Source organism: Amycolatopsis sp. NPDC051371 (genome assembly GCF_040682155.1).
GTDB lineage: Bacteria > Actinomycetota > Actinomycetes > Mycobacteriales > Pseudonocardiaceae > Amycolatopsis.
In genome coordinates this window covers 1-48,462 of record NZ_JBFBAG010000069.1, presented here as the reverse complement: position 1 = coordinate 48,462, position 48,462 = coordinate 1, and the positions used below count along the sequence as shown (strand labels likewise).

Sequence of the window (48,462 nt, the reverse complement as noted above, 5' to 3'; positions counted from 1 at the left end):
CCGCCTTCACCACTGCACGTCAGGAGATGCACCCACCCACACCACCCCCCGACACTGACCACACACCACACCGCCACCCCCGGGAGGCCGCATGACCGGCGGCGCGAACCGCCAAGTTCTTTTCGGCCGCACCGGACTCAGAGTCGGGCGGCTGGCCGTTGGTACCGTGAACTTCGGCGGCCGCACGGAAGAACCCGACGCACGCCGGATCCTCGACGTCGCGCTCGCGCACGGCCTGAACCTGGTCGACACGGCCGACATGTACGGGTGGCGCGTCCACCGCGGGTATACCGAGGAACTGCTCGGACGCTGGCTGTCCGGTTCTCCCCGCCGCCGCGACGACGTCATCGTTGCGACCAAGGTCGGTGAGCAGATGGGGGACGGCCCGAACGACTGCGGCCTGTCCGCCCACCACATCATCCGGAGCTGCGAGGCATCCCTTCGTCGGCTCGGCACCGACCGGATCGATCTCTACCAGATGCACCGTTACGACCCGGACGTGAGCTGGGAAGTGGTCTGGCAGGCTATGGATCAGCTGATCAGCCAGGGCAAAGTGCGGTGCGTCGGGTCGTCGAACTTCGCCGGCTGGAACATCGCCGATGCCCAGCACGCGGCCCGCGGCCGCGGTCTGGCCGGTCTGGTTTCGGAGCAGTGCGTGTACAACCTTCTGACGCGGCAACCGGAGCTGGAAATCCTGCCCGCCGCGCAGGCGCACGGCCTCGCGGTGATGGTGTGGGCGCCGCTGCACGGCGGACTGCTGAGTGGCGCCCTTCGTAAGGCGCGGGAGGGTACGGCGGCCAAGTCGGCCCAGGGCCGCGCGGCGTCGGCTCTGCTCGAGAACCAGGCCGCTGTCGAGCGCTACGAGCAGTTCTGCGGCGATCTGGGACGAAACCCCGCGGAGGTGGGGCTCGCCTGGGTGCTCTCGCGGCCGGGGGTGACGGTTCCCGTTGTCGGTCCCCGCACCGAAGGCCAGCTCGAAAGTGCGCTGCGAGCGCTCGATACCGGGCTGTCGGCCGGAGAGCTCGACGAGCTGGACAAGATCTTTCCTCCGCACGGGCGCGGTGGTCCCGCTCCGCGCGCGTGGATCGACTGAGCCCCGCCTGCACAACCCACTCCACTCCGGCTGCGCCGTACTCGGCCCTTCGGGAAACCGCGCGGCTCGGCAGTGATGTTCGCTGCCGAGCCGCGCGCGGCGTGCCGGTCAGGCCGCCTTGCGCTTGCTGAAGATGTCGTCGATGCCGGTGAGCCCCGACAGCATCCGCGCGAAGTCCATCTCCCGCGGACGCAGCCGGTGCGGGTCGATCTGTGCCTGCGCCTTGTCCCAGTAGTCCTCCTTGTGCTTGGTGCGGTCGTAGAAGAACCGCACGAACTCCAGCACGGAGTCCAGGAACGAGCGGTAGCTGTGCTCGTACCAATCGAGGACCTCGGTCTCCGACGAGGGGTTGGCCAGCACTTCGTCGATCGCGTCCGCCAGGGCCCGGGAACCGCGCAGCGCCAGGGTGACGCCGGTGGACAGGAGCGGGTCGATGAACGCCGCCGCGTCTCCGACGAGCGTCCAGCCGGGCCCATGGAACTTCGTGCAGGTGTAGGACCAGTCCTTGATGTTCCGGAAGCCGCTGACCCGCCGGGCGCCGGCCGTGAGAGTCTTGATCTCTTCGGTCTGGGCCAGCCTCTCGGTGTAGATCTCTTCGAGGGACTTGCCCGACGCCTTGTACTCGGCGATCGGCGTTACGTGTCCGACGCTGACCGTGCCGTCGTGCAGCGGGATGAACCAGAACCAGCCCGTCGGCAGGTTCTCCGAGATGATGTCCCCGGCCTTGGTGCCACCGTAGAGGTTGCAGCCCTGCCAGTACGCCCACGTGGCGATGTTGCGCAGGTCGTCGTGGTACTCGATGAGGTCGAACTCGTTGCCCAGCAGGTGGGTCTGGCCGGAGGCGTCCACGAGCTGCTTGCTCCGCGCGGTCCGGACCTGCTTGCTTCCCCTTTCGGTGTAGGTCACACCGACCACCCGGTCGCCTTCGAAGACCGGGCTCTTGACCGTCGCCTCTTCCACTACGGTCACGCCGAGCTCACGGGCCCGGCCGAGCAGCAGCGCGTCGAAGTCCGCGCGCCGCACCTGGTAAGCGTGCTCGTACAACGCCGACTCGTGGAACCGGAAACCCCAGGTCCCCTGGTTCTTGCCCCAGAGCAAGGTTCCGCCGTACTTCTTGGTGAACCCCATCGCGTCGAGGCGTTCGAGGAGCCCCAGGTCTTCGAGCGTGGGCATCAGTCCGGTGATGAGGGACTCGCCGATGTGGTATCGCGGGAACTTCTCGCGTTCCAGCACCAGCACGCGGTGACCCTTCATGGCCAGCAGGCCCGCGGTTGCCGAGCCGCCGGGACCGCCACCGATCACCACGACGTCGAACTCGTCCTCTTCGCTCACTGAACTCTCCATTCCTGTTCTGACGGCTCGTCCGGACCCCGGCGTCCGGCTCAGAGTGCGGACAGCGGGGTAGCCGGGTCGGAGACGCCGACGCGGAGTATGCGGCTGAACCGCTCGACCATCTCGGCCACGGTGGATTCTTCGTACTCCTTGGTGTTGTACCGGGCGGTGCCCGCGACCTCCCCGGTCGGCAGGATGTCCAGTCCCCACAGGACACCGTTGGGGATGTCGGAGGTCACCGGGTACGACTTGTGCCGCTTGCGGATCGCGGAGTACTCCACGTCGCCGATCAGTTCGGCCTCCGTCACCCCCGGGTACTGCATCACCTGGAACGCCCACACGGCCGTGCCCGGCCGTTCGTAGGTTTTCGTGAGCGTTGGTGCCTGCACGGTGATTTCCGCGAAGGGCAGCTCATGGGTGTAGGCGGCGAGGCAGGACTCCCGGGTCCGCCGGACCAGTTCCATGAAGTTGCGGCACGAGCCGTGCTCGGTGCGCAGGGGCAGCATGTTGAAGAACGGCCCGACGGTCTCGTTGAACCGGGGCTCGACCCGCCCGGAGGTGATGATCGCCGACACCACGTCGTCGACGCCCGTCTCCTGGTGCAGCAACGCGGAGAAGGCCGCCATCATCACCATGAACGGCGAACTGCGCATCGCTTTGGCGAACGCGGAAGTCGCGGCGGAGACTTCGCGGTCCAGCACGAATCGGTAGACCCCGTACAGGGCCTGCTCACCCGGTTGGAAGAGGTGGTCGGTGGGGAGGTCGACGAGCTCCGCGCCCCGCGCTGCTTCCCGCCAGTACGCGCGGGATTCGTCCGCTTGCGGCGAATTGAGCTGTTCGCGCTGCCACGCGGTGAACTCCTGGTACTGCCGGGCCGGCGGAGGCGCGGCGATCGGGAAGCCCCGCCGGGCGGCGTAGAAGTTCGCAATGTCCCGGATGATCACCTGCAGGGACAGGCCGTCACTGGCGACGTGGTGGGTGATCAGGACACACACCGTGTCCTTCTCGTCGAGCCGGCCGAGCACGACTCGGAGGTGGGGAAGTTGGGCCACGGTCATCGTCGAGGCCTCGACCTCGTTGACGAAGTCGTCGATCTGCTCCTCGCGCGGGCTGCTGTCGTCCGAAAGGAGGTCGACGACCACGAGTTCCGCCGGGCTCGGCGGGAAAACCTTCTGGTACGGCTCGCCGTCGTCGCGCACCACTTGCGTGCGAAGCATCTCGTGGCGCACGACCACGTCGTCGACCGCGCCCTGGAACGTGGCCAGGTCCAGTTCCCCGGACAGCCGCCACGACAGGATGACCAGGTGCCGGGGACCGAACGAGCCGTCCTGATCGCCCTTGTCGAACATGCAGAGCATGTCGAGGTTCGTGGACAGAGGACCGCGGGCGCCGATGATGTCCATGTGTTCGCTTCCGTTCGGGCTCGTCGGGGGGCGGGTCAGGCAGCCTGGGACGCACCGCCGTCGGCAGCCCCCCGCTGTCGCTCGGCGGCCTCGTAGAGAGCGGTGATGTTGCCGCTGCCGAAGGTGCGGGCACCCATCCGCTCGATGAGCTCGAGGAAGATCGTGTTTTTCGGATGCACCGACTTGGCGAAGATCTGGTAAAGCTGACCACCGTGGTCCTCGTCGACGAGGATTTCCTGGCCGCGCAGCTCGTCGCCGGTGTAGCGGGCCGGAACCAGGCGGTCCGCCAGGTCGCGGTAGTACGTGTCGGGGGTGCCCATGAACGCGACACCGCGCTGCCGCAGGCGGGCGACGGTGGTCACGATTTCGTCGGTGGCGAAGGCGATGTGCTGGACCCCCGCGCAGCCGTGCTTGTCCAGGAACTCGTTGATGTGGCTCGGTTCCTGGGTGATGTCGGGCTCGATCAGGGTCAGCGTCACCTCGCCGGAGCGGCTTTCCACGACCTTGGTCGTCATCGCCTGTGCACCGATCTGGAGCTTCTCCGTGAAGGTGAGCTCGAAGTCGAACACGTCGCGGTAGAACGTGATCGTGTCTTCGATGTCACCGGGCCGCACGCACACCGCGAAGTGGTCGATGGACTGCAGCGGGCTGCCCGCGGCCGCGACGTCGCGCGGCACCGGGTGCAGGCCGGGCACCACCGGGGCGCCCACCCCGGCAGTGCGTTCGACGAAGGTGTGCACGATGTCGCCGAACCCGCCGACCGACGCGGTCACGACATCCTTGACGCGAGCGGGAGCGGCCACGGACCGGGCCCCGCGGCGGACGGCCTCCGCGTGGGCCCGCGCGGCGTCGGGAACGCGCAACGCGATGTCGGCGACCCCGTCACCGTGCCGCGCGACGTACCGCGCGGCCTCGTGGTCGTCGCCGGCCGCTTCGGTGAGCACGATGCTGATGTCGTTGGCGCCCACCTCGACCGACCACGCCCCGGCGGTGGAGACGCCGCCGGGGCTGGACAGCGCACGCACCGCGAACCCGTACCCGTCGACCAGCCAGCCCAGCGCGGCGTCGATGCTCCGGACGTGGAGCCGGATGTGGTCAAGGCCCAGCTCGTCGAAGACGAACGGATCGGTCGTCGACATCACTTCTCCCAATTCGGTGTTGGTTCTCGTCAGACGCGCTAGCTGAGGTGCGGCCACGCCTCGCTGACATACTCGAGGCACGTGGCGCGCCGGGAGGGCCCGTGAGCGGTTTCCCACCCACCCGGCGTGGGGATTCCCGCCGGCCACAGCGAGTGCTCGCCGGCGGCGTTGACGAGGACCTTGTAGTTGCCGTCCTCGTCGTCGAAGGGGTTGGTGGCCTGGCCGGCCATCGTCTGGCTCATCGTTGTCCCTTTCGTCCTCGGCGCGGCTTCGCTAGCCGGCCTGCCCGGCGATGATCACCTCGGCGAGGCCCGCCACGGTCGGAGTGTTGAACAGGGTCCGGATCTCCACCTCGACGCCCAGCTCCGAGCGGACACGGTTGAGCAGGCGCATGGCGAGCAGCGAGTGGCCGCCCAGGTCGAAGAAGTCGTCTTCGACACCGACCTCGGGCAGGCCGAGCACCTGCTCGAAGATCCGGCAGATGGCTTCCTCGGTCGGGTTCGCGGGAGCGCGGTAGGTCGCCTCGCTGCGGAACTCCGGCACCGGGAGGGCCGCGCGGTCAACCTTGCCGTTGGCGGTCAGCGGCAGCCGGTCGATCACGGTGAACGCCCCCGGCACCATGTACTCCGGCAGCGCCGCGCGGACGTGGTCGCGGAGCGCGGTGAGGTCGGGCTCGTCACCGTCCGGCACGAGGTACGCCGCGAGGCGGGTGTCGGCACCGACTTCGTGTGCGACGACCGCGACGTGCGCCAGCCCGGGGAAACCGGTCAGCACGGACTCGATTTCGGCCAGTTCCACGCGGAAGCCGAGGATCTTGACCAAGTCGGTGGCGCGGCCGGCGAACTCGAGCTCGCCGTCCGCGGACAGCCGAGCGAGATCACCGGTGCGGTACATCCGGGAACCGTCGTTGCGGAATGGGTTGGCGACGAAAGCCTCGGCGGTGAGGTCCGGGCGGTCGAGGTAGCCCTTCGCGAGGCCACGTCCCGCGATGTAGAGCTCGCCGATTGTGCCGGGCGGTGCGGGGTCCAGGCGCTCGTCGAGGATGTGGAGCTCGACCCCGTCGAACACCCGGCCGGAGGTGACGAGCACGTCTGCCCGGTACGGCGCGGTCAGCCCCGCCTGCGTGCTGAAGACGGTCGCCTCGGTGGTGCCGTACAGCGCCCGGACGATCAGGCCCGGCGAGGCATTCAGGACACGTTCGACAGCACCAGGGGCGATGACGTCACCGCCGGTGAGCACCTCCCGGACGGTAGCGAAGGTGTCCGGAGCTTCGTCGGCCACGACCCGGAAGAGGCCCGCGGTCAAGTGCAGGGCGGTGATGTCGTGCTCGGCGATGTGTGCGCGCAGCCGGGAGATGTCGAACCGACCATCGGGGAACACGACCACGCTGCCGCCGTGCAGCAGCGGGACCAGGATCTCGTAGAGCGACACGTCGAACGCGATCGGTGCGATCAAGGACACGCGCTCGTGGTTGCCGGTGTCCCAGCACGGGTCGAGGGCGAGGTCGACGGTACCGCCGTGGCGGACCGCGACGCCCTTCGGGTGCCCGGTCGATCCCGACGTGTACATCACATACGCGAGGTCGTCCTCGCCGACGGCCACCGCCGGCGGCGTGGTGGGCGCCTCGGCGATCGGCGGGTCGCTCGCCACGAGGACCGACTGCGCCACGGACGGCAGCCCGCGCCGGGTCGACGCGGCGTCGGTCAACAGAACCTTTGTGCCGGACTGCGTGACGATCCACTGCTGCCGATCCGCCGGGTAGCCGGAGTGCACCGGCAGGTACGCGCCACCGGCCTTCAGTGCGGCGAGCAGCGAAACCACCACCTGCGCCGAGCGTTCCAGCAGCACCGCTACCGGCGCGCCCGGTTCGACGCCGAGGGCGAGCAGGTGGTGGGCGAGCTGGTTGGCCCGCTCGTCCAGCTCGCGATAAGTCAGCGTCGCTTCGTCCGACCGCACCGCCACGGCGTCCGGTGTGCGGGCGGCCTGCGCGGCGAAAACTTCGTGTACCAACCGGGACACAGTCATTCTCCTATCCGCCCTGCCATCTCGTCACAGTTCAGTGTGGAGAGGGCCACCGCTGCCGACGTCTCCCGGTTTGCGGTGGTGTTTCGTCCACAGATCTCGTTGTGCGGCAAGAAGGTCGGGATCGGGGGAGTGGTTACCGTGGACGATATGACGACCACGACGGACGCACTGGAGGACCTGCGCGGCGCGCTGGCCGGCCCGGGCACCGTGCTCACCGACCCGGACGTGCTGCACGCCGGCAGCCGCGACGAAGCCGACCTGTGCCCGGCCGGCGTACCGGTCGCGGTCGTGCGGCCACGCGACACCGCCGAGGTAGCCATCGCGGTCCGGATGGCCGCGGCACACCGGATCCCGGTCGTGCCGCAGGGCGCCCGGAGCGGACTGACCGGCGGGGCCAACGCCGTCGACGGTGCGATCGTCCTGCAGCTCACGCGACTGAAGCGGATGAGCATCGACGTCGGAACGGGACTCGCTGTGGTGGGTGCGGGAGTCGTCAACGCGGACCTGTCCCGGGCGGCGGCCCGGGCCGGGCTGGACTACCCGCCGGATCCCGGGTCGCAGGACTCGTCGACCATCGGCGGGAACGTCGCGACCAACGCGGGCGGCATGTGCTGCGTGAAGTACGGTGTCACCGGCCGGTACGTCGTGGGAATGACCGTGGTCCTCGCCGACGGCGCTATCCTCCACTGTGGACGGCCCGGACCCGGCCGGAACGCCGGCTACGACCTCACGGGGCTGTTCACCGGTTCCGAAGGCACCCTGGGTGTCATCACCGAGGTCGTTCTGCAGCTGCGGCCCGCCCGGCAGCCCGATCGCACGCTTGTCGCGGTGTTCCCCACGGTGGCGTGCGCCGGCCGTGCCATCAGGGGCATCACCGCGGAACGGGTCACTCCAAGCCTCTTGGAGCTCCTCGACCGGACGCACCTGCGCGCCATCGAGGAGTACCGTCCGTCCGGTTTGGACACCGAGGCCGGTGCGCTGCTGCTCGCCGCGTCCGACGCCGGAGGAGACGCACAGGCGGAACTGGATGCCATCGCCGGTCACTGCGAGCGAGGTGGCGCAACTGAAGTGCACGTCGCCACGGACCAGGGGGAGGCCGAGGCGCTGTTCGCCGCCCGCAGGCTCGCGCACCCGGCCATGGAACGGCTGGCCGCGCAGCGGTTCCCCGGTGGGCGCGGCGGACTCGTCGTCGACGACGTCGCCGTCCCGCGCAACCGGATCGTGGAGCTGGTCGAAGGGGTGGAGCGCATCGCGGCCGCCAACGACGTGCTGGTCGGCGTGGTCGGGCACGCCGGGGACGGCAACCTCCACCCGGTGATCGTGGTCGACCGCGGCGATACCGCGGTCATGGCCAGGGGACGGGTGGTGTTCGACGAGATCATGCGCCTCGGTCTCGCGCTCGGGGGCACGTGCACTGGGGAGCACGGCGTCGGCCTGCTCAAGCGTGAGTGGCTCGAACGTGAGCTCGGCCCGGTGGGGGTGCGGGTCCACCAGGCTCTCAAGCGAGCACTGGACCCGGCAGGAATCCTCAATCCCGGGAAGGTGGTTCCTGCTGCGCACGAACGGAGTTGAGGCGGGCCGCCCTTGTCGTCAGTCTTCCAGTAGAAGCATCTCGACCGCACGAGGAGCGCGATGGGGATCGCCGTTATCGCCGGCACGCCGTTCGACGCGGAGCTCGGTGCCAGCCTTTTGAGAGACGCGGGCCAAGCAGCGACGCCCTATCCCATGGCCGGGTCGCCGGACGAGCAAGACGCGTTGCAGTACGAGCGGCCAGATGTACTGCGGACCGCGTTCGCCGACCTGGTGCGCGGACTACCTGCTCGCGGCCACCGGGTGGCGATGGTGTTCTGCAACTCGCTTTCCGCCGTGGTCGACCGCGACGTCGGTGCGGCGGGCGTTGTACTGGTCACCCCGGCCACGGTCTATCGAGAGGTCGCGGCCGTCCATCGGAACGCGCTGGTCTTCACCGGCAACGGTTCCGCGGTCGTCGGCTACGAGCGTGTCGTCGCGTCGGCGGCTCACCGCTCGGTCGTGATCTCCGATCCCGTACTCGTGCGGGCCATCGAGACCGGGGACCCGGACGCGGCGTTCCGGGAATCGGCACTGCCCGGCGCACTGCGACTCGCCGAACGCGCCCGGATGGACGCGGTCGTCCTCGCGTGCACCCATTTCACCGAGGTGCTCCCGCACGTTCTCGCGGCGTGCGGCCTGCCCGTGGTCGACGTCGGGCGCCGGCTGGTCGAGCTGACCGTGGCAGCCGCGGACGCGGCTCCGGTCGACGGAAGGGCTGCGTAATGATCGAGCTGGCACGCGAGTCGCTGCATGTCTCGGTGTGGGACCCGGTGGCGACGTCGATGAACTTCCTCAACGAGGTCGCCGGCCGGTTCCCGGACGCGATCTCGCTCGCGGCCGGACGTCCGTACAACGGGTTCCACGACCCGGCCGACCTGCCCCGGTACCTGAGCGTCTTCCAGGACCACCTGGCGGGAGCGGGGCTTTCCCCGCAACGCGTGAGCTCGTTGCTCATGCAGTACGGCAGGACCAACGGCGTGCTCGGCGAGCTGATCGCCCGGCTGCTGGACAACGACGAACACATCCTGGTCCCACCGGAAGCGATCGCGGTGACGTCGGGCTGCCAGGAGGCGATGGTCATCGCGTTGCGGGGCCTGTGCGCGCGCCCCGGTGACGTCGTGCTCGCGGTGGAACCGTGCTACGTCGGGCTCACCGGCGCGGCGCGCCTGCTCGGCATCGACGTCGTCCCGGTACCGGAAGGCGCGGGCGGGGTCGATGCCGCGGTCGTCGCGGCGACCGCGCGTGCGGTGCGTGCCGAGGGTCGGCAGCCGAAGGCCCTTTACGTGGTGCCGAACTTCTCCAACCCGTCCGGGGTTTCGCTTCCCGTGGCGACCAGGCACCTACTGCTGGATGTCGCCGAGGCCGAGGACCTGCTCGTGCTCGAAGACGACCCCTACGGCCTCTTCGGCCTGACCGACGAGCCCCGTCCATCGCTGAAAGCCCTCGACCGGCGTTCCCGGGTGATCTATCTCGGCTCGTTCGCGAAGTCGTGCTTCCCCGGCGCCCGAGTCGGTTTCCTCGTGGCGGACCAGCGGGTCGTCGATCACAGCGGGCGGCAGACACTGCTCGCCGATGAGCTGTCGGCGATCAAGAGCATGCTGACGGTCAACACGTCGCCGGTCGCGCAAGCGGTGATCGGAGGTCTGCTCGTCGAATCCGGCTGCAGCCTTCGCGCGGCCAACCAGGCCAAGATCGGCTTCTACCGGCAGAACCTGCGCACGCTGCTGACCGCACTGGCGGACGCGTTCCCGGAGGGCAGCGGGCCGGACGTTCGCTGGACCGTGCCGAGTGGCGGGTTCTTCGTGGTGCTCGAGGTGCCCGTGGCGGCCGACGAGAAGCTGCTGGAGCTCTCGGCCGAACGATACGGCGTGCTTTGGACGCCGATGAGCTTCTTCTATACCGATGGCGGGACGAACGCGCTGCGGCTCTCGTGCAGTGCGGTCGAACCGGGCCGGATCGGGGAGGGCGTGACTCGGCTGGCTCGGCTGCTGGCCGATCACGGCTGACGGGCGGCGCTGTCGCGCAATGCCGGAGACGAAGGATCCCAGGTACGCCAAGGAGACTTGGGAGCTGGACCGTGGGAAGGACTTTCATGACCGAATCGGAGTGGACGCCGTCCGAGGTGGCCGAGCTGTACGACAGCTCGTGCCAGATGTCGACGATCTTCAACGACGGGTACGAGCACCTGGGCTACTGGTACGACGAGAACGACGACGCAAGCGTCGAAGAGGCGGGCAAGCGGCTCACCCGGAAGGTCGTCGACGTCCTCGGCCTGCGCCGTGGCGAGCACATGCTCGACGCGGGCTGCGGGGTCGGGGCCCCCGCGACGCAGATCGCCCGCGAAGTGGGTGCCCGCATCACGGGCATCACGATCAGCCCCGCCGAGTGCGAAGAGGCGGAGAAGCGGGCCGCGAAGGCCGGCCTGTTCCACCAGGTGCGCTTCCAGGTCCGTGACTACCACGAGCTTCCTTACGGCGACGGCCACTTCGACGCCGTGATGGCGATGGAGGCGCTGTCGCATTCGGTCGACCTGGCGAAGGCGTTGTCGGAGTTCCACCGCGTGCTCAGGCCGGGCGGCCGCGTCGCGATCACCGAGACGACGATGGTCCACCCCGACGCCCAGTTGCCGGAGTTCTTCCGCAGCCGTCGCCCGATGACGGCCGACGGGTGGCTGGAAGTACTCCGGGCCGCCGGCTTCGTCGTCGAGGAATGGACGCAGTGCGGCCACCGTGTGTACGGCATGGGCAGCCGCTACGTCGACCGCACCGAAGAGCTGCGGGACGAGCTCGTGGAGAAGTTTGGCGAAGCGTTCGTCGACACCGTCAAGCAGGGGCAGAAGGAAATGTTCGCCCCGGGGCCGGAGCACATGAGCTACCTCATTCTCTGCGCCCGCAAGCCAGTCGCCTGAGACCGCGTCCGCCGGTCCTGGCCGCCTTCGCGCGGGCAGGCCGCGGGGAAGCTCCTGGAGCGGGCGTGCTCGGTGACCCCGGGTACGCCCGCTCCCGGCTGTCGGGCCACTCGTGCGCAACTCCTGTCGTGCGCTTATCATCACCGAAAGTGCGCACCGGTGACCGTGTGCATTTGCGCCTGACCGGCGTATGTTCGTCACGTGCTCAACGCGTTGTGTTTTCGCGGTCCGGTGTGCCATGGCTGACGGGCGCTGCCAGGTCTGCGACCGTCCGCTTCGCGACCGGACCGCCGTCCGGGGCCGGGCGCCGGTCTACTGCTCGTCCGCCTGCCGACAAAAGGCGTACCGGTCGCGACGCGAAATTCCCGGAAGCGAGTCGGTGGACGACCTCATCGCCGACATCGAGCAACGGGTCCGGAAGCTGTTTCCCCGCGCTCCGTCCGCGTTCTACTCCGACGTCTCGGACCTCTCGGCGTTGGTCGGGCGGCTGCGCCGGCTGGCCAGGCTGGCCCTCGACGTCAGTGCTGGGGAAGACGTTACGGAAAACGTCACGGAAAGCGTAACGCCTGAGTCCGTTACGGCCGGAGGTTCGCGCGAGTCCTGCCGCGTCGACACCGCCGGGCAGCTGCACCCGAGCGACGAATGGGCCTTCGCCGGGCTGGTGGAGCCACACCGCCAGGAGCTGCGGGTGCACTGCTACCGCATGGTGGGCTCCTTCGACGACTCCGAGGACCTCCTCCAGGAGACCCTGCTGCGTGCTTGGCGAGGGCGCGAGGGTTTCGCCGGCCAGTCTTCGCTGCGCACCTGGCTGTATTCGATCGCGACGAACGTCTGCCTGGAGTTCCTGCGTCGCCACGCCCGTGAACCCCGGCGCTACGAGCCGGTTCCGGGTATCGACTCCGGCAGCGGGGAAGCGCCGGCGCAGGTGGCGTGGCTGCAGCCCTACCCCGTCTCGGCCGGCCCCGAGGAAACCGCGTTGTCGCGGGAGACGATCGAGCTGGTCTTCATCACCGCGATCCAGCACCTTCCCCCGAAGCAGCGAGCGACCCTGGTGTTGCGGGACGTGCTCGGCATGCCCGCCGCGGACACGGCGAGCCAGCTCGGGGTCAGCGTCGCGTCGGCCAACAGCGCGCTCCAGCGGGCCAGGGACGCCATGCGGAAGCACCTGCCGCGCGACCGCGCGGACTGGTCCGCGCCCGCCGGCGTGACGGCCGAGGAGCAGGAGGTCCTGGATCGGTACATGGACGCGATCGGCCGGAGCGACCTCAACGCGATGGCCGACCTGCTCAGCCCGGACGTCGTACTCACCATGCCGCCGAACCCGTTCTGGTTCGTCGGTCGCGACGCGATGATGTCCTTCGTCACGAAGTCGCTCGATCCCGCCGCCCCGGCGTTTCTCGGCCACTGGCGGCAGCTCCCGGCCGTCGCGAATGGCCAGCCCGCGGCCGCCGGGTACATCAACCGGCCGGGCACGCGGTTCTTCCGCGCGCAGGTGCTCGATGTACTGCGGGTGGAGGGCGGCCGGATCGTCGAGATCACTGCCTTCGAACCGCATCTGTTCCCCGCCTTCGGGTTGCCGCTCACACTCTCGTGAAAGACCGATGAGTTTTCCCGATGCTCTTCGTCTACCCACCCGCATGCACGGCCGACGGGGCGCGTGCCTGACAGAGGAGAAAGAGATGCTGCTCCAGGACAAGATCGCGATTGTTTACGGCGCCGGCGGTTCGATCGGCTCGGCCGTGGCTCGCACCTTCGCCGCCGAGGGCGCGATGGTGTACCTGGCCGGCCGGACCCGCGGCCCGCTCGAGCGCGTCGCGAAGGAGATCGCGGACGTCGGCGGTTCGGCCTCCGAAACAGTGCTCGACGTCTTCGACGAGGAGGCCGTGACCGAGCACGCGGCCACCGTCGTCCGTGAAGCCGGCCGTCTGGACGTGTCGATCAACCTGATCCGGGTGCCCGGGCTACAGGGCGTCCCGCTCGTCGACATGGCCCTCGAAGACGTGACTTCCCTGGTCCACGACCAGCTCCGCGCGAACTTCATCACGGCGCGGGCCGCGGCCAAGCACATGGTCAAGCAGGGCAGCGGGGTCATCCTGGCGCTGAACAGCGGGTCGGCGGTGTGCAGTCCGATGATGGGCGCGACCGGCCCGGCGGACGCCGCGGTGGACGGCCTGATCCGCAACCTGGCTGCCGAGCTCGGCCCGGCCGGGGTGCGCGCGGCCGGGATCTGGACCGCAGGCCTGCCGGAAACGATCACTCGGGAGAAACTGGCCGAACACGGTGCTGTTGTCGACGAAGAGGGTCTCCAGGGCATCCTGGCCAACCTCGACCAGATGCGGATGACGAAGAAGTCTCCGCGCCTGTCGGAGGTCGCCGGTACTGCGGCGTTTCTCGCCTCCGACTGGGGCGGCGCGGTCACCGGCGCGTTCGTCAACGCCAGCAGCGGGATGTACACCCACTGACGGCGGGCCGCCGAGGTCGGTGTCACGAGAATGTGCGGCCGGCCTCGGCGGCTTCCGGGTTCTGTTCCGGGCACGCCATCTAGGCCGCGCGGGTGTCGCCGTCCTTCGATTCGGCCGGCACCGCACTCGATCCGTGTCGGGGGTCGAGCACGGCCGGTGGCGCGACTCGGCGACGGCCGCCGAGCAGGCGCAGCGCGGGGCGCTCGACAAGGACGGACAGCAGCCAGCCTAGGACGAGGATCGCGACGAACGTCAGCGCGGCGTTGCCGAGTGCGCTGCCGAGCGACGAAGGAGTGGTCCAGATGTCGGGGTTGGCGGTGTCGAGCGGGCCGTAGGAAATGACGATCCAGTGCACCAGGTAGACGCTGAAGGCGATACCGCCGAGGGCGACCATGGGCCTGGTACCGAAGAAGGTCCGCTTGCCCGCGTACTCGCGCTTGGCGGCCGCGGCGACCAGCAGAGCCAAGGGAGCCGCGGTCACGGCGAACCCGGCGTTGTCTTCGAGGAAGTGGGCGCTGATGGCGAGACCGGCGAGCGAGAGCAGCACCGAAACGACGACACCCGGACCGTGCCACCGCTTGGTGGCCACCATCCTGGCGACGAACACGCCGAGCAGGAACTCGAGCAGCCTGGTCACGGGGATGTAGCCGACGAACCAGGTCTGCAGCCACGAGTCCGTCGTGCGGACCAGGAGTGGCTCGATCGGAAGCAGCTTGGCCAGGAACGGCACCGCCACCAGCAGCACGATGACGGCGAGGGCGGGGGCCCACAGCCGTTCGGGACGGATTCGCCGGACGAGCCGATTGATCCACGGGAAGGTGGCGTAGAACAGCAACGCGCAGGAGAGCGCCCAGGTCGGGCCGTTGGGATTCGCGGTGAGCACCGCTTCCTGGTCCGGGATCCAGTTCTGGATCAGCAGCAGGTTGGCGATCGTCCGCCAGCCCGCTATCGCGACGCCGGTGCCGAGGGCCAGCAGGAGCGACGCGACCAAGGTGATCACGTGGACCGGGAACACCCGCGCCGCGCGCCGCCGCCAGAACCGGGGCGCGTCGACGTCGGAGTTGTGCACCCAGGCGAGGGCGAACCCCGTGATGACGAAGAAGAAGGTGAAGCCCATGACGCCCAGCTTGTAGTCGTACGACCACAGCGTCTGGGCCGCTGGGTCGACCCTCAGAACGAGCGAGATCCCGATGTGGGAGATGAGGACCATGCAGATGGCGACGAAGCCGAAGCCGGACAGCGACGGCAGACGGGCGGGTGGAGATTGTGTGGTGCTCATGGCGATCCATTCGTTACGGAGTCCGAGGGGCGCGCTCCGCTGCCGGGGAATGACCCGGTGGGAGGCGATCTTTCTTCCTGTCGGAGGTTCACGCGGTGCTGGTCGCGGCGCGCTTCCGCCGCGACGCGCCGGCCATTCCACGTCGAATGTCCGGCAGGTCTGCTGATGCTCCGCGTAGTCCGCCGGGCGAGCCACACCGTGGTCTCCCCGGCGGCTGACCCTCACGTAGAAGCGCGCCTCCTTCGGGGCCGCCCGGCCACCCCGTCGTCAATCGGGTTCGACGACGGGACCGCCGGATCGCCGGAGAGCAGGACACGCATCGCGCTTTCCCTTCGAGAAGAATGTGTGCGCTGACTATTGCAGTGCGTTCACGGTGCGACATCTCTGTTTTTGCGCACCTGCGCGCGCAGGTGGTCACGGTTTCGAGACGTCGATCTCGGCAGGCTCCCCGACGGAGAATAGTGTCGAAATCGTAGCGATGTGATCGCGCTGAGTTAGCTGTGCTGAATCCCTTGTGGCGTAACGAAACAAGGCGATGAGCTTGAGACTTGACGGTAGTGGATACGCGCTTTGCGACGAAAGGGACGAATGTCACCGCATGAGCCGGGTGCAACAAGCCGTCGAAATTCGAACTTTCGCAGCACTCCGAATATGTTCATGTGCGGAGTGTGAGATCCTGGACTCGAGTCCGTCAAACGATCGGGTGGTGCGACGTGTGTCGCCGAGGACGTGGGTCATCAGGGGCGCTTGTGCGCCTCGCACGCGGGGTCAGCGGCAACCGGTCAGCCGGTGGAACGCCGCCCGTTCGGGATCGGTTAGGGGCGGCAACATCCGCCGGTCCGGGTGCCAGTTCGGCACGAAGGCGACCGGCGGCGTGAACTGTCCAGGCCCGTAGGGTCCGTTGAGCAGGTGCCCGCTGCGGCCGTGACTCACGGCCGCGACCACCATCGCGTTCAGGAACTTCGTCAGCATCGGCTCTGTCACCTCGGGTCGGCACCGTTCGTCGCCGCGTCGATCTGCCGGACGCGCGCGCCTGGTTCTTCCATGATGCTGCCTTCGGTCGTGGAGCACCACCTTCGGAGTTCCGTTTACCGGGCGTCTGTGGTCGCGACAGGGCGTTGAGCTGCGGTTTCAGATCGACGATGGCTGCGCGGCCAGCCGATCGGGCCAGTGGGTCCCGAAACGGACAGCATGGTAGGAGATGCGAGGGTCGCTCAACAAGGTGTAGCAGCTGGCTCTCGCCGACCAGAGGGCGACGGCCTCGGATGCGCGCGTATCGGCGTCTGGGCGAGTTCGCCCGGCTTTCGCCACGCCACGCGCGGCCGTCGGGGCGCAAGCGCGGGCGACTTCTTCGGATATCGTCATGCGGCGTCAGAAGTGGACGAGGGTGAGCCGGCGTCGCCCGGTATGGGTGCGGTGCCGGGCGGTGGCAGCTGCGCTTTCGGGACGGGCAGGGGAGTGCCGCTGCCCGGTTCGGTGTGGGCGGGAGCCACTGTCGTCGGCCTGGTCGTGTCGGTGTGCGGTTGCCTCTCCGGACGCGGAGCGGCGAGGTAGCGCAGCTTCGTCAGGTGTCGTTGCACCAGCCCGGCTCGCCTGGCTTCGTCGAACGCGGCGCGTGCGGCGCTGTTCGCTCGCCGCCGGTGGTGCCGTGGCACGGGTTCGTGGCTCGTCATGGCGCTTGTCCTCCGACTTGATGGCGTGAGCGCTGCCCGCGACGCGAGGAGCGCGCGGTTCGGCGGTTGGTGCGCGGAATCTGGGCTTGGCGGCGAAGGCTGCCGATAGGGTCGCCCGGACGCACTCTCTCGCGCCCATCGCTCGACGTGATCGTCCGATCGCTGGGAGCGTGGCGACCGCGAATCTGTCCTCGGATAACAAAACTGTTTCGGATGACGTACAAAGCCGACCGGTTGGGCCACTTGGCCGTAGGGCCCTCATTGTCCGACAGTCGTGCTTGCGAAGAGTTCACGCGGCATAGTCCACACTGGGAGCAAGCGGGGTGCGAGAGAGTGGCCAGGTCAGGGGGCACGCCGCGCGCGGCCTGCGCACGGCGTCCCCTGGTGGCGCCCCCGGCAGGACTCGAACCTGCGACCTAGAGATTAGAAGGCTCTTGCTCTATCCAGCTGAGCTACGAGGGCCCGCGCCGACGACATGTGCCGCCGGTGCCGGTCGAACGGCATCGGCAGCTTAGTCGCCGTCATCCTCTCGATCGTTCGACACCGGCGAATCGTTTCAGGTCTCGTTCGACGTAATTCGCGAGCGCGGTGCCGGCGACGTCGCAACCGGCAAGTCTGTATCGGAACGACCCCGCTGGGTGACCGTGTGGGGATCTCTTCTGCTCGATGGTCGTTGGCTCGGCGGACCCGTCTGGTGGCGCGGCGGGCTTCCCACACGGACTCGAACCTGCTATTCAGAGATTAGAAGGCTCTTGCTCTGTCCGCCTGCGCCTGGACCGGGCGGGGGAGGGGCGCGTCCGCGCGCCACAGGCCACCGCACCCGGACGGGCTACAACACGGCGACGGCCGGGGTGGTGGGCCTTCTCTCGATAGAGCGCACCACGCCATCGAATCGCCTGGTCAAAGCCCCCTCTCTTGAAGTCTGGCCGGAGCAGCGTGGAGCGAGGGTCAAGGTGCCCCACCAGCCGTGCCTGCCGATGTCCGTGCTCCACACTGCCCGGAGCCAACTGGGCGGCTCCATGCCGCCTGCGTGCCAGCGGTGGCCCTAAGGGCAGGGACCAGGCGCGAACCCGTCAGCGTCGGCGTGCCGCCCGCAGGACTCCCAGCCTCTCGAAGGTCGCCTGAGGAGCTGGTCGGCCCACGCCACAGGTCGTGCTTACGTGGCTTGGCCCGCACCTCGCGGCACCTCCCGCAGCCAGGCAGCCTCCCTTCTGGAGGGTGTCCCTGGTAGCCGTAGATATGCCATTACAAAGCGCGTCCAACCCGCCGGCGGTCTCCTTATGGAGACGTAGGGAGCCCGCCGGCTGAACAGGGCTGGGCTGCGCTGTGGATCAGGCACGCCATCACGGTCGGGCAGGGCCGGCTTGCCTGAAGCCGACCCTGCGCGCTGCGGCCGGTGTTGCGGCACCGGCCGGCGTCATCGGCGGGAAGCCCGTGGGCGCGCCCCGCCGCTGGGGCGCGCCCACGGGGTGGGGCCGCTGTCGGGGGAGCGGCCCCGGTCGGGTCCGGCCGCCGCGCGAGCCGGCTCTCCCCTTGGAGCGGACGGCGGTGCGGGCCCGGGTCAGGTCGTCACTCCCAGATCTGGATCCCGCGGACCAGGAACGGCGCGTCCGGCACGAACGTGCCGCCACCCGGGTAAGTGACGAAATCTCCTTCGGTCGAGCATTCCTCGCTCTGGTACACCGTGACGTCCCGCGTCAGCAGATTCGCGAATGACGACCCGGCGAATCCTTCGGGCAGGGGAATGCATTCCCCGGGATTCGCGGTGCGCAGGTCGAAGCGCTGGGCGTCGCCGCCGTAGTCGCCGGTCGGCCACAGGCAGAATTCCCCCTTCTGGCACCCCGGATCGGATGCCGCCTGGGCGGTTCCGACGCTGGTCAGCAGACCCAACGCGGCCAGGATCAGCAGGTGCGGCAGCCGGGCGCGGAGACGGCGTGAAGACATCGTGGATTTCCCCTCTGGATTCGCGGCTTTCGCGGGCCGCGGTGAACTGGTGATTCCAGATTGACGGGCGGCGGAAGATTTGTCAGCCCGCGATTTCGAATCTGTGGACAGGTGGCCGGGCGGGAACCGGTTGTCCACAGGTCCGCAGATGCCTCTTGCGTTCGCGGGGAGATGGGTGCTAGGCGCATCGAACCCGTGGCACGCTGGACGGATGCTGGGGGATCGGGTCGCGGTGTTCGGCGTCTTCGCGCTCAACGGCGTCGCGCTGGGCTCCTGGGCATCGCGCACCCCCGCGCTGGCGGCGCAGGTGCACGCCTCGCCGGGGGTTTTCGGCCTGGCCCTGCTCGGCGCCAGCGCCGGGATGCTCGCCGCCGCCTCGGTGTCCGGCCGGATCATCGAACGGGCCGGCGCCCGCGTGGTCGTCGCCGGCAGCACCGTGAGCGCGGCCGGCTCGATGGTGCTGGTCGGCTTCGCGCCCACCGTGCCGCTGCTGGCCGGCGCCCTGCTGCTGATCGGCGCGAGCGTCGGGATGCTCGACGTCGCGATGAACGTCGCCGCGGTGGCCGTCGAACGCCGGATCCGCCGCCCGATCATGCCGGAGTTCCACGCGGGCTTCAGCGTCGGCGCGCTCGCCGGTTCGCTGGCCGCGGGCCTCGCCGCCGGCCACGACTGGTCCCCGGGGCGCCACCTGAGCGTGGCCGCCGTCGTCGCCGTCGCGATGCTGCTGTGCATCGTCCGCGCGGTCCCCGGCAGCCGTCCCGGACATACCGAAGCGGCGACGCCGAGCCGGGCGCCGGTCCGCCGTCCGGTGCTGTGGCTGCTCGCCGCGGTCACGTTGTGCTCGGCCATCGCCGAAGGCGCGTCGTCGGACTGGTCCGCCTTGCTGATGACGGCCGAACGCGGTGTCGGCCAGGGTGCCGCGGCGCTCGCGTTCGCCGGCTTCCAGCTGGTCATGGCGCTGACCCGGCTCGCCGGCTCGTGGGCGCAACGCCGGTTCGGTCCCACCCGCTGCCTCGCCGCGGGTGCGGCCCTGGCCGCCATCGGGCTGCTCACCGCGGCCGCGATCCCGGTCGCCGCCGCCGGTTACGCCGGCTTCGCGCTCGCCGGCGCGGGCCTGGCCGCGTCGTTCCCGCTCGCCCTGAGCCTGGCCGGCGACGCGGGGAAACGCGGCGACGGCACCGGCGGCGAGCGCGAGATCGGCTTCGTCACGGCCATCGCCTACACCGGGTTCCTCGGCGGGCCGCCGATCGTCGGGGGCATCGCGCAGGTGACGAACTACGGCGTGGCGTTCGGGTTCGTCGGGCTGGTCGCCGCGCTGATCCTGCCCGCCGCCCTCGGCGCCCGGCGGGCGCGGAAGCGGGAGGAAGCCGCGCTGACGGCCGAATCGTGACAAAACCCCGGGAGCCGTCACGGACGAGCGTGCGTCTCTTTCCCGTACGGCCCCTATCGCCGAAGCCCCGTTGACAGTGCGGAACCAAGCGGGGCAAGCTGAGCGCGTCGTTAGCTGAAATGAATTTACCGACGTTACGAGTTCAGGTGGGCTGGTCAGGGTAGGGGCCTTGACCCGGGGAGGACGTCGTGAGGGTTGTGCTGCTCGGCGGCGCGGGGGCGCTCGCCGGTGGAGCCGGGGTCCCGCTCCTGCAAGGGGCGGTGCCGAGGCTCGTGCTCGTGCCGGTCGCGTTCCGGCTCGCGCTGTTCCTGCAAGCGGTCTGGGCCGGTGGCCCGCTGGGCGCGCCGGTGCTCGGCCTCGCCGTCGTGCTCTACCTCGTGCCGAACCTGGCCGAGGTGGCCTGGGTCTTCCACCGCAGCGCCGGCATCCGGCCGGTGCTCGCCGCCGACACCGCATACACGCTCGCCACGAGCGTCGCCGCGGCGCTGTTCGCCGGGCACGCACCCGGCCTGCTCGCCCTGACCTGGCCGAACATCATGGGCACGGTCATGGTCTGGACGCTGCTGCGCGGCGCCCCGGCGGGGGCGATCGCGATCACCAGTGCCGTCTTCCTCCGCTACGGCATGGCCGTGGTGTCCGGCACGTCGGCACCCGCGACGTGGATCGTGCTCGCGCTGGTCGCGGCCGCCGCGACGGCGCTGGCGATCGTCATGCTCGTCGCCGGGGCGATGCGGTTCGCGCACCGGCTGGGGGAGCAGCGCGGTCGCGCCGCCGAGCGGGAGCGGCACCGGCGCGACCTGCACGACACCGTCCTGCAGGTGATGGAGTCGCTCGCGCTCCCGGCGCCCCGGGACGGCCTCGACCCGGTGGGCAGCCTCGACCAGGTCCGCCGCATCGCCCGCGCACACGCCCTGCGCCTGCGGCTGAGCCTCGACGGGGACGCGCCCGCGGAGCCGGGCGGCCTCGAGCACCGCCTCGGCGCGCTGGCCGTCGAGATGACGGCGGAGGGCCTGCGCGTCGATCTCGTCTCACTGGCGAAGCCAGCCGAAGTCTCCGAGAGCGTCGTCAACTCCTTGCACGACGGGGCTCGTGAAGCGCTGCGAAACACGTTGAAGCACGCGAAGGCGCCCAAAGCCGTCATGTGCCTCGAAGAGCACGACGGCATCGTGACGGTGTCCGTGCGCGACCACGGCGTCGGCTTCGACGTCGGCGCGCACCACCACGGGTTCGGCATCGAGAACTCGATCCACGCCCGGCTGGCCGAGATCGGCGGCACCGCGCGCATCGACTCGGCGCCCGGCCAGGGCACCCGCGTCGTGCTGACCGCCCCGCTAGAGCTGCGTTTCCCCGTCGGGTGAGTCGCGCCACTGCGCGAACGGGCGGTCCAGCGCCCACTTGCCGTCCTGCTCTTCGAGGACGCGGTATTCGCAGGTCCCCGGGTTGGACAGCGACTCGAACAGCTCGATGCTCCAGCCGAACAGCCGGCGGCACAGCAGCCGCACCGTGAGCCCGTGCGACACGATCAGGACCGTCTCCGGGTGACTTTCGTCGCGCAGGCGCAGGTCCGAGAGGAACGCCGCGACGCGGTCGTCGACGTCCGCGCCCGACTCGCCGAAGGGCAGCCGGTAGAAGAAGTGCCCGAACTCGTTGCGCCGCGCTTTCTGGACCTCCTGGCCGGCGGGGTCCTGGAGGTTGCCCCAGTCCTGCTCGCGCAGCCGCGGCTCCTGCAGCAGCCGCTCGCACGACGCCTCGATGTCCAGCAACCGCAACGTTTCCCGCGTGCGCAGGTACGGGCTGACGTAGACGGCGGGCCGCTCGCCGTCGAGCAGCCGGGCGATCTCCGGCCCCACCGCGAGCGCTTCCCGCTCGCCCTTCTCCGTCAGCGGCAGGGCGTGGTCGGGGATCCGCGTGTAGGCGAGCTCGTCGACGTTGCCGAGCGACTCGGCGTGCCGCAGCAGGATCATCTTCACGCTCCCATCCTGCCCGTCACACGGGCCTGACCGGGGCTGGGCATACCCTCTGGGGCGTGTCCAGCGAGCCCGTGACGAAATCCGGCGTGCCCACGCAGCGCCGGGCCAGTGTGCTGCCCCTGCTCGCGGTCGGCGTGCTGCTGGCCGCCGTCGTCGCGATCGGGCTGATCGCGCTCACCGGCGGGGCCGGTTACGCCATCGCCGGGCTGCCGGATCCGGGGCTCGTCACCAAGTACGGCATCACGGTCATGCGCGTGCTGTCCGAAGCCGCGTCGGTGATCTGCGTCGGGTCGCTGCTGCTGGCCGCGTTCCTGGTGCCGCCGCAGAAGTCCGGCACGCTCGGCCCGGAGGGCTACGGCGCCCTGCGCGCGGCCGGGATCGCCGCCTGGGTCTGGTTCGGCGCGGCCCTGCTCTCGGTCGCCTTCACCGCCGCCGACACCGCCGGTAAGCCGTTCGGCGAGATCCTGGACCCGCAGACGCTGCTCGACCTCGTCGGCGCCATCGAGCAGCCGAAGGCCTGGCTGTGGACCGCGCTGATCGCGATCCTCGTCGCCCTCGGCTGCCGGCTCGCGCTGTCGTGGGGCTGGACGGCGGTGCTGTTCTTCCTGGCCGTCGGCGGGCTGGTCCCGGTCGCGGTCACCGGGCACTCCGCCAGCGGCGGCTCGCACGACGTCGCCACCAACAGCCTGCTGTTCCACCTCGTCGCGGCGTCCCTCTGGGTCGGCGGCCTGGTCGCGCTGCTGGCGCTGGGTTACCGGCGCGGGAACCACCTGAGCCTGGCCGCGCAGCGGTTCTCGCGGCTGGCGCTGGTCTGCTGGATCGTGATGGCGATCTCCGGCGTGGTCAACGCGCTGGTCCGGATCGGCCTGAACGACCTGTTCACCACCGACTACGGCCTCCTGGTCGTCGCCAAGACGGTCGCGCTGCTGCTGCTCGGGGTCTTCGGCCACCAGCAGCGCAAGAAGGGCGTCGCGGACCTCGTCGACGGCAAGGGCGGCGGCCAGCTGATGCGGCTCGCCGCGGTCGAGATCCTGATCATGTTCGTCACGATCGGGATCGCGTCCGGGCTGGCCAGGACGCCGCCGCCGGCGGACGCGGTCACCCAGCCGTCCACCACCGAGCTGCTGATCGGCTACAACCTCGACGGGCCACCGACGGTGTGGCGGCTGCTCTTCGACACCCGCTTCGACCTGGTCTACGGCACCCTCGCGCTCGTCCTCGGCGGGTTGTACCTCGCCGGAGTGCAGCGGCTGCTGCGCCGCGGCGACTCCTGGCCGGTCGGCCGCACGGTCGCCTGGATCGTCGGCTGCGTGGTGCTGCTGATCGCGACGTCGTCCGGCATCGGCCGCTACGCACCCGCGATGTTCAGCGTCCACATGGGCAACCACATGCTGCTGTCGATGGTGGCGCCGGTGCTGTTCGTGCTGGGCGGGCCGGTGACGCTCGCGCTGCGCGCCCTGCCGGCCGCGGGCAAGGAAGCCCCACCGGGACCGCGCGAGTGGCTCGTCGCGGCGGTGCACTCGCCGGTGTCGCGGTTCCTGACCCACCCGGTGGTCGCGCTGCTGCTGTTCGTCGGCTCGTTCTACGCGCTGTACTTCTCCGGCCTGTTCGACAACGCGCTGAACTACCACTGGGCGCACCTGGCGATGAACGCGCACTTCCTGCTCGCCGGGTACGTCTTCTACTGGCCGGTGATCGGCGTCGACCCGGCGCCTCGGCGGATCCCGTACCTCGGCCGGCTCGGGATGATGTTCGCCGCGATGCCGTTCCACGCCTTCTTCGGCGTGATCCTGATGAGCAAGCAGACCGTGATCGGGCAGGCGTTCTACGGCGCGCTGCACCTGCCGTGGGTGCCGGACCTGCTCACCGACCAGCGGCTCGGCGGCGGCATCGCCTGGGCGTCGGGCGAGCTCCCGGTGCTGCTGGTGCTGATCGCGCTGCTGGTGCAGTGGTCGCGCCAGGACGAGCGCGAGGCGAAGCGGCGGGACCGGCGCGAGGCGGTGACCGGCGACGAGGAGCTGAACGCCTACAACGCGATGCTGAAGAACCTCGCCGACGGCAAGCGGGCCGACTGAGTCTCGACTTCCGGTCGAGGGTGAGCCGCGTCCGGAGCCCGGCAAAACGACGGTTTCGGTGATCCCGGGCTGACTTTCGGTAGTCCGACGGTGACCGGCGTCGGGTCGCGATCAGGTGCGCTCTACGATCGTCGGTATGGCCGAGTTCATCTACACCATGAAGAAGGTGCGCAAGACCGTCGGGGACAAGGTCATCCTCGACGACGTCAGCACCGCGTTCTACCCCGGCGCCAAGATCGGCGTGGTGGGGCCGAACGGTGCCGGTAAGTCCACCGTTCTCAAGATCATGGCGGGGATCGAGCAGGCCAGCAACGGCGAAGCGTTCCTCCAGCCCGGCGCGAGCGTGGGCATCCTCATGCAGGAGCCGGAGCTCAACGAGGAGAAGACCGTCCGCGGGAACGTGGAAGAGGGCCTCGGCGAGATCAAGACCAAGCTCGACCGCTACAACGAGATCGCCGAGCTGATGGCGACCGACTACAGCGACGCCCTGATGGAGGAGATGGGCCAGCTCCAGGAGGAGCTGGACCACGCCGACGCCTGGGAGCTCGACTCGACCGTCGAGCAGGCCATGGACGCGCTGCGCTGCCCGCCGCCCGAGGAGGGTGTCTCGCACCTCTCCGGTGGTGAGCGCCGCCGCGTCGCGCTGTGCAAGCTGCTGCTCTCCGCGCCGGACCTGCTGCTGCTCGACGAGCCCACCAACCACCTGGACGCCGAGAGTGTCCTGTGGCTGGAGCAGTTCCTCTCCCGCTACGCCGGCGCCGTCCTGGCCGTCACCCACGACCGGTACTTCCTGGACAACGTGGCCGAGTGGATCATGGAGATCGACCGCGGCCGCGTCGTCGGCTACGAGGGCAACTACTCCACGTACCTGGAGAAGAAGCAGGAACGCCTCGCGGTCCAGGGCAAGAAGGACATGAAGCTCGCGAAGCGCCTGAAGACCGAGCTGGAGTGGGTCCGGTCCAACGCTAAGGCCCGCCAGACCAAGTCCCGGTCGCGGCTGGACCGCTACGAGGAGATGGCGGCGGAGGCGGACAAGCACCGCAAGCTCGACTTCGAAGAGATCCAGATCCCGCCGGGCCCGCGGCTCGGCAGCATCGTGGTCGAGGTCGACAAGCTCAAGAAGGGCTTCGACGACCGCGTGCTCATCGACGGCCTGTCGTTCGACCTGCCGCGCAACGGCATCGTCGGCGTGATCGGCCCGAACGGCGTCGGCAAGACCACGCTGTTCAAGACCATCGTCGGGCTCGAGGAGCCGGACGACGGCATCGTCAAGATCGGCGAGACGGTCAAGCTGTCCTATGTGGACCAGAACCGCGGCGGGATCGACCCGAAGAAGACCGTGTGGCAGGTCGTCTCCGACGAGCTGGACTACATCCACGTCGGCCAGACCGAAATGCCGTCGCGCGCGTACGTCAGCGCGTTCGGCTTCAAGGGCCCGGACCAGCAGAAGCCGGCGGGCGTGCTCTCCGGTGGTGAGCGCAACCGGCTCAACCTGGCGCTGACGCTCAAGCTGGGCGGGAACCTGATCCTGCTCGACGAGCCGACGAACGACCTGGACGTCGAGACGCTGGGCTCGCTGGAGAACGCGCTGGAGCAGTTCCCCGGCTGCGCCGTCGTGATCTCCCACGACCGGTGGTTCCTCGACCGGGTCGCGACGCACATCCTGGCCTGGGAAGGCACCGACGAGAACCCCTCGCAGTGGTTCTGGTTCGAGGGCAACTTCGAAGGGTACGAGAAGAACAAGGTGGAGCGGATGGGCGCCGAGGCCGCCCGCCCGCACCGTGTCACCCACCGCAAGCTGACCCGCGACTGAGGGGGCGGGTTTCCCCGTGGAGGCCAGCAAGCAGCACCGGACGGGCCCGCTCTCGCACGTCGAGAGCGGGCGCTCCGCCAATGCCGGGGGAACCCTCTCCGCAGTCGGACGGCTGATCGAGCGGGCGGACGCCCTGCACCTGAGGGCGCCCGAGCTCGCCTTGGTCCTCGGTGAGCGCGCCGCCGCGTTGTCCGAAGCCGCCGGCGCCGACGAGCAGTGGATCCGGGCCGAAAGCCTGGTCGTGTCCGCGCGCGTCCGGCTCGGCGACCGGCCGGCCACGGTGGCCCGGGCGGTCGCGGCCCTGCGCGCGGCCGAGCACGCCGGCTACGGCGACATCGCCGCCCGGCTGCGCATCGACCTCGCCGTGTGCGCCCGCAGCCTGGGCGTGCCGCTGACCGGGCTCGCCGCGCTGCGCCCGGTCCTCACCGATCCTGTCGTTTCGCCGGTGCATCGCGCCGCCGCGCTGACCCACCTCGTCGGCTGCCTCGCGCAGATCGGCCGGAAGTCGGAGCTGGACCGCGTGCTCGTCGAGGCGGACAAGCTCGTCCTCGGCGACGAGTCCCTGGGCGCCGACACCCAGCTGCTGGTGCGGGCGCTGCTGCGCGTCGGCACGGCCGCGCACCGGCGCCGCCACGGCGACCTGACCGCGGCGGCCGACGCCGCCCGGACCGGCCTGGGCTTCCTGGAGAAGCTCGACAACCCGGCCGACGACGGTGGGCTCGTCCGGATCCGGCTGGTGCTGCTGCTGGTGAGCACGCTGCTCGACCGCGGCGACGCCGAAATGGCGTACGAGATTGCCGAGCCGATCCTGGCCGAGCCGGTGCGGGCGGCCGGGGTCGCGCCGATGGGCTGGCTGCGGCTGGCCGTCGCGACGCGGATCCACCTGCCCTCGGGTTCGGGCGAAGCGGCGATCGAGCTGGTCCGCGAAGCCGTGGCGAGCACGGATCGTCATGGGCTGTCCGCGGTCACCGCGCGGTTGTGGCTCGAACTGGCGCAGCTGCAGGAGCGGTTCGGCCAGGCCGAAGAAGCCATCGCGTGCCTGTACCGCTCGCGGGCGGCCGAGCAGCTCCACGCGCGAGCCCGGCGGCAGGCGTGCAGCGTGCTGGCCGGCGAGTTCGGCTCGGGGGAGCCGGCGTCGGTCGACCTCGACGAGGTGCTGAAGGCGGTGCCGTCGCGGCCGGTCCCGGTCGTCCCGGCGGTGGTGGCGGTTCCGGTTGCGCCGGCGGCCCCGGTTGCGCCGGCGGCCCCGGTTGCGCCGGCGGCCCCGGTTGCGCCGGCTGCCCCGGCTGTCGCCGTCGAGCCGGTCGAGCCGTCGCCGCGGACGCCGGCCTGGTCGTTCGGCCGCGAGGAGACCCCGAAGCCCGAGCCGCGGCAGCCGGCGCCCGCGTGGTCGTTCGAACGGCCGCGCGTGACCGCCGACGCCGCCGAGACCACGGTGATGCCGGCGGTGCGGGACGAGCCCGCGGAGCCACCCGTGCGTCCGGAGCCGGTGGTCGTCGAGCGGCGGCCGGCGCCGGTCCGTCCGGAGCCGATCGAGGTGCGGTCCGAAGCTCCTGCGACGGGGCGTCGCCGGCAGCCGGAGCCCGTCGAAGTCCAGGCTGAGCGCCCTCGTGAGCCGGAGCCCCGGGCCGAGAAGGCGCGGCCGGCGCCGATCGAGATCCGGAGCACTCCGCCGGAGCCGGAACCGAAGACTGCGGCCGCCGAAAACGGCAAGACCAAGTTCTCCTGGGCGGCACTCGCCGAAGCTCGGTTGAAGGAGACCGCCGCCGAACGCGAGTCGGCGCCGACGCGCATCACGCCGGCGTTGCCGCTCGCGCCCGAGCCCGCCGCCGAGCGGGAACCGTGGGAGGCACGGCGCGAACCGCAGCCGTCGACCCGGCACGACGCCGAGCACGGTTCGGAGGCCGCCCGGTCGGTGCTGGACCGCCTGGGCATCTCGTCGTCGGGCGGCGCGGGTGGCGGCCGTCGCCGGGCGGAGGACGCGGACAGCCCGCCCGAGAGGGGCGAGGAGAGCTCCCGCCGTCCCGAGCCGGAGTTGGCCCCGCCCCCGCGGCCGGAGGACGAGCCGCCGTCGGTGCCGGACTACCGCGACGAAGCCGAGCCCTGGTTGCCGCGGCTGCGGATGCCACCGTCGCTGGAGCCGATGGAGGACTTCGGCCACTGGACGCCGGCGACGGCACCGTTCCCGGAGAGCTACGCACGCGCGATCGCGGAGGACGAGCCCCCGCCGGACGCGGGCCTCGCCGACCTGCTCGCCCGCGCGCTGGCCGAGCACCAGGCAGGGACGGCGAGCGCCGCGGCGCTGGTCAAGAAGCTGGGCTCGAAGGACACGGGCCGCCGTAATGGTCACGGCCGCAACGGTCACGGCGCCGAGGTCGGCGACTCCCGCCGCCACGGCACGGGCGACTGACCGGACCCGCTTCGGCCGCGCCCCTGCGGCGATGACGGGCCCGGCCCGCCGGGCTTGCTTCGGCAACGACAGCAGCCCCCGGCGATGACCGGCCCGGCCCGGCACATCGGGCGGCGGCTTGCTCCGCAAACGGCCGCAGCCCCTGCGGCGATGACCGGCGCGGCCTGCGCACCCGGCGATAGGTCGTGCTTCGGCGACGACAGCGGCCCCGCAGCGACCGGCCGCGCGCGCCGGGCTTGCTTCGGCAACGACAGCGGCCCGCAGCGATGACCGGCTCGGCGCACCGGGCCGCCGGCAGGCAGGCTTCGCCGGCCCACAGCCCCGCTGCGGCAACAGCCGGTGTCTTGAATGAGTCATTCAGGACCTCGCACGTCCTGAATGACTCATTCAAGACGTTTGGCCGAGCCACCCAGGAGCCGCGCGACCCAAGCGCCCCGACTACCCCGGCTCATCGCCGAACCGCCGGATTCGCCCACCGGCCCCGCCTCCACGACCGCCCCCGTCGGCGAGACACCCCTATTCGTCGCCGACGTGCCGGGGGCCCGGACACAGTGGCGTCCGTCGCACTCCGGCGTCGCCGACCGGCCGACAGCCTTCGCCGAACGGCTCGGCCGGACCTCAGCTGAACCGATCATGTCGGCCTCACCTCAGGTAATGCCCGCCGACCCCGGCTGGTCAGCGCCGCGCGGCCTCCCGGAACACAACCCGTCAGTAGCTTGACCGATCACGCGAATTCGCTGGCCCGGAAGGGTTTTCCGACTCTGGGGAACCCCCGGGTCTTCATGTGATCCCCGACCGCGGCGCATTAGTGTGGGGTGGTCCGGTTCAACGCCGAACCGGCGCGGTGTCACCTCACGAATACTGGAGAGTTGCCTCAAATGAGCTCGACCGGAGTCTCGTCCCCACCCGGAACCGGAGCCGAAACCGAACCCGAATTCGGTCAGCGCTCCCCGGCCAGCCCGGAGCAGATCAGGGACGACCTGATCGACTCCGCCGCCGGCCTGGCGCCGGAGATCGGCGAGCTCATCCGGCTCTACTACCGGCACATCCCGGCCGAAGAGATCGTCGGCGACGAGCCCGTCAACCTGGTCGGCGCGGTGCGCTCGCACCTGCAGCTCGCCAAGTCCCGGATGCCCGGCCGCCCGGCCGTGCGGCTACTCAACCCCACCGTCGCCGAAGACGGCTGGGCCCGCGAAGCCACCGTCGTGCAGGTCGTCACCGACGACATGCCCTACCTGGTCGACTCGATCGCCGCGGAGTTCGCCCGGGACGGCGTGCAGGTGCAGCGGATCGTCCACCCGATCGTGGTGGTCACCCGCGACCTCACCGGTGAGCTGCAGGACGTCCACCCGGACGCCGACCCGGGCGAGCCGCCCGCGAACTCGGCCGCCGAGTCGTGGATGTACATCGAGATCGACTTCGTCACCGACCCGAACCGGGCGCGCGAGCTCGACAACCGCCTCTCCAGCGTTCTCGGGGACGTCCGCGAGGTCGTCGAGGACGCCGAGAAGATGGCCCAGACGGCCTGCCAGCTCGCGAGCGAACTGGAAACCGAGCCGCCGCACCTGCCGCAGGCCGAGGTCGCCGAGGGCGCCCGCCTGCTGCGCTGGCTGGCCGACGGCCACTTCACCTTCCTCGGCTACCGCCGCTACGAGCTGGTCGACAACCCGCACCCCGACTCCGACGACCCGGCCTTGCGCGCGGTGCTGGCCTCCGGGCTCGGCGTGCTGCGCCAGGACAGCCTCGCCGCCCGCGGCCTCACCGCCGGCCCGGACACCGCCGCGTCCGCGCTCTCGCCGACGCTGCTGGTGCTGACCCAGGCGAGCGCGCCCTCGACCGTGCACCGGCCGGTCTACCCGTACTACGTCGGCGTGAAGACCTTCGACGGCGAAGGCAACGTCACCGGCGAACACCGCTTCCTCGGCATGTTCACCACCACCGCGCTGCACGAGAACGTGCTCGACATCCCGGTGGTGTGCAAGCGGGTCCGCGAGGTCATCCACCGCGCCGGGTTCCCGATGGAGTCCTTCTCCGGCCAGCGGATGCTCGAGGTGCTGCAGAACTGGCCGCGCGCCGACCTGTTCTCCGCCGACACCGACTCGCTGTACTCGACGACGACCGGCGCGATCACGCTGTCGGACCGCCGGCGGCTGCGGCTGTTCCTGCGTCGCGACCCGTACGGCCGCTTCTACTCCTGCCTCGTCTACCTCCCGCAGGACCGCTACACAACGCGGTCGCGGCTGGCGATGCAGGAAGTCCTGCTGGAGGAGCTCGAAGGCACCCAGCTCGAATACAGCGCGCGGATCGGCGAAACCGTCCTGGCGCAGGTGCACTTCATGGTGCACACCGACCCCGCGCGCCGGCTGGAGCCGGACACCCAGCGGATCCAGGAGCGGCTCAACAGCGCCGTCCGCAGCTGGGACGACCGGATGGTCGAGGCGGTCCTCGACGAACGCCGTGAGCGCTCGGACGGCGGCGTCGCCGTGGGCGTCCTCGGCGAGGAGTCGGCGACCGAGCAGGGCCAGCGCTTCGCGAGCGTCTTCCCCGAGGGCTACAAGGAGGACTTCTCCGCCGGAGAGGCGCTGGCCGACCTCCGCTCCCTCGACTCCCTGACCGACGAAGGCGACCTCGCGCTGTCGTTCTACCGGCCGTCCGACGCCGAGCCGGGCGAGCGGCGCTTCAAGCTCTACCTGCGCGGCGAAGGCGTCACCCTCTCGAAGGTGCTCCCGGTGCTGCAGGCCATGGGCGTCGAGGTGGTCGACGAACGGCCGTACGAGCTGCACCGCGAAGACGGCGGTGCCTGCTGGATCTACGACTTCGGCCTGCGCGTCGCCCAGAAGATGCTCGACGACGGCGACGACCACGCGGTCGACCAGCTGCGCGGCCGCTTCCAGGACGCCTTCGAGGCCGCCTGGCGCGGGGACGCCGAGGTGGACGGCCTCAACGGACTCGTCCTGCGCGCCGGGCTCACCTGGCGCCAGGCGGCCGTGCTGCGCGCGTACTCGCGGTACCTGCGCCAGGCCGGCAGCGCGTTCTCCCAGGACTACATCCAGAACACGCTGCTGAACCACACCCAGGTCGCGACGAAGCTGCTGCGGCTGTTCGAGGCCCGCTTCGACCCGAAGCTCGGCGACGCCGACCGGGAGGCCGCGACCGAAGCGCTGGCGAGCGAGCTGAGTGCGATGATCGACGAGGTCACCAGCCTCGACGAGGACCGCATCCTGCGTCGCCTGATGGCCGTCATCCGGGCCACGCTGCGAACGAACTACCACGTCACCGACGCCGACGGGAAGCAGCGGCCGTACCTGGCGATCAAGCTCGACCCGGCCGGCGTGCCCGACCTGCCCGAGCCGCGGCCGCGGTTCGAGATCTTCGTGTACTCGCCGCGCGTCGAGGGCGTGCACCTGCGCTTCGGCGAGGTCGCGCGCGGTGGCCTGCGCTGGTCCGACCGGCGCGAGGACTTCCGCACCGAGATCCTCGGCCTGGTCAAGGCGCAGGCGGTGAAGAACGCCGTGATCGTGCCGGTCGGCGCGAAGGGCGGCTTCGTCGTGAAGATGCCGCCGGCCGCGACCGGCGACGCCGGCATCGACCGCGACGCCCAGCTCAACGAGGGCATCGCCTGCTACCGGATGTTCATCTCCGGCCTGCTCGACCTGACCGACAACCGGATCGAGGGCAAGACCGTGCCCGCGCCGGGTGTCGTCCGGCACGACGCCGACGACTCGTACCTGGTCGTCGCCGCCGACAAGGGCACCGCGAAGTTCTCCGACATCGCCAACGAGATGTCCGCGCGGTACGGCTTCTGGCTCGGCGACGCGTTCGCGTCCGGCGGCTCGGTCGGCTACGACCACAAGGCCATGGGCATCACGGCGAAGGGTGCCTGGGAGAGCGTCAAGCGGCACTTCCGCGAGCTGGGCAAGGACACCCAGACCGAGGACTTCACCGTTGTCGGCATCGGCGACATGATGGGCGACGTCTTCGGCAACGGCATGCTGCTCTCGGAGCACATCCGGCTCGTCGCCGCGTTCAACCACATGCACGTGTTCCTCGACCCGAACCCGGATGCCGCGGCGACGTTCGCCGAGCGCCGCCGGCTGTTCGACCTGCCGCGCAGCTCGTGGGACGACTACGACCGCTCGCTGATCAGCGAGGGCGGCGGGATCTACCCGCGCACGGCGAAGTCGATCCCGGTCAGCCCGCAGGTCCGCGAAGCCCTCGGCCTCGAAGAAGGGGTCACCGCGCTGGCGCCGATGGACCTGATCCAGGCGATCCTGCTGGCGCCGGTCGAGCTGCTGTGGAACGGCGGCATCGGCACGTACGTCAAGGCGGAGACCGAAACCCACGCCGCCGCCGGCGACAAGGCCAACGACGCCATCCGCGTCGACGGCAAGCAGCTGCGCGTCAAGGTGTTCGGCGAGGGCGGCAACCTCGGCCTGACCCAGCTGGGCCGCATCGAGTTCGCCCGGGGCGGCGGCAAGATCAACACCGACGCGCTGGACAACTCGGCCGGCGTCGACTGCTCCGACCACGAGGTCAACATCAAGATCCTGCTCGACCACCTGGTGACGACCGGGAAGCTCGAGGAGGGGCAGCGCAACGACCTGCTGGCGGAGATGACCGACGAGGTCGGCGCGCTGGTGCTCGACGACAACTACCGGCAGAACGCCGTCCTCGGCGTCAGCCGGGCGCACGCCGCGCCGATGCTGTCGGTGCACGCGCGCCAGGTCCAGGCGCTGGTGGCCGCGGGCGCCTTCGACCGGAAGCTCGAAGCGCTGCCGAGCAACTCCGAGTTCCGCGAGCTGGAGAAGGCCGGCAAGGGCCTCACCTCGCCGGAGCTCGCGACCCTGCTCGCGCACGTCAAGCTGGAGCTGAAGGACGAGCTGCTGGCCAGCGACCTGCCCGACTCGAAGGTGTTCGCCGGCCGGCTGTCGGAGTACTTCCCGAAGCCGCTTCGCGAGCGGTTCGCCGACGCGATCGGCGAGCACCCGCTGCGCCGCCAGATCATCACCACGATGATCGCCAACGAGGTGGTCGACGGCGGCGGCATCTCCTTCGTCTACCGGTTGATGGAGGAGATGAGCGCGACGGCGACCGACGCCGTCCGCGCGTACGCGGTGGTCACGCGGGTCTTCGACCTGCCCGCCCTGTGGACGGAGATCGACGCGCTCGACAACGTCGTGCACACCGATGTGGCCGACGCGATGGTGCTGGAGACGCGGCGGCTGCTCGACCGGGCCGCGCGCTGGTTCCTCACCAACCGCCCGCAGCCGCTGGCGCCGCTGTCGGAGATCCAGCGCTTCGGCCGCGTTCTCGGCGAGCTGGTGCCGAAGATCGGCGACCTGCTCCGCGGCCGCGAGGCGGAGTCGGTGCAGAAGCACGTGGACGAGCTGATCGCCGCGAACGTGCCGGAGGGGCTGGCCCGCCGGGTCTCGCTGCTGCTGCACACCTACGGCCTGCTCGACGTCACCGAGGTGGCCGAGCTCGCCGAGCAGCAGATCGGCGTGGACGCGACGCACAGCCCGGCCGAGACGGCGGAGCTGTACTACGCGCTCTCGGCGCACCTGGACGTCGACAAGATGCTGACCGAGATCAGCGCGCTCGAACGCGGCAACCGCTGGCACGCGCTCGCCCGGCTTTCGCTGCGCGACGACGTCTACGGTTCGCTGCGGGCGATCACGCTGGACGCGTTGCGGCACAGCGATCCCGGCTCGTCCGGGGACGCCAAGATCGCCCAGTGGGAGAAGACGAACTCCTCGCGGCTGCAGCGGGCGCGCGTCGCGCTGGACGAGATCCACAAGTCCGGCCGGCTCGACCTCGCGACGCTTTCGGTGGCGGCCCGGCAGATCCGGAGCACGGTTCGGTGACCTACGTTTCGCACGTCCGCCCGCGCTGGACGGACATGGATGTCTACGGCCACATCAACCACGCGAAGATGGTGACGCTGCTCGAAGAGGCGCGGATCCCGCTGTTGTTCAAGGGCGCCGTCGAAGCCGGGCTCGACCAGCTGCCCAAGGGCATCGTCGTGGCCAAGCTGGAGGTGGCCTACAAGGCGCCGATCGTGGTGTCCGGGCAGCAGCTGCGCGTGGGGATCGACCTGACGGAGCTGCGTGCGGCGAGCTTCACGCTCGCCTACCGCGTCCACACCGGGCCGGACGAGTCCGACCCGGTCGCGGTGACGGCGGAGACGGTGCTGGCGCCGTACGACACGGTCGCGTTGCGGCCGCGTAGGCTCAGCCCGCCCGAGTCGGAGTTTCTGAAGCAGGGGTTCGCGGATGCCTGAGTTGTTCGTGCCGGACGCGGCGGACCGGGAGACCCTCGGTGCGTTCGTCGCCCGCGCGGTCCGGCTGGACGGTCAGACGGCCGTCCGGCTGCGGCAGCGCGGCGACGGCGTGGTCGAGGCCTGGACGGCGACGCCGTTCGAGTGCCTGGCCACCCGCGCGGTGGCCGGTGACGTCACCCCCGGCGACGTCACGGTGTCCGGCAACGAGCTGCTGGCGGCGCTGACGGTGGCGGGCGGGCCGCGGATGGACCCGGGCCCGGCCCGTGACCTGCTGTGGCAGGGCGAGCTGCCCGCGCCCGGCCGCTGGCAGCTGGTCGACGAGCTTCCGGCGGCCGTCGTCGCGGACCTCGCCGACCGCGGCGTGACCCTGGCCAGGGACAACGCCGGCCCGCACGGCAATCCGCCGGCGTCGCTGATGGACCAGGCGGTGCTGACCGTGACCGGCGGCTCAGTGGAGATCAAGATCCAGATGCGGTGCCTGTTCGCGATGTCCGGCATGGGTTTCGTGGATTCGGACGTCGAGGGTGACGTCGTCCGCGTGACGGCGACGGACTCGTGGCTGCGCCTGGACGCGCGGTACGGCGCGATCGTGCGCCGCCGGCACGCGTTGTTGCCGCTGCTGTTCTGACGGATTCCTTACGACGGCCACCGCTCTTCACCGGGCGGTGGCACCCTGGAAGCATGCCCCCGGAAGACGATCCGACCGCGGAGTTCCTCGACGGTGTCCGCGCCGAGGAGACGCCGTGGCGGCGCGACCGCCTGCCGGGGGAGCAGGCGCCGGAGCGCGCCGAGCGTCCTGAGAGGTGGGGCCGCACGCGAGCGGCGGGCCGGGCGGCCGCCCAAGCTGCGCCCTACCTCCAGGCCGCGGCTCTCGTGGCGTGGCTGGCCAGTGGTGCCTTCGACGATGGCTCGGGCGACCAAAGCGGCTGACCTGTTACCAATCCGGCCAAAAGCAGGCCGACCCCGAGTGGCACGTAACTGTTGCTCCGAAGCCTTCGGCCGTGGCTGTGGTTGGATTGGCGACGATGGGCAGAGTACAGTCCGCGACTTCTCGGGGTGAGGACGGCGAGAGGCGAGCGATGAGGTTTCCGGCGTTCACCGTGACCGTGAACCGCGAAGCAGGCTCGTGGACCGCGAAGGTGACCGACGGCCTAGACGCCGCGGGCGACTTCAAGCGGTTCACTGATATAGACCCCGGCATGCGGAAGATCATCGCGAACCTGACCGGCCTCCCGTCCGAGCGGTTCTACCTCCGGTGGCGCTACGAGTTCGAAGACGAGGACGCCACCGAGCTCGTCCTGCAGTACCAGGAGGCGCACCGGATCGCCGAGGACGTGGCCGAGTGGCGGGAAGGCGTCCGCGCCCGCCTGGTCTCCACGCTGAACGGCCAGATCTCGCAACGGGCGATCGCCGACCTGCTCGGGCTGTCGCACCAGCGCGTCAACCAGATCACGCACGCTCCGGTGCCCGAGGCGGCCGACGTCGTCAAGCCCGGCCGGTGGGTGCCGCTCTAGACCAGCCAGGCGGCCGAGTCCGCCGGCAGCTTCCCGTCCACCAGCGGGCTGCTGCTCAGCAGCACCTCGCCCGGCGGCAGGGCAATGGGCGAGGCGGACGTGTTCAGCGCGCACACCAGCCCGCCGCTCTTGCGGCGGAACGCGAAGCAGCCGGCCGGAGCGCCGTACCACTCCAGCTCGTCACCGCTGAACGCCGCGTGCGTCTTCCGCAGCTCGATCGCCTGCCGGTACAGGGAAAGCGTCGAATCGGCGTCTTCTATCTGCTTCTCCACCGTCAAGCCGGCCCACTCGCCCGGCATCGGGAGCCACGTCCGCGGGTTGCGGGAGAACCCGAACGGCGGCAGGTCGCCCTCCCACGGCAGCGGCACGCGGGAGACGTCGCGCCCGAACTCGGCCCCGCTCGTCTTCGCGCGCGGATCGGCCATCTCCGAAACCGGGATGTCGACGTTGGCCAGGCCCAGCTCTTCGCCGTTGTACAGGTAGACCGCGCCGGGCAGCGCCAGCTCGACCAGCGCCATCGCCCGCGCGCGCCGGACGCCCGCGGCACCCCCGCCGTAGCGGCTGACCTGCCGCCAGACGTCGTGGTTACCCAGCGTCCAGGTCGCGGGCGCGCCGACCTTCGCCGGCACCGTCAGGGAGCGCTGGATGGCCGTGCGCATGGCGTCGGCGTCGAAGTGGGTCAGCACCAGGCGGAAGTTGAACGCCAGGTGCAGCTCGTCGGGCCGCAGGTACCGGGACAGGCGTTCCTCGTCGGTCACCCAGATCTCGCCGACCGCCATGGCTTCGGGGAATTCGTCGAGCACCTTGCGGATCATCTGGTGGATCTCGTGGACGCCGTCGTAGTCCCACCGCGGGTCGTAGTAGTGGCTCGGCCCGAGCGCGTCGGCGCGCGGGTCCATGTCCGGCAGGCCGGGCGGCTTGGCCATGCCGTGCGCGACGTCGATGCGGAAGCCGTCGACGCCGCGTTCGAGCCAGAACCGCAGCGTGCGTTCCAGGTCGGCGGCGACCTCCGGGTTGGTCCAGTTGAGGTCCGGCTGCTGCGGCGCGAACAGGTGCAGGTACCACTGGCCGTCCGGCACCCGGGTCCACGCCGGGCCGCCGAACGCGCTGACCCAGTTGTTCGGCGGGTCCTCGCCCTTCGGGCCGACGCCGTCGCGGAAGACGTAGCGATCGCGCTCCGGGCTCCCCGGCGCGGCCGCCATCGCGGACTTGAACCAGGCGTGCTGGTTGCTGGTGTGGTTGGGCACCACGTCGACGGTGATCTTGATGTTGCGCTTGTGCGCCTCGGTCAGCAGCACGTCGAAGTCGCCGAGGGTGCCGAACATCGGGTCGACGTCACGGGGGTCCGCGATGTCGTAGCCGTGGTCGGCCATCGGCGAGCGGTAGAACGGGGTCAGCCACAGCGCGTCGACGCCCAGCAGCTCCAGGTAACCGAGCCGGGAGTGGATGCCTTCCAGGTCTCCGACGCCGTCGCCGTCCGAATCGGCGAACGAACGTACGTAGACCTGGTAGAAGACGGCATCCCGCCACCAGTCCGGCCCGGGTCTCATACGAAGCTGTTCATCATGCTGTGCGCGGCCATCTCCAGGTAGGCCCAGAGCTGCCCGCGGTAGGGCTCCTCGAGGTTCTCCTCGTCGACGGCGATCCGGATGCAGCGCAGCCAGGCGTCACGCTCGATCGGCCCGATCTTGAACGGCGCGTGCCGCATCCGCAGCCGCGGGTGCCCGCGCCGGTCGGAGTAGGTGTGCGGGCCGCCCCAGTACTGCATGAGGAACAGCCGGAAGCGCTCCTCGGCCGGCCCGAGGTCCTCCTCGGGGTAGAGCGGGCGCAGGATCTCGTCCCGCGCGACTTCTTCGTAGAACCGCGCGACGATCCGGTGGAACGTGGGTTCGCCACCCACCGCTTCGTAGAGGTTCGCCGGTTCGCTCACTGCAGACACGCCTTCCATTTTGCCCTCCGGGTGCGGGTTCCCGACGTCCGGTCCCGCCCCTCGCCGGAAGGTCGCGAACCCGTTTCCCAGCGTAACCACGCGCGCCGGGTCGTGAGGTACCTCACGACCCGGCCGCGGGGCGCTACTTCTTCTCGATCGCGGCGGCGGAGTTCGGGAACAGCCGGCCGAGCGGCGGCTCGAAGCCGGCTTCCTCCAGGGCCGCCAGCAGCTGGGCGCGCAGGGCCCGCTGGACCGCCCACTGCTTGCCCGGGCGCACCTTCACGGTCAGGCGCAGCTGGAGACCCTCCGGGGTGACGCTTTCCACCCCCAGCATCTCCGGTGGCTCCAGGATGTTGTCCTTCAGCGCGTCGCTCTCGGTCGCGGTCGAGGCCGCTTGGCCAAGGACGGTGGTCGCCCGCTCGACGTCGGCGGTGTAGCCGAGCGGGACGTCGACGACCGCGACCGCGAAGCCCTGGCTCGAGTTGCCGACGCGCAGCACCTCGCCGTTGCGGACGTACCAGACCGTGCCCTTGAGGTCGCGCAGCGTGGTGATCCGCAGGCCGACCGCCTCGACGGTGCCGGTCGCCTCGCCGACGTCGACGACGTCGCCGACACCGTACTGGTCCTCGACCATCATGAAGATGCCGGACAGGAAGTCCTTGACCAGGTTCTGCGCGCCGAACCCGATCGCGACGCCGATGATGCCCGCCGAGGCGATGATCGGGCCGAGGTCCAGGCCGAGCTCGCCCAGCACGAGGATGAAGCCGAGGCCGTAGATCAAGAACGTCGCCATCGACTTCAGCACCGAGCCGATGGTCTGGGCGCGCTGGCGGCGCCGTTCGATCACGGCCGTGCCGAGTACCTCGGGGGCGCGCTCACGCAGCGGGCGCAGCAGCGCGGGGAGCTTGCCGCTGCCTCGGGGCAGCGTCGTGACGCGGTTGATCATCCGCCGCAGGAGCAGCCGCACGACGAACGCGATCACGATGATCATCAAGATCTTCAGCGGCTTGGTCAGCAGCCAGTTCGCCGAGCCCGCCAGCCACTCGTTGTTCGTCGCCAGATACACCTGGTGACAGAAGGTGCTCACGTCGTCGACGCACGGCGGCTTGGCGGAGGGAAGCAGAGGGGACACGGGGGTTCGATCATCCTTCCGATCAGGTCGGTGAGCCCAACTCCTGGTGGATGTCGGGTCGCGCGGATGTGACACGTCTTGTAACACACGTGCGCTGGGGGCCTGTTCTGTGGTCGACTATGCCTACGCCCCTGGAGGTGGTCGAGTGCCAGACCGACAACCCAGCCCCCGCGGTGTCTCCGGCCAAGCCATGGCCGTCGAGACGCCAGAGGTGGTTCTGCGCGCCTATCCGGGGGGTTCCGCATCCGGCGGAGCCGTCCCGGCCGGGCCGGGGAACCGCCCAGGGGGAGTTACCCGCCCGCCCGGACAGCGTAGTAGAGGCCGGGATCCGGCAGCCCCGGCCTGGGGCCGGCGCCGGGTGCTCCTGCTCAACGCCACCTTCGAGCCGCTGACCGCGTTGCCGCTGCGGCGGGCCGTGGTGCTGGTGATGTGCGGCAAGGCCGAGGTGGTGCACGGCGACCCGGGCGGCATCGAGTTGCATTCGGCCAAGGTGTCGCTGCCCCTGCCCTCGGTGATCCGGCTCAGCACGTACGTGCGCGTGCCCTACCGGGCGCAGGTGCCGCTCACCCGCGCCGGGCTGATGCACCGCGACCGGTACCGCTGCGCCTACTGCGGAGGGCGGGCCGAGACGATCGACCACGTCATCCCGCGCAGCCGTGGCGGACCGCACGCCTGGACGAACTGCGTCGCCTGCTGCGCCAAGTGCAACCACCGCAAAGCGGACAGGCTGCTCTCGGAGATCAACTGGCGGCTGCGCGTCGTCCCGCGTGCCCCGCACGGCCCGCACTGGCGGCTGCTCGCGCACTCCAAGGAGGCCGACCCGCTGTGGCGTCCGTATCTGGGCTCCGCGGCCTAGCTGTTTCGGGCGCTCGGGGCGGAGCCCCGGACGACGGCGACACAGCCTTCACCGGCTGACGGAGCCCGGACATGCCGGCGCCCCGGCTGCCTTGCGGCGGCCGGGGCGAGCCGGGTGCTTGCGCGTGTTCAGGTAGTGCGTGCGTCCCTGGAGTACGGGTCAGGCAGCGAGCGTGTAGTCGCTCTGGCAGGTGACTCGCGTGCCCATCGTGACGCGAGTGCCACGGGTGACCCGCGTGCCGCGCGTGACTCGAGTGCCGCAGGTGACGCGCGTCCCCGCCGTCACGCGGGTGCCCATCGTGACGCGGGTGCCCCTGGTGACCCGGGTGCCTCGCGTGACCCGCGTCCCCGCCGTCACCCGGGTGCCCATGGTGACGCGCGTTCCCGCCGTGACCCGTGTACCGCGAGTGACGCGTGTACCCCGGGTAACCCTTGTGCCCGCCGTCACACGTGTTCCGGGCACGAATTCGATTTCGCAGGGTGACGAGGTGGTCTCGGTGATCGCCTGTGCGGGGGTGTGGACGCTGTTCATGGCAAGGCCTCCTGGGACCGGTGCGTTACCTGCTGGGGCTGGGGAGCGGGGCGCAAGGCCCGTACAGGTGAAAAAGCTACGAGGATTTCAAGGCTGCGACAAGACGACAGCGGCGGGTGCGGCCGCCTGTACGTTGAGTTGCAACCTTTCGGCCCGACGGTCTTCGCCCCAACGTTCCAGTGGCCGCGAGCCAAGCGGCGGACGGCACTCGGCTTACGACGAACGGTCGAGTGCGGCGCGCGCGGTGAGTTCGGTGGCTGAAGTGGCTGAAGTCTTCTCGGAGGTCATCCGATACGCTCAGCGCCGTGAACATCGTCGAGACGATCCTGGTCTTCGCCGTGATCCCGCTGGCCATCTACGGCATCGCCGGGCTGCTGACGCTCCGGCGCAGGTCCGGCGGCGCCGCGCGGTACCGGTCCGGCCAGGCCTGGGACTACCCGGCCATGTGGTGGAGTGCCAACCCCGAAGGGCTCGGCGCCGGGCACCGGCACGCCGCCGCCGAGAACAGCGCGCCCGAGGGCGCCCCGACCGCGGCAGGAGGCGCTCGTGGCAACTGGTGAGCTGACGAAGCGCGTCGACGAGTCCGAACTGGGCTACGGCGAGGCTCTGACGTCGAGCGGCCGCGTGTCGGCCGCGAAGATGTACGAGCCCGAAGCGCCGACGAGCCCCTTCAACACGCGACAGCTGGCCCGCCTCGACGAGGCGCTGACGTTCGCGAGCCGCGAGACGGGTCTGGACTTCAGCCTGTACGTCGGTGAGCTGGGCGACGACAGCCGCTCGGCGGCGGAGAAGCTGCACGCGACGACGGCGAACCCGTCGAACTCGGTCCTGATCGCGGTCTCCCCGGGCGAGAAGCTGATCGAGATCGTGACGGGCAAGGCGGCGTACGTCCGCCTGCCCGACCGCGGCGCCAAGCTGGCGGTGGCGAGCATGGTGGCGTCCTTCAAGGAGGGCGACTTGGTGCGCGGGCTGGTGAACGGCCTGGTGAACGCGCTGCGCATGCTGTCCGACCAGGCGGGCCCCGCGCCCCGCTGATCTGAGACCCGAAGAGCCCCGCACCTCGGTGAGGTGCGGGGCTCTTTCACGTCCGGCGCGAGTTGCGCCCGGGTTCGGCGGACTCCGGCAGTGTCTTGAATGAGTCATTCAGGGCGTGGGAGGTCCTGAATGACTCATTCAAGACCTCGCCGGAACCGCCGCCGCCGGAAGCGAGCCGCGGTGCCGGTCTGTGGTGAACGACCCGTTCACCGCGCCGGACGACATGAACGACTCTTTCATGTCGTCCGGGACCCGAGATGCCGAAGAGCCCCGCACCGGCTTGCTGCGGGGTCTGACCTGCAGTTAAGCCCACCTTACGGGCGTCAGACGCCCGTAAGGTGGCCTTAACGGCACTTGGCCTCAGGCCTGGGCGTCGAAGTCCCGCGCCGCCAAAGCCCGCACGATCCCTGCCCGGCCCTCCGAAACCAGCCGCCGCAAAGCCTGCGAGTGCTCACCGGCCAGCCACTCGTCCGACGCCGTCACCGTCTCCGGGGCCACCGCCCACGACGGGTACAGCCCGATCGCGATCGGCTGCGCGCGCTCGCTCGACCGACGCTGCCACACCTCGTCGATCACCTCGAAGTACCGCGGGACGTACGAGCCGAGCAGTGCCTTCTGACCCGGGTGGGAGAAGCCCGAGATGAGCGAGTCGCTGACCGCGTTCGGCAGCTCGTCGTCGTACACCGCGCGCTGCCACGCGTCGGCCTTGGCCTCCTCCGTCGGGCGCAACGCCCGCGCGCGCTCCGCCTGGCGGCGGCCCGTCGCCGTGTTGTCGCGGGCCAGCTCGGCGTCGATCTCCGCCGTGTCCGCCTTGCCGTGCGCCACCAGCGCGTGCAGGAGCCGCCAGCGCAGGTCCGTGTCCACCGTGAGACCGGGAAGCGGCGCCGAGCCGTCCAGCCAGCCCGCCAGCACCTCCAAAGTGGCGGCGTCCAGCACCGACCCCGCCAGCGAGTTGACGAACGCCAGCTGGTGGTCCGATCCCGCCTCGGCGGCGTGGACCAGCTCCAGCAGCCGCGTGGTGAACGCCGGCCACCCGCGCGAAGCCGCCCACTCCTGCTCCGCGTAGGAGTTCAGCGCCGTCTGGGCCTGCAGCAGCAGCCGCTGGACGACGCCGACCTCGGTCTCGGTGTGGATGCCGCGCTGGACCAGCGTGACGAAGTCGCGGGCCTTCAGCTCGGCTTCGCGGGTCATCTCCCACGCCGCCGACCAGCAGAGCGTCCGCGGCAGCGACTCGGTGATGTCGGCGACGCGGTCGATCAGCGTCGTCAGCGACGCCGGGTCGAGGCGCATCGTGCAGTACGTCAGGTCGTCGTCGTTGACCAGCACGAGCTTGCCCGCGGGCCGGCCGACCAGGGCGGGCACCTCGGTGCGCTCGCCGTCGACGTCCAGCTCGACGCGCTGGGTGCGGACGATCTTGCCCGAGCCGTCCTCGTCGTAGATCCCGACGGCGACGCGGTGCGTGCGCAGCTCACCGGCGCCCGGCTTCGCGCCGGACTGCACCACGGCGAACGAGGTGAACGTCCCGTCCGCGCCGACCTCGTAGCGCGGGCTCAGCGAGTTCAGCCCGGTGGTCTCCAGCCACTGCGCGCTCCACCACGACAGGTCGCGCCCCGACGCCTCTTCCAGCGCGCCCAGCAGGTCGGCCAGCGTCGCGTTGCCCCAGGCGTGCTTGCCGAAGTACACCTTCAGGCCGTCGAGGAAGTGGTCCAGCCCGACGTAGGAGACGAGCTGCTTGAGCACGCTCGCGCCCTTGGCGTAGGTGATGCCGTCGAAGTTCACCTCGACCGCGTGCAGGTCGACGATGTCCGCGGCGATCGGGTGCGTCGAGGGCAGCTGGTCCTGCCGGTAGGCCCACGACTTCTCGATGTTCGCGAAGCTCGTCCACGCGTTCTTGTACTCGGTCGCCTCGGCCTGGGCCAGGACGCTCGCGAAGGTCGCGAACGACTCGTTCAGCCACAGGTCGTCCCACCAGCGCATGGTCACCAGGTCGCCGAACCACATGTGCGCCATCTCGTGCAGCAGCGTCTCGGCGCGCCGCTCGTAGGCGTAGCGGGTGACGCGGCTGCGGAAGACGTAGTCCTCGAGGAACGTGACCGCGCCGGCGTTCTCCATCGCGCCGGCGTTGAACTCCGGCACGAACAGCTGGTCGTACTTCGAGAACGGGTAGGGCGTGCCGAACGTCTTGTGGTAGAAGCCGAAGCCCTGCTTGGTCTCGGTGAACAGCCGGTCGGCGTCCATGTGCTCGGCCAGCGACGCGCGGCAGTAGATGCCGAGCGGGATGGTCTTGTGCTCGTCGGCGTACTCGTCGCGCCACTCGGCGTACGGACCGGCGATCAGCGCGATCAGGTACGTCGAGAGCCGCTCGGACTCCTTGAACACCGTGCGGACGGCGCCTTCGGGGGTCTCCTCGGTGGACTCCGCGGCCGTGTTCGAGATGACCTTCCAGTCCTTCGGCGCGATCACGGTGAGCCGGTAGACCGACTTGAGGTCGGGCTGGTCGAAGCAGGCGAACATCCGCTTGGCGTCCGCCGTCTCGAACTGCGTGTACAGGTAGACGCCGTCGTCGACCGGGTCGACGAACCGGTGCAGGCCTTCGCCGGTGTTCATGTACCGGCAGTCGGCGGTCACGGTGAGCTCGTTCGCCTCGGCCAGGCCGGCCAGCGCGATGCCCTTGTCCTCGACGTACGCGCTGACGTCGACGTCCGTGCCGTTCAAGGTGGCCGCGTGCACGCGGTCGGCGACGATGTCGACCCACGTCCGCTCGCCGGCCCGGGCGCTGGAGAACCGGACGGTCGTCTTCGACGCGAAGGTCTTCTCGCCGGGGCCGCCGTGGCCGTCGGTGAGATCCAGCTGGATGTCGTATCCGGTGACATCGAGCAGGTCCGCGCGCAGCTTGGCTTGGTCGCGGGTCAGGTTGGGGGCGGGCACAGGCACCTCTGGTCGTTGGTATCGGTTTTCAACTCCCCGCATCCAATCATGGGGACGGGGTGGCGGGCGATGGGGAACAAGCCCGGGTCCCCGGGTGTTGGCCCGCTTAGTGGGGGTGTGCCCGCCCCCGGACCGGACCTGACTTCGCACAGGAGAACCTGATGACCGCTGCCGAGCAGCCCACGAAGGTCGACTTCTACTTCGACCCGATCTGCCCGTTCGCGTGGATCACCTCGCGGTGGATCCTCGAGGTGGAGAAGCACCGCGACCTGGACCTGAACTTCCGGATCATGAGCCTGTCGGTGCTGAACGAGGGCCGCGACGAGCTGCCGGAGAAGTACAAGGAGTCGCTGGCGCAGGGGTGGGGCCCGGTGCGCGTGGCGGTCGCGCTGTCGCAGCTCAAGGGCGAGGAGGTGCTGCGCGACTACTACACCGAGTTCGGCACCCGGTACCACAACCAGGGCAACCAGGACCGCGACGCGGTGATCAAGGAAGCCCTTGCCGCGATCGGCGCGCCGGCCGAGCTGTACGACGCCGCGAACTCCACCGTATACGACGAGGCACTGCGGAAGAGCCACCACGAGGGCATGGACCCGGTCGGCATGGACGTCGGCACCCCGACGATCCACATCGACGGCGTCGCGTTCTTCGGCCCGGTGCTCAGCTCGATCCCGCGCGGCGAAGACGCGCTGAAGGTGTTCGACGGCGCCGTCGCGCTGTCGAGCTACCCGGACTTCTTCGAGCTCAAGCGCACCCGGTCCGGTGAGCTGAACTTCGACTGACGCTCCCGAGCGCCACTTTCACGTGAAAGTGGCGCTTCAGGGCGTTGCGAGGGCGGCCAAGGTGACGTCGCTGGGGTAGCGGGAGGCTGCCACGGCGGCCACCTCGGTCGTCTCACCGCGCCCCACCCCGGCCTTGAGCGCGATCAGCTCGTGCAGGCCGTGACGGTGGTAGCGGACGAAGTCGGCGTCGACGGGGTCGCCGTGTCCGGGCACGATCACCCGTGGCTTCAGCGCGAGGAGCGTGTCGAGGGTGTCCGGCCAGGCGGTCAAGTCCGACTCCGAGCTGAACGAGAACGCGCTGAAGCCGTGTTCGGCGTTCTCGACGATGTCCCCGGCGAAGAGCACGTCCGCGTCCGGCACGTGCACGACGACGTCGTGGTCGGTGTGGGCGCGGCCGGGGTGCAGCAGGACGGCCGTCCGGCCGCCGAGGTCGAGTTCGGTGCGGTCGGTGAACAGGTGGTCGGGCACGACGAACTGCGTGCGCGCGATGGCGTCGGCGGTCTCCGCCTTGCCCTGCTCGCGGTAGTAGGCGATCCACTTGGCGCGCGCGTCTTCCGCGTACTCGGTCAGCTCGGCGCGGCAGCCCTCGTGCGCCCAGACGGCGCAGGGCGTGAACCGCTCGGTGCCCCAGGTGTGGTCGAAGTGCGCGTGCGTGAAGACGACCGACCACGGCAGCGGCGTCAGCTCGCGGACCGCCGCCGCCAGCTCGGCGCCCTGCTCCAGGTCGCCGCGGGTGTCGACGATCAGGCAGCGCTCGGCGCCGACCACCAGCCCGACGGTCAGGTCCAGCTCCTCGTAGCGGCGCGCGTGCACGCCGCCGGCGACCTCGATCCAGCGCCCGCTCATGCCAGTACTCCTTCGGTCAGCACGGGAGCAGCATCGCTCACGTCGGGCCGCGCGGCCAGCGTGACGTCACGGCCGTGCCCGGCCTCGGTCAGCTCGCGGCCGGACACGCAGCCCGCGAGCGCCGCGACGTCGACCGATCGGGCGGCGAGCGCGGCTTCGGGGGACAACGACAGGCCGTGCCCGGCCAGTGCCGCGGCGATCGCGCCGGCGCCCATCTGGTCTTCGACGCACGGCCTCAGCGGGCCGAGTGTCTCGCCGTCGCCGAAGATGTCCACGCCCCAGCGTTCCCCGGCGGCGATCAGCCCAACCGGCCCGCCCAGCCCAAGCGCCTTCGCGGCGACGGCGGAGGCGTTGCGCAGGCAGCCGGCCAGCACCCGTGCGCCGGTCGCCGCGGCGGCGGCGCACAGCGTCGCGCCGTTGGGCGAGGGGAGCGCGAGCAGCGTCCCGGGCGGGATTTCCGTCACAGAAGCCGGCCTGAGGGTGAACGTGCCTTCACCCGCGATGACCGCCCCGGCCGCCCTCGCCTGGGCTACGCCGCGCTCGTCACGCCATCGCACCGGCAGCACGCGGCCGCCGCGGCCGACCACGAGATCCGTGGTGGTGCCGAAGGAAAGCACGTCGACGACGACCAGCACGGCGCATTCCCGGCCGAGGGCGGCCACGCCTTCGGCACCCCAGTCGAGCCGGACGTCGTAGCCGGATTGCGCCCAGATGCCCACCCCCGGAGCATGCCCGAAACCGGCCTTGGTGGCAGACTTCCAGCCGTGCGTGTCTACTTGGGATCCGACCATGCCGGTTTCGAGCTGAAGAACCACCTGGTGGCTCACCTGGAGAAGCAGGGCCACGAGGTCACCGACATCGGTCCGCAGGTGTACGACGCGGCCGACGACTACCCGGCGTTCTGCGTCGAGACGGCGCTGCGCGTGGTGGCCGACGAGGGCAGCCGCGGCATCGTCGTCGGCGGCTCCGGCAACGGCGAGCAGATCGCCGCGAACAAGGTCCCCGGCGCGCGGGCCGGCCTCGCGTGGAGCGTCGAGACCGCTCAGCTGTGCCGGGAGCACAACCACGCCCAGCTGATCGGCGTCGGCGCCCGGATGCACACCGCCGAGCAGGCCACCGAGATCGTCGAAGCCTTCCTGGCGACCGAGGTCTCGCCGGAGGAACGGCACGCGCGCCGCGTCCAGCAGCTGCTGGACTACGAGCGCACCGGCACCCCGCCGGCGCTGCCGGAGGCCTGATGCCCGAGGGGCACACGCTCCACCGGCTCGCGCGGCTGCACAAGCGCCGGTACGCCGGAGCCCCGGTCGAGGTCAGCAGCCCGCAGGGCCGGTTCGCCACCGAGGCGTCCCGTTTGGACGGTCAGCTGTTCCTCGGCGCGCAGGCGTACGGGAAGCACCTCTTCCACGACTACGGTCCACACGGGATCGTGCACATCCACCTGGGGCTGTACGGCACCTTCGGCGAGTCCGCGCTGCCCGCGCCGGAGCCGGTGGGGCAGGTCCGGCTGCGGCTGGCCGGCCGGACGCACTGGACGGACCTGCGCGGGCCCACCCGCTGCGAGCTGCTTTCCCCGAATCAAGTGGACGCGATCAAGGCGCGCCTCGGCCCGGACCCGCTGCGCCGCGACGCGAAACCCGAGCAGGCGTGGGAGCGCATTTCGCGGTCGAAGACGTCGATCGCGGCGCTGCTGATGGACCAGGCGGTGCTGGCGGGCGTCGGCAACGTCTACCGAGCCGAGGTGCTGTTCCGCCACGGCGTCGCGCCGCTGACCCCGGGCCGCGCGCTCGACCGGGCGTTGTGGGACGACATGTGGGCCGACCTGGTGGTGTTGATGCGCGACGGCGTCCGCGTCGGCCGGATCGACACGGTCCGCCCCGAGCACCTGCCGGAGGCGATGGGCCGCGCGGCCCGCGTGGATCGCCACGGTGGCGAGGTGTACGTCTACCGCCGGGCCGGGGAGCCGTGCCTGGTGTGCGGGACGCCGGTGGCGAACTCGGAGCTGGTGGGCCGGAACCTCTACTGGTGCCCCACCTGCCAGAACTGACCAGCGCCGAGCTGAAGCCCGGCACCAAGGTCTGGGTGCCGCGGGTGAAGAAGTACTTCGTCATGGAGGACGGCTGCGACGAGTGTTCCGACGACT

Annotated in this window: 40 protein-coding genes and 1 tRNA gene; 23 read left to right on the top strand and 18 right to left on the bottom strand. The window is 70.4% G+C overall.

Annotation, left to right across the window (positions count from 1 at the left end):
• Positions 1–91 precede the first annotated feature (91 nt).
• A complete protein-coding gene (locus AB0M59_RS48825; protein ID WP_364629650.1) occupies positions 92–1,093 on the top strand; it encodes an aldo/keto reductase in 1,002 nt (333 codons plus the stop codon).
• Positions 1,094–1,201: 108 nt separating this feature from the next.
• Here AB0M59_RS48825 and AB0M59_RS48820 read toward each other — a convergent pair whose 3' ends face one another.
• Genes AB0M59_RS48820 through AB0M59_RS48800 form a run of 5 tightly spaced genes read right to left on the bottom strand, consistent with a single transcriptional unit; the run spans position 1,202 to position 6,986 of the window.
• Positions 1,202–2,425, bottom strand: coding sequence for an NAD(P)/FAD-dependent oxidoreductase (locus tag AB0M59_RS48820; protein WP_364629647.1), 1,224 nt, complete (start codon positions 2,423–2,425; stop codon positions 1,202–1,204).
• A 50-nt stretch (positions 2,426–2,475) separates the two neighbouring features.
• Complete coding sequence (locus AB0M59_RS48815; RefSeq protein ID WP_364629644.1) at positions 2,476–3,828, bottom strand: condensation domain-containing protein; 1,353 nt, start codon at positions 3,826–3,828, stop codon at positions 2,476–2,478.
• A gap of 35 nt (positions 3,829–3,863) precedes the next feature.
• A complete protein-coding gene (hppD, locus tag AB0M59_RS48810) occupies positions 3,864–4,967 on the bottom strand; it encodes a 4-hydroxyphenylpyruvate dioxygenase (RefSeq protein WP_364629641.1) in 1,104 nt (367 codons plus the stop codon).
• A gap of 38 nt (positions 4,968–5,005) precedes the next feature.
• On the bottom strand, positions 5,006–5,209 hold the full coding sequence (locus tag AB0M59_RS48805; protein ID WP_364629638.1) for an MbtH family protein: 204 nt from the start codon (positions 5,207–5,209) through the stop codon (positions 5,006–5,008).
• Positions 5,210–5,240: 31 nt separating this feature from the next.
• Positions 5,241–6,986 carry a non-ribosomal peptide synthetase gene (locus tag AB0M59_RS48800; protein WP_364629635.1) on the bottom strand — a complete coding sequence of 582 codons (1,746 nt, stop codon included), beginning with the start codon at positions 6,984–6,986 and terminating at the stop codon, positions 5,241–5,243.
• Positions 6,987–7,139: 153 nt separating this feature from the next.
• Here AB0M59_RS48800 and AB0M59_RS48795 point away from each other — a divergent pair, with 153 nt between their 5' ends.
• The 6 genes from AB0M59_RS48795 to AB0M59_RS48770 all read left to right on the top strand — a co-directional run bounded on the left by AB0M59_RS48795 (position 7,140) and on the right by AB0M59_RS48770 (position 13,934).
• The gene (locus AB0M59_RS48795; RefSeq protein ID WP_364629632.1) at positions 7,140–8,564 is read left to right on the top strand and encodes an FAD-linked oxidase C-terminal domain-containing protein; all 1,425 of its coding nucleotides are present in this window, start codon (positions 7,140–7,142) and stop codon (positions 8,562–8,564) included.
• 60 nt (positions 8,565–8,624) lie between these two features.
• Entirely contained in the window at positions 8,625–9,287 is a 663-nt protein-coding gene (locus AB0M59_RS48790) for an aspartate/glutamate racemase family protein (protein ID WP_364629630.1), read from the top strand.
• On the top strand, positions 9,287–10,570 hold the full coding sequence (locus AB0M59_RS48785) for a PLP-dependent aminotransferase family protein (protein WP_364629627.1): 1,284 nt from the start codon (positions 9,287–9,289) through the stop codon (positions 10,568–10,570). The genes AB0M59_RS48790 and AB0M59_RS48785 overlap by 1 nt, the downstream gene beginning before the upstream one ends.
• Before the next feature lie 86 nt (positions 10,571–10,656).
• Positions 10,657–11,472 (top strand): methyltransferase domain-containing protein, encoded by an 816-nt coding sequence (locus AB0M59_RS48780; protein ID WP_364629624.1) that lies wholly within the window; start codon positions 10,657–10,659, stop codon positions 11,470–11,472.
• Positions 11,473–11,851: 379 nt separating this feature from the next.
• Positions 11,852–13,066 (top strand): RNA polymerase subunit sigma-70, encoded by a 1,215-nt coding sequence (locus AB0M59_RS48775; RefSeq protein ID WP_364629621.1) that lies wholly within the window; start codon positions 11,852–11,854, stop codon positions 13,064–13,066.
• An 85-nt stretch (positions 13,067–13,151) separates the two neighbouring features.
• Entirely contained in the window at positions 13,152–13,934 is a 783-nt protein-coding gene (locus AB0M59_RS48770; RefSeq protein WP_364629618.1) for an SDR family oxidoreductase, read from the top strand.
• Between the two features lie 79 nt (positions 13,935–14,013).
• Here AB0M59_RS48770 and AB0M59_RS48765 read toward each other — a convergent pair whose 3' ends face one another.
• The 5 genes from AB0M59_RS48765 to AB0M59_RS48745 all read right to left on the bottom strand — a co-directional run bounded on the left by AB0M59_RS48765 (position 14,014) and on the right by AB0M59_RS48745 (position 18,830).
• On the bottom strand, positions 14,014–15,213 hold the full coding sequence (locus AB0M59_RS48765; RefSeq protein WP_364629615.1) for an acyltransferase: 1,200 nt from the start codon (positions 15,211–15,213) through the stop codon (positions 14,014–14,016).
• Positions 15,214–15,981: 768 nt separating this feature from the next.
• The gene (locus AB0M59_RS48760; protein WP_364629612.1) at positions 15,982–16,185 is read right to left on the bottom strand and encodes a hypothetical protein; all 204 of its coding nucleotides are present in this window, start codon (positions 16,183–16,185) and stop codon (positions 15,982–15,984) included.
• Between the two features lie 389 nt (positions 16,186–16,574).
• Positions 16,575–16,886, bottom strand: coding sequence for a hypothetical protein (locus AB0M59_RS48755; protein ID WP_364629609.1), 312 nt, complete (start codon positions 16,884–16,886; stop codon positions 16,575–16,577).
• Between the two features lie 385 nt (positions 16,887–17,271).
• Positions 17,272–17,348: transfer RNA gene (locus AB0M59_RS48750), tRNA-Arg, on the bottom strand.
• A gap of 1,107 nt (positions 17,349–18,455) precedes the next feature.
• Positions 18,456–18,830, bottom strand: a complete 375-nt coding sequence (locus tag AB0M59_RS48745) for a peptidase inhibitor family I36 protein (RefSeq protein WP_364629606.1) — start codon at positions 18,828–18,830, stop codon at positions 18,456–18,458.
• A gap of 214 nt (positions 18,831–19,044) precedes the next feature.
• On the opposite strand from AB0M59_RS48745, the gene AB0M59_RS48740 reads away from it, so the two are divergent.
• Both AB0M59_RS48740 and AB0M59_RS48735 read left to right on the top strand, forming a co-directional pair.
• Positions 19,045–20,220 carry an MFS transporter gene (locus tag AB0M59_RS48740; RefSeq protein WP_364629655.1) on the top strand — a complete coding sequence of 392 codons (1,176 nt, stop codon included), beginning with the start codon at positions 19,045–19,047 and terminating at the stop codon, positions 20,218–20,220.
• 188 nt (positions 20,221–20,408) lie between these two features.
• A complete protein-coding gene (locus AB0M59_RS48735) occupies positions 20,409–21,578 on the top strand; it encodes an ATP-binding protein (RefSeq protein WP_364629604.1) in 1,170 nt (389 codons plus the stop codon).
• Here AB0M59_RS48735 and AB0M59_RS48730 read toward each other — a convergent pair.
• Positions 21,552–22,190, bottom strand: a complete 639-nt coding sequence (locus AB0M59_RS48730; RefSeq protein WP_364629601.1) for a histidine phosphatase family protein — start codon at positions 22,188–22,190, stop codon at positions 21,552–21,554. The two genes, AB0M59_RS48735 and AB0M59_RS48730, sit on opposite strands and share 27 nt — an antisense overlap.
• Positions 22,191–22,246: 56 nt before the next feature.
• Between AB0M59_RS48730 and AB0M59_RS48725 the strand changes: the two genes are divergently transcribed.
• The 8 genes from AB0M59_RS48725 (at position 22,247) to AB0M59_RS48690 (ending at position 36,282) form a co-directional block, all read left to right on the top strand.
• Complete coding sequence (locus AB0M59_RS48725) at positions 22,247–24,265, top strand: cytochrome c oxidase assembly protein (protein ID WP_364629599.1); 2,019 nt, start codon at positions 22,247–22,249, stop codon at positions 24,263–24,265.
• A gap of 136 nt (positions 24,266–24,401) precedes the next feature.
• Positions 24,402–26,078 carry an energy-dependent translational throttle protein EttA gene (ettA, locus tag AB0M59_RS48720; RefSeq protein ID WP_364629596.1) on the top strand — a complete coding sequence of 559 codons (1,677 nt, stop codon included), beginning with the start codon at positions 24,402–24,404 and terminating at the stop codon, positions 26,076–26,078.
• Positions 26,079–26,094: 16 nt separating this feature from the next.
• Positions 26,095–28,488 (top strand): hypothetical protein, encoded by a 2,394-nt coding sequence (locus AB0M59_RS48715; protein ID WP_364629593.1) that lies wholly within the window; start codon positions 26,095–26,097, stop codon positions 28,486–28,488.
• An 878-nt stretch (positions 28,489–29,366) separates the two neighbouring features.
• Positions 29,367–34,352 (top strand): NAD-glutamate dehydrogenase, encoded by a 4,986-nt coding sequence (locus AB0M59_RS48710; protein WP_364629590.1) that lies wholly within the window; start codon positions 29,367–29,369, stop codon positions 34,350–34,352.
• Positions 34,349–34,768, top strand: coding sequence for a thioesterase family protein (locus tag AB0M59_RS48705; protein ID WP_364629588.1), 420 nt, complete (start codon positions 34,349–34,351; stop codon positions 34,766–34,768). Before AB0M59_RS48710 ends, AB0M59_RS48705 begins: the two co-directional genes overlap by 4 nt.
• Positions 34,761–35,396 carry a hypothetical protein gene (locus AB0M59_RS48700; protein ID WP_364629585.1) on the top strand — a complete coding sequence of 212 codons (636 nt, stop codon included), beginning with the start codon at positions 34,761–34,763 and terminating at the stop codon, positions 35,394–35,396. Before AB0M59_RS48705 ends, AB0M59_RS48700 begins: the two co-directional genes overlap by 8 nt.
• Before the next feature lie 53 nt (positions 35,397–35,449).
• On the top strand, positions 35,450–35,698 hold the full coding sequence (locus tag AB0M59_RS48695; protein ID WP_364629582.1) for a hypothetical protein: 249 nt from the start codon (positions 35,450–35,452) through the stop codon (positions 35,696–35,698).
• A 176-nt stretch (positions 35,699–35,874) separates the two neighbouring features.
• Positions 35,875–36,282: a hypothetical protein gene (locus AB0M59_RS48690; protein WP_364629579.1), complete on the top strand. Its 408-nt coding sequence runs from the start codon at positions 35,875–35,877 to the stop codon at positions 36,280–36,282.
• Here the strand turns inward: AB0M59_RS48690 and AB0M59_RS48685 are convergent.
• The 3 genes from AB0M59_RS48685 to AB0M59_RS48675 all read right to left on the bottom strand — a co-directional run bounded on the left by AB0M59_RS48685 (position 36,279) and on the right by AB0M59_RS48675 (position 39,344).
• A complete protein-coding gene (locus AB0M59_RS48685; RefSeq protein ID WP_364629577.1) occupies positions 36,279–37,832 on the bottom strand; it encodes a glycoside hydrolase family 13 protein in 1,554 nt (517 codons plus the stop codon). The genes AB0M59_RS48690 and AB0M59_RS48685 overlap by 4 nt on opposite strands.
• Positions 37,829–38,230, bottom strand: coding sequence for a globin (locus AB0M59_RS48680; protein ID WP_364629574.1), 402 nt, complete (start codon positions 38,228–38,230; stop codon positions 37,829–37,831). The genes AB0M59_RS48685 and AB0M59_RS48680 overlap by 4 nt, the downstream gene beginning before the upstream one ends.
• A 124-nt stretch (positions 38,231–38,354) precedes the next feature.
• Complete coding sequence (locus AB0M59_RS48675) at positions 38,355–39,344, bottom strand: mechanosensitive ion channel family protein (RefSeq protein ID WP_364629571.1); 990 nt, start codon at positions 39,342–39,344, stop codon at positions 38,355–38,357.
• A gap of 358 nt (positions 39,345–39,702) precedes the next feature.
• Between AB0M59_RS48675 and AB0M59_RS48670 the strand changes: the two genes are divergently transcribed.
• Positions 39,703–40,200: an HNH endonuclease gene (locus tag AB0M59_RS48670; RefSeq protein ID WP_364629569.1), complete on the top strand. Its 498-nt coding sequence runs from the start codon at positions 39,703–39,705 to the stop codon at positions 40,198–40,200.
• 159 nt (positions 40,201–40,359) lie between these two features.
• On the opposite strand, the gene AB0M59_RS48665 is transcribed toward AB0M59_RS48670, so the two are convergent.
• A complete protein-coding gene (locus tag AB0M59_RS48665; RefSeq protein WP_364629567.1) occupies positions 40,360–40,731 on the bottom strand; it encodes a hypothetical protein in 372 nt (123 codons plus the stop codon).
• 305 nt (positions 40,732–41,036) lie between these two features.
• On the opposite strand from AB0M59_RS48665, the gene AB0M59_RS48660 reads away from it, so the two are divergent.
• Together AB0M59_RS48660 and AB0M59_RS48655 are read left to right on the top strand one after the other, a co-directional pair.
• A complete protein-coding gene (locus AB0M59_RS48660) occupies positions 41,037–41,291 on the top strand; it encodes a hypothetical protein (RefSeq protein WP_364629564.1) in 255 nt (84 codons plus the stop codon).
• Positions 41,278–41,766: a DUF5130 family protein gene (locus AB0M59_RS48655; RefSeq protein WP_364629562.1), complete on the top strand. Its 489-nt coding sequence runs from the start codon at positions 41,278–41,280 to the stop codon at positions 41,764–41,766. Before AB0M59_RS48660 ends, AB0M59_RS48655 begins: the two co-directional genes overlap by 14 nt.
• A 360-nt stretch (positions 41,767–42,126) precedes the next feature.
• Here AB0M59_RS48655 and pepN read toward each other — a convergent pair whose 3' ends face one another.
• Positions 42,127–44,694: an aminopeptidase N gene (gene pepN / locus AB0M59_RS48650; protein WP_364629653.1), complete on the bottom strand. Its 2,568-nt coding sequence runs from the start codon at positions 44,692–44,694 to the stop codon at positions 42,127–42,129.
• Between the two features lie 161 nt (positions 44,695–44,855).
• Here pepN and AB0M59_RS48645 point away from each other — a divergent pair, with 161 nt between their 5' ends.
• Positions 44,856–45,476 carry a DsbA family protein gene (locus AB0M59_RS48645; RefSeq protein ID WP_364629560.1) on the top strand — a complete coding sequence of 207 codons (621 nt, stop codon included), beginning with the start codon at positions 44,856–44,858 and terminating at the stop codon, positions 45,474–45,476.
• A gap of 36 nt (positions 45,477–45,512) precedes the next feature.
• On the opposite strand, the gene AB0M59_RS48640 is transcribed toward AB0M59_RS48645, so the two are convergent.
• Complete coding sequence (locus tag AB0M59_RS48640; protein ID WP_364629557.1) at positions 45,513–46,322, bottom strand: MBL fold metallo-hydrolase; 810 nt, start codon at positions 46,320–46,322, stop codon at positions 45,513–45,515.
• Positions 46,319–47,041, bottom strand: a complete 723-nt coding sequence (locus tag AB0M59_RS48635; RefSeq protein ID WP_364629554.1) for a 2-phosphosulfolactate phosphatase — start codon at positions 47,039–47,041, stop codon at positions 46,319–46,321. The genes AB0M59_RS48640 and AB0M59_RS48635 overlap by 4 nt, the downstream gene beginning before the upstream one ends.
• 45 nt (positions 47,042–47,086) lie before the next feature.
• Here AB0M59_RS48635 and AB0M59_RS48630 point away from each other — a divergent pair, with 45 nt between their 5' ends.
• Both AB0M59_RS48630 and AB0M59_RS48625 read left to right on the top strand, forming a co-directional pair.
• A complete protein-coding gene (locus AB0M59_RS48630; RefSeq protein WP_364629551.1) occupies positions 47,087–47,560 on the top strand; it encodes a ribose-5-phosphate isomerase in 474 nt (157 codons plus the stop codon).
• Positions 47,560–48,366 carry a DNA-formamidopyrimidine glycosylase family protein gene (locus AB0M59_RS48625; protein ID WP_364629549.1) on the top strand — a complete coding sequence of 269 codons (807 nt, stop codon included), beginning with the start codon at positions 47,560–47,562 and terminating at the stop codon, positions 48,364–48,366. The genes AB0M59_RS48630 and AB0M59_RS48625 overlap by 1 nt, the downstream gene beginning before the upstream one ends.
• Positions 48,367–48,462 lie beyond the last annotated feature (96 nt).

Excerpts from the sequence above, each read along its gene's own strand:
- AB0M59_RS48825 (WP_364629650.1), top strand. The coding sequence starts at position 92 with ATGACCGGCGGCGCGAACCGCCAAGTTCTTTTCGGCCGCACCGGACTC.
- AB0M59_RS48815 (WP_364629644.1), bottom strand. The coding sequence starts at position 3,828 with ATGGACATCATCGGCGCCCGCGGTCCTCTGTCCACGAACCTCGACATG.
- hppD (WP_364629641.1), bottom strand. The coding sequence starts at position 4,967 with ATGTCGACGACCGATCCGTTCGTCTTCGACGAGCTGGGCCTTGACCAC.
- AB0M59_RS48805 (WP_364629638.1), bottom strand. The coding sequence starts at position 5,209 with ATGAGCCAGACGATGGCCGGCCAGGCCACCAACCCCTTCGACGACGAG.
- AB0M59_RS48795 (WP_364629632.1), top strand. The coding sequence starts at position 7,140 with ATGACGACCACGACGGACGCACTGGAGGACCTGCGCGGCGCGCTGGCC.
- AB0M59_RS48790 (WP_364629630.1), top strand. The coding sequence starts at position 8,625 with ATGGGGATCGCCGTTATCGCCGGCACGCCGTTCGACGCGGAGCTCGGT.
- AB0M59_RS48785 (WP_364629627.1), top strand. The coding sequence starts at position 9,287 with ATGATCGAGCTGGCACGCGAGTCGCTGCATGTCTCGGTGTGGGACCCG.
- AB0M59_RS48780 (WP_364629624.1), top strand. The coding sequence starts at position 10,657 with ATGACCGAATCGGAGTGGACGCCGTCCGAGGTGGCCGAGCTGTACGAC.
- AB0M59_RS48770 (WP_364629618.1), top strand. The coding sequence starts at position 13,152 with ATGCTGCTCCAGGACAAGATCGCGATTGTTTACGGCGCCGGCGGTTCG.
- AB0M59_RS48765 (WP_364629615.1), bottom strand. The coding sequence starts at position 15,213 with ATGAGCACCACACAATCTCCACCCGCCCGTCTGCCGTCGCTGTCCGGC.
- AB0M59_RS48760 (WP_364629612.1), bottom strand. The coding sequence starts at position 16,185 with ATGCTGACGAAGTTCCTGAACGCGATGGTGGTCGCGGCCGTGAGTCAC.
- AB0M59_RS48755 (WP_364629609.1), bottom strand. The coding sequence starts at position 16,886 with ATGACGAGCCACGAACCCGTGCCACGGCACCACCGGCGGCGAGCGAAC.
- AB0M59_RS48745 (WP_364629606.1), bottom strand. The coding sequence starts at position 18,830 with ATGTCTTCACGCCGTCTCCGCGCCCGGCTGCCGCACCTGCTGATCCTG.
- ettA (WP_364629596.1), top strand. The coding sequence starts at position 24,402 with ATGGCCGAGTTCATCTACACCATGAAGAAGGTGCGCAAGACCGTCGGG.
- AB0M59_RS48710 (WP_364629590.1), top strand. The coding sequence starts at position 29,367 with ATGAGCTCGACCGGAGTCTCGTCCCCACCCGGAACCGGAGCCGAAACC.
- AB0M59_RS48700 (WP_364629585.1), top strand. The coding sequence starts at position 34,761 with ATGCCTGAGTTGTTCGTGCCGGACGCGGCGGACCGGGAGACCCTCGGT.
- AB0M59_RS48695 (WP_364629582.1), top strand. The coding sequence starts at position 35,450 with ATGCCCCCGGAAGACGATCCGACCGCGGAGTTCCTCGACGGTGTCCGC.
- AB0M59_RS48685 (WP_364629577.1), bottom strand. The coding sequence starts at position 37,832 with ATGAGACCCGGGCCGGACTGGTGGCGGGATGCCGTCTTCTACCAGGTC.
- AB0M59_RS48680 (WP_364629574.1), bottom strand. The coding sequence starts at position 38,230 with ATGGAAGGCGTGTCTGCAGTGAGCGAACCGGCGAACCTCTACGAAGCG.
- AB0M59_RS48665 (WP_364629567.1), bottom strand. The coding sequence starts at position 40,731 with ATGAACAGCGTCCACACCCCCGCACAGGCGATCACCGAGACCACCTCG.
- AB0M59_RS48645 (WP_364629560.1), top strand. The coding sequence starts at position 44,856 with ATGACCGCTGCCGAGCAGCCCACGAAGGTCGACTTCTACTTCGACCCG.
- AB0M59_RS48640 (WP_364629557.1), bottom strand. The coding sequence starts at position 46,322 with ATGAGCGGGCGCTGGATCGAGGTCGCCGGCGGCGTGCACGCGCGCCGC.
- AB0M59_RS48625 (WP_364629549.1), top strand. The coding sequence starts at position 47,560 with ATGCCCGAGGGGCACACGCTCCACCGGCTCGCGCGGCTGCACAAGCGC.